The 46,634-nt window shown below is 71.1% G+C and carries 36 protein-coding genes and 4 pseudogenes; 22 read left to right on the forward strand and 18 right to left on the reverse strand.

Annotation, left to right across the window (positions count from 1 at the left end):
- A partial coding sequence (locus tag ACGF0D_RS37600; RefSeq protein ID WP_392924221.1) for a sigma factor occupies window positions 1-212 on the reverse strand: 212 nt, incomplete at its 3' end.
- 18 nt (window positions 213-230) lie between these two features.
- Complete coding sequence (locus ACGF0D_RS37605; RefSeq protein WP_392924224.1) at window positions 231-1,454, reverse strand: NAD(P)/FAD-dependent oxidoreductase; 1,224 nt, start codon at window positions 1,452-1,454, stop codon at window positions 231-233.
- Between the two features lie 321 nt (window positions 1,455-1,775).
- Here ACGF0D_RS37605 and ACGF0D_RS37610 point away from each other — a divergent pair.
- Window positions 1,776-2,447 (forward strand): annotated as a pseudogene (locus tag ACGF0D_RS37610) (cation:proton antiporter); the annotation flags it as partial.
- 100 nt (window positions 2,448-2,547) lie between these two features.
- Window positions 2,548-3,078 carry a hypothetical protein gene (locus tag ACGF0D_RS37615; protein WP_392924227.1) on the forward strand — a complete coding sequence of 177 codons (531 nt, stop codon included), beginning with the start codon at window positions 2,548-2,550 and terminating at the stop codon, window positions 3,076-3,078.
- 463 nt (window positions 3,079-3,541) lie between these two features.
- On the opposite strand, the pseudogene ACGF0D_RS37620 reads toward ACGF0D_RS37615, so the two are convergent.
- Window positions 3,542-3,841, reverse strand: a pseudogene (locus ACGF0D_RS37620) (helix-turn-helix domain-containing protein); the annotation flags it as partial.
- A 365-nt stretch (window positions 3,842-4,206) separates the two neighbouring features.
- Here ACGF0D_RS37620 and ACGF0D_RS37625 point away from each other — a divergent pair.
- Window positions 4,207-6,306, forward strand: coding sequence for a SpoIIE family protein phosphatase (locus tag ACGF0D_RS37625; protein WP_392924230.1), 2,100 nt, complete (start codon window positions 4,207-4,209; stop codon window positions 6,304-6,306).
- A gap of 112 nt (window positions 6,307-6,418) precedes the next feature.
- Here the strand turns inward: ACGF0D_RS37625 and nagA are convergent, their stop codons facing one another.
- Window positions 6,419-7,609, reverse strand: coding sequence for an N-acetylglucosamine-6-phosphate deacetylase (nagA, locus tag ACGF0D_RS37630; protein WP_392924233.1), 1,191 nt, complete (start codon window positions 7,607-7,609; stop codon window positions 6,419-6,421).
- Between the two features lie 142 nt (window positions 7,610-7,751).
- Between nagA and ACGF0D_RS37635 the strand changes: the two genes are divergently transcribed.
- Window positions 7,752-8,510, forward strand: coding sequence for a DeoR/GlpR family DNA-binding transcription regulator (locus ACGF0D_RS37635; RefSeq protein WP_392924236.1), 759 nt, complete (start codon window positions 7,752-7,754; stop codon window positions 8,508-8,510).
- Window positions 8,511-8,588: 78 nt separating this feature from the next.
- Here ACGF0D_RS37635 and ACGF0D_RS37640 read toward each other — a convergent pair whose 3' ends face one another.
- Genes ACGF0D_RS37640 through ACGF0D_RS37655 form a run of 4 tightly spaced genes read right to left on the reverse strand, consistent with a single transcriptional unit; the run spans window position 8,589 to window position 13,824 of the window.
- Entirely contained in the window at window positions 8,589-10,649 is a 2,061-nt protein-coding gene (locus ACGF0D_RS37640) for a phosphocholine-specific phospholipase C (RefSeq protein WP_392924239.1), read from the reverse strand.
- 60 nt (window positions 10,650-10,709) lie between these two features.
- A complete protein-coding gene (locus ACGF0D_RS37645; protein ID WP_392924242.1) occupies window positions 10,710-11,558 on the reverse strand; it encodes a carbohydrate ABC transporter permease in 849 nt (282 codons plus the stop codon).
- Complete coding sequence (locus ACGF0D_RS37650; protein ID WP_392924245.1) at window positions 11,558-12,535, reverse strand: carbohydrate ABC transporter permease; 978 nt, start codon at window positions 12,533-12,535, stop codon at window positions 11,558-11,560. The genes ACGF0D_RS37645 and ACGF0D_RS37650 overlap by 1 nt, the downstream gene beginning before the upstream one ends.
- 29 nt (window positions 12,536-12,564) lie before the next feature.
- Window positions 12,565-13,824: an ABC transporter substrate-binding protein gene (locus ACGF0D_RS37655; RefSeq protein ID WP_392924248.1), complete on the reverse strand. Its 1,260-nt coding sequence runs from the start codon at window positions 13,822-13,824 to the stop codon at window positions 12,565-12,567.
- Window positions 13,825-14,146: 322 nt separating this feature from the next.
- Between ACGF0D_RS37655 and ACGF0D_RS37660 the strand changes: the two genes are divergently transcribed.
- The 5 genes from ACGF0D_RS37660 (at window position 14,147) to ACGF0D_RS37680 (ending at window position 19,926) form a co-directional block, all read left to right on the forward strand.
- Window positions 14,147-16,144, forward strand: a complete 1,998-nt coding sequence (locus ACGF0D_RS37660) for a ricin-type beta-trefoil lectin domain protein (protein ID WP_392924251.1) — start codon at window positions 14,147-14,149, stop codon at window positions 16,142-16,144.
- A 191-nt stretch (window positions 16,145-16,335) separates the two neighbouring features.
- Window positions 16,336-17,208, forward strand: a complete 873-nt coding sequence (locus tag ACGF0D_RS37665; protein WP_392924254.1) for an SIS domain-containing protein — start codon at window positions 16,336-16,338, stop codon at window positions 17,206-17,208.
- Entirely contained in the window at window positions 17,205-18,119 is a 915-nt protein-coding gene (locus tag ACGF0D_RS37670; RefSeq protein WP_392924256.1) for an ROK family protein, read from the forward strand. The genes ACGF0D_RS37665 and ACGF0D_RS37670 overlap by 4 nt, the downstream gene beginning before the upstream one ends.
- Window positions 18,116-19,069 carry a 1-phosphofructokinase family hexose kinase gene (locus ACGF0D_RS37675; RefSeq protein WP_392924258.1) on the forward strand — a complete coding sequence of 318 codons (954 nt, stop codon included), beginning with the start codon at window positions 18,116-18,118 and terminating at the stop codon, window positions 19,067-19,069. Before ACGF0D_RS37670 ends, ACGF0D_RS37675 begins: the two co-directional genes overlap by 4 nt.
- Window positions 19,060-19,926, forward strand: a complete 867-nt coding sequence (locus ACGF0D_RS37680; RefSeq protein WP_392924261.1) for a ketose-bisphosphate aldolase — start codon at window positions 19,060-19,062, stop codon at window positions 19,924-19,926. Before ACGF0D_RS37675 ends, ACGF0D_RS37680 begins: the two co-directional genes overlap by 10 nt.
- A 36-nt stretch (window positions 19,927-19,962) precedes the next feature.
- Here ACGF0D_RS37680 and ACGF0D_RS37685 read toward each other — a convergent pair whose 3' ends face one another.
- From ACGF0D_RS37685 to ACGF0D_RS37695, 3 genes are all read right to left on the reverse strand, one after another.
- Complete coding sequence (locus tag ACGF0D_RS37685) at window positions 19,963-20,328, reverse strand: hypothetical protein (protein ID WP_392924264.1); 366 nt, start codon at window positions 20,326-20,328, stop codon at window positions 19,963-19,965.
- A 148-nt stretch (window positions 20,329-20,476) separates the two neighbouring features.
- Window positions 20,477-20,701: a hypothetical protein gene (locus ACGF0D_RS37690; RefSeq protein WP_392924267.1), complete on the reverse strand. Its 225-nt coding sequence runs from the start codon at window positions 20,699-20,701 to the stop codon at window positions 20,477-20,479.
- A 121-nt stretch (window positions 20,702-20,822) separates the two neighbouring features.
- Window positions 20,823-21,146 carry a hypothetical protein gene (locus ACGF0D_RS37695; protein ID WP_392924270.1) on the reverse strand — a complete coding sequence of 108 codons (324 nt, stop codon included), beginning with the start codon at window positions 21,144-21,146 and terminating at the stop codon, window positions 20,823-20,825.
- 182 nt (window positions 21,147-21,328) lie between these two features.
- Here ACGF0D_RS37695 and ACGF0D_RS37700 point away from each other — a divergent pair, with 182 nt between their 5' ends.
- Window positions 21,329-22,330: a pyridoxal-phosphate dependent enzyme gene (locus ACGF0D_RS37700; RefSeq protein WP_392924271.1), complete on the forward strand. Its 1,002-nt coding sequence runs from the start codon at window positions 21,329-21,331 to the stop codon at window positions 22,328-22,330.
- A 32-nt stretch (window positions 22,331-22,362) separates the two neighbouring features.
- Here the strand turns inward: ACGF0D_RS37700 and ACGF0D_RS37705 are convergent.
- The 3 genes and pseudogenes from ACGF0D_RS37705 to ACGF0D_RS37715 form a co-directional block, all read right to left on the reverse strand.
- Window positions 22,363-23,736, reverse strand: a pseudogene (locus ACGF0D_RS37705) (M60 family metallopeptidase).
- A gap of 115 nt (window positions 23,737-23,851) precedes the next feature.
- Complete coding sequence (locus tag ACGF0D_RS37710; protein WP_392924273.1) at window positions 23,852-25,243, reverse strand: hypothetical protein; 1,392 nt, start codon at window positions 25,241-25,243, stop codon at window positions 23,852-23,854.
- Between the two features lie 92 nt (window positions 25,244-25,335).
- Window positions 25,336-27,042, reverse strand: coding sequence for an alpha/beta hydrolase (locus ACGF0D_RS37715; RefSeq protein ID WP_392924275.1), 1,707 nt, complete (start codon window positions 27,040-27,042; stop codon window positions 25,336-25,338).
- A gap of 147 nt (window positions 27,043-27,189) precedes the next feature.
- Between ACGF0D_RS37715 and ACGF0D_RS37720 the strand changes: the two genes are divergently transcribed.
- The 4 genes from ACGF0D_RS37720 to ACGF0D_RS37735 all read left to right on the forward strand — a co-directional run bounded on the left by ACGF0D_RS37720 (window position 27,190) and on the right by ACGF0D_RS37735 (window position 30,739).
- Window positions 27,190-27,864: a response regulator transcription factor gene (locus tag ACGF0D_RS37720; protein ID WP_392924277.1), complete on the forward strand. Its 675-nt coding sequence runs from the start codon at window positions 27,190-27,192 to the stop codon at window positions 27,862-27,864.
- Window positions 27,861-29,168 carry a sensor histidine kinase gene (locus ACGF0D_RS37725; protein WP_392924280.1) on the forward strand — a complete coding sequence of 436 codons (1,308 nt, stop codon included), beginning with the start codon at window positions 27,861-27,863 and terminating at the stop codon, window positions 29,166-29,168. The genes ACGF0D_RS37720 and ACGF0D_RS37725 overlap by 4 nt, the downstream gene beginning before the upstream one ends.
- A 96-nt stretch (window positions 29,169-29,264) precedes the next feature.
- Window positions 29,265-29,519, forward strand: a complete 255-nt coding sequence (locus ACGF0D_RS37730) for a hypothetical protein (RefSeq protein WP_392924283.1) — start codon at window positions 29,265-29,267, stop codon at window positions 29,517-29,519.
- A gap of 158 nt (window positions 29,520-29,677) precedes the next feature.
- Window positions 29,678-30,739, forward strand: a complete 1,062-nt coding sequence (locus ACGF0D_RS37735) for a hypothetical protein (RefSeq protein WP_392924286.1) — start codon at window positions 29,678-29,680, stop codon at window positions 30,737-30,739.
- A 13-nt stretch (window positions 30,740-30,752) separates the two neighbouring features.
- On the opposite strand, the gene ACGF0D_RS37740 is transcribed toward ACGF0D_RS37735, so the two are convergent.
- Together ACGF0D_RS37740 and ACGF0D_RS37745 are read right to left on the reverse strand one after the other, a co-directional pair.
- Window positions 30,753-31,427: a response regulator transcription factor gene (locus ACGF0D_RS37740; RefSeq protein WP_392924289.1), complete on the reverse strand. Its 675-nt coding sequence runs from the start codon at window positions 31,425-31,427 to the stop codon at window positions 30,753-30,755.
- 708 nt (window positions 31,428-32,135) lie between these two features.
- On the reverse strand, window positions 32,136-33,599 hold the full coding sequence (locus tag ACGF0D_RS37745; RefSeq protein WP_392924292.1) for a serine/threonine-protein kinase: 1,464 nt from the start codon (window positions 33,597-33,599) through the stop codon (window positions 32,136-32,138).
- Window positions 33,600-33,957: 358 nt separating this feature from the next.
- Here ACGF0D_RS37745 and ACGF0D_RS37750 point away from each other — a divergent pair, with 358 nt between their 5' ends.
- The 6 genes and pseudogenes from ACGF0D_RS37750 (at window position 33,958) to ACGF0D_RS37775 (ending at window position 41,256) form a co-directional block, all read left to right on the forward strand.
- A complete protein-coding gene (locus ACGF0D_RS37750; protein ID WP_392924294.1) occupies window positions 33,958-35,343 on the forward strand; it encodes a DUF3472 domain-containing protein in 1,386 nt (461 codons plus the stop codon).
- 2,309 nt (window positions 35,344-37,652) lie between these two features.
- Complete coding sequence (locus tag ACGF0D_RS37755) at window positions 37,653-38,873, forward strand: tyrosine-type recombinase/integrase (protein WP_392924296.1); 1,221 nt, start codon at window positions 37,653-37,655, stop codon at window positions 38,871-38,873.
- Between the two features lie 827 nt (window positions 38,874-39,700).
- A pseudogene (locus ACGF0D_RS37760) lies at window positions 39,701-39,826 on the forward strand (Arm DNA-binding domain-containing protein); the annotation flags it as partial.
- Window positions 39,827-39,883: 57 nt separating this feature from the next.
- Window positions 39,884-40,663: a tyrosine recombinase XerC gene (gene xerC, locus ACGF0D_RS37765; RefSeq protein ID WP_392924310.1), complete on the forward strand. Its 780-nt coding sequence runs from the start codon at window positions 39,884-39,886 to the stop codon at window positions 40,661-40,663.
- Entirely contained in the window at window positions 40,573-40,860 is a 288-nt protein-coding gene (locus ACGF0D_RS37770) for a tyrosine-type recombinase/integrase (RefSeq protein WP_392924299.1), read from the forward strand. The genes xerC and ACGF0D_RS37770 overlap by 91 nt, the downstream gene beginning before the upstream one ends.
- A gap of 99 nt (window positions 40,861-40,959) precedes the next feature.
- Complete coding sequence (locus ACGF0D_RS37775) at window positions 40,960-41,256, forward strand: hypothetical protein (RefSeq protein WP_392924300.1); 297 nt, start codon at window positions 40,960-40,962, stop codon at window positions 41,254-41,256.
- Window positions 41,257-41,317: 61 nt separating this feature from the next.
- Here ACGF0D_RS37775 and ACGF0D_RS37780 read toward each other — a convergent pair whose 3' ends face one another.
- Window positions 41,318-43,534: a hypothetical protein gene (locus tag ACGF0D_RS37780; RefSeq protein WP_392924302.1), complete on the reverse strand. Its 2,217-nt coding sequence runs from the start codon at window positions 43,532-43,534 to the stop codon at window positions 41,318-41,320.
- 681 nt (window positions 43,535-44,215) lie between these two features.
- On the opposite strand from ACGF0D_RS37780, the gene ACGF0D_RS37785 reads away from it, so the two are divergent.
- Window positions 44,216-45,382: a tyrosine-type recombinase/integrase gene (locus tag ACGF0D_RS37785; RefSeq protein ID WP_392924305.1), complete on the forward strand. Its 1,167-nt coding sequence runs from the start codon at window positions 44,216-44,218 to the stop codon at window positions 45,380-45,382.
- A gap of 735 nt (window positions 45,383-46,117) precedes the next feature.
- Here ACGF0D_RS37785 and ACGF0D_RS37790 read toward each other — a convergent pair.
- A complete protein-coding gene (locus ACGF0D_RS37790; protein WP_392924313.1) occupies window positions 46,118-46,489 on the reverse strand; it encodes a restriction endonuclease in 372 nt (123 codons plus the stop codon).
- Between ACGF0D_RS37790 and ACGF0D_RS37795 the strand changes: the two genes are divergently transcribed.
- A partial coding sequence (locus ACGF0D_RS37795; protein ID WP_392924308.1) for a hypothetical protein occupies window positions 46,391-46,634 on the forward strand: 244 nt, incomplete at its 3' end. The two genes, ACGF0D_RS37790 and ACGF0D_RS37795, sit on opposite strands and share 99 nt — an antisense overlap.

A 46,634-nucleotide genomic window follows, 5' to 3' on the forward strand; every position in this document is an offset into this window, starting at 1 on the left:
TCCAGGCACAGGTTGGTGACGACCTTGGTCAGCCATGCCTCCGGCACCTTGATCCGCTGCCGGTCGGCGGCCTGCCAGTGCACGAACGCGTCCTGCACGGCGTCCTCGGCGTCGGCGGCGGAGCCGAGGAGACGGTACGCCAGCGAGGCCAGCCGGTTGCGGCTGGCCTCGAACCGACTGGTGTCGAAGCGATCAGTGGCGGTGCTGTCCACGTGGATCACCCTAGGCGGCTACGCGACCGTCTTCGCGCCGGACGTGACGGCGTTTTCGGCGGTCGCGTCCGGCGCGGCGGCCAGGCGGTGCCTGCGCTTGGGCATGCCGAGGGTCGGGTGCGAGGTGGCCCAGCAGGAGAGCGCGACAAGGCGCACCTTGAGCCGCGCGGACTTCCGCCCGCCCATGTGCTTCGGCTTCGGCTGCCCTTCGTCGTCGACCCCCTGCCAGATCGCCTCCCCCTGCCCGAGGCTGATGTGGTTGTACGTGTAGACCAGCTTGGTGTTCGCGATCTTGCGGCCGGTCAGGCGTCCCAGGATCGCCCCGATGGCCTGCTGGCTGGTGCAGGCGGCCGAGGCGCAGGACATCGGCAGCGGTCGGCCGTTGTCGCCGATGGCGTAGGCGCTGTCGCCGATGGCGTAGACGTTCGGGTGTGACACCGACCGCATGGTGCGGTCGACGACGATCCGACCGTTCCCGGTGACCTCCAGCCCGCCGGCGGCGGCGATGGGGTCGACCGCGAACCCGGCCGTCCACACGGTCGCGTCGGACGCCAGGGCGGTGCCGTCGGCGCACAGCACCCGTGCCGATTCGACGGCCTCGACCATTGTGTGCTCCAGGACGGTGACGCCCAGCCGGTCGCAGGCCCGGCGCAGGCGGCCGCGGGCTCCGACGGAGAGCCGGGCGCCCAATTCGCCGCGGGCGATGAGCGTCACCGACAGCCCGGGGCGGGATTCGGCGATCTCGGTGGCGGTCTCGATACCGGTCAACCCGTCGCCGACGACCACCACACTCCCGCCGTCGCCTCGCCTGCCCAGACTGTCCAAGCGCTCGCGCAGGCGCAGCGCCGAGGGCCGGGCGGCGACGTCGAAGGCGTGCTCGGCCGCGCCGGGAACGCCGTCGACGTCGCCGTGGCTACCGAGCGCGTAGAGGAGCGTGTCGTAGCCGAGTTCGCCGCCGCCGCCGTCGGCGTCGGCCACGGCGACGACCTGGCGCTCGGGGTCGACGGCGGTGACACGGGCCAGGCGCAGCCGGATCCCCGTGCCCGCGAACACGTCGGCGAGCTTCGGAGCCTCGATGTCCCGGCCGGCCGCCAACTGGTGCAGGCGCATCCGCTCGACGAAGTCCGGTACAGCGTTGACCACGGTGATCTCGACGTCCGCCGGGGACAGCCGGCGGGCCAGATTCCCGGCCGTGTAGGCCCCGGAATAGCCGGCGCCGAGAACGAGGATGCGGTGCTTCATGAGTAGCTCCTGTTCGGTTCGATTGCTCCCGGTGGCTTGAGCGGAACAGCGCCCCGATTGCTGACAGGAACCACATGTGATGTGGGTCACAGTGCGACAGGTGGCTTTGGATGCTTGAACGGACAGCACTTGTACCCGGGTCCGGGAGGCGACCGGCGTACGCCGGCGAGTCGAAAAGTTCGTGAGCTGAGGCAGCACGGACACTCGCCCGGAGCGCGGTCCCGTTCGCTGGTGAGCTGGTCAGCCGGTGCGGCGGGAGCGGGTCAGCGCCAGTCCGCCGAGGAGCTGTCCCTGCGGGACCTGCGTGCGGTGTGGCGGCCGGTGACCATCCTGTCCTTCGGTCTGGTCTTCGCCTCCGCCGCCGCCGTCGGCCACGCGGCGGTCGCGCTCACCGGGATGCCGCCCGCGATGGCGTTCGTCCTCGGCGCCGTGCTGTCCAGCACCGACCCGGTCGCCGTCACGGCCCTCGGCCGCCGCCTCGCGCTGCCCGGGCGCGTCCAGGTCCTCGTGCAGGCGGAGAGCCTGTTCAACGACGCCACCTCGCTCGTACTGTTCAAGGTCGCCGTCGGCGTCGCCGTGGCCGTCGGCGGCACGGTGAACCTCCCTGAGGCCGGCGGTGAGCTCGTGCTGCTCGGCGGCGGCGGCAGCCTGATCGGCGCCGCGGTCGCGGGCCTGGTGTGGCTGGTGCGCCGCCGTACCACCGACCCGGTGCTGGAGACGGTGATCGCCCTCGTCACCCCGTACGCCGCCTATGTCCTCGCGGAGTCCGCACACACCTCGGGCGTCACGGCGGTCGTGATCGCCGGTGTCCTGCTCGGCCGCTCCAGTCACCGCCTCACCGACGCGCACTCCCGGCTCCAGCTGAACGCCGTCTACGCCGTCGTGGTGTTCCTGCTGGAGAGCGTCGTCTTCAGCATCGTCGGCCTGGAACTGCCCACGCCAGTCCGTGCCCTGCCGGCCGGCCGGGGATGGTGGCCGCTTCAGGCGCTCGCGCTGGCCGCCGTCCTCATCGCCGTGCGCGTCCTCTGGACGCTGCCGCTGACCCGCGCGGTCAAGCCCACCCGCGGGGGGGCTGTCCTGGCGGGTCGCCGGGGTGGTCACCTGGGCGGGCACCCGCGGCGTCATGCCGCTGGCCGCGGCCCTGTCCATCCCGCTCACCGCCGACAACGGCAGCGCCCTCGCCGGACGCCCCCTCGTCCTCGTCCTGACGAGCTCGGTCGTCGTGTTCACCCTCGTCGTCCAGGGCCTGACCCTCGCCGCGGTGGTCAACCGCTCCGGACTCGCCCTGGAGCCCGAACACACCGCCCAGGAGGAGGACGATGCCCGCGACGCCCTCAACCACGCCGCCCTCGAGCACGTCGACCACCTCGCGACCCTGGAGGTCATGCCCGCCACCGCCGTCGACCGCGTGCGCCGCGGCCTCACCGCCCGCCTCGACCACACTGCCGAAACTCCCGACGGCACCACCGCCGACGCCGCCTACCGCCAGCTGAGGCGCGAGGTGATAGCCGTCCAGAGCACCGAACTGCACCGCCTCTACGACGAGCACCGCATCAGCGACACCACCCGCCGACGCCTCCAGCACGACCTCGACCGCGAGGAAGCCGCCCTCGGCATCGGCTGAGCACTCCGTCTGCGGACGGCCACCCGGGGAAGCGGTCTTCGTCGTGTAGGGCCGCGAGCCGGGCGCCAGCGCTCAGACGCAGCCCTGACACTGCAGCTGGCGCACAGCCAGGACGGCCTGGCCGCCGCGCGGGCAACAATGGAAGCCGCGCCTCCTACGGTTTCCTGCTAGGCCCTGCTAGCTAAGGCACGTTCACTGCTTCCGGACGGGCGGCCCAGCGGGCACGTCGGGTGGGATGCTTCCCGTCCGATCACGCAGGAGCCGGGTCTCCGGCATCGACACCTGCAAGCTTGAGGACCTATGTCAGACCGCTTCTCCGGCCCCCAGGCGCTCGCCGAACCTGCCGTCGACATCACGGACCTGTACTCCTTCCCCGCCCGGAGGAGGCAGGCCGGCTGGTTCTGGTGACGAACGTGTTCCCCACGGCCGCGTCAACCGTCCTGTTCTCCGACGCCGTCGAGTCCGGACGCAGCTCGCGAACCCGCTCACGCAAGATCGTCAGCCCACGCTCCCGGCCGATCCGCTCCGCGATCACCGTCAAGGGCATCGTCGGAGTCTGCTTCAGCAGTTCCCGGACCACTGGCTCCACCACGTCCACCACCGAGCCCTTCGGCGCCCGCCGGTAAACCGGCGGGCGGTCCGAGGCCAGCGCCCGCAGCACCGTACTTCGGGAACTCCCCAGTTGCCGGGCCACCGCCCGGGCCGACAGCCCCTCGCTCCGGTACAGCAGACGGATCTCAGCCCAGTCCTCCACGTGGATCACCCTCGCTTCCTCCTGACTCCAGACCAGTGAAGTCAGGATGATCAAGAGATCCGAGTGCGGCCCGCTTTTGATTTGCCGTCCGTGGCCCTCATTTCAGGTTCTGGATCACTTTCCGGAAAGTGATCCAGAACCTCATTTCACCCGTTGCCGAGAGACGGCCGGCGGAACGCTCTGCCCGGGGCACCGACCGTGCCGCCCGCCGGGCACTGCCGCCGGGCGGGACCGGTGATGCCGTGGGCATCATGGAGGCGGGGCGGCTGCGGGCTGCTCCGTGTGAGGCCGTGAGTCCTTCGCGATCAGCCCTTCGGTACTCGTGAGGCGTGTGTATGGAGATCCCATCGTCGGGAGAAGGTACAAGCCCCGACGTGTCCTCCCAGACGGACGAGGAGCTGCTGGCGTGCCTGTTCGAGCAGGCACCCATCGGTCTGGTGGTGTACGACACGCGCCTGCGTCTGGTGCGGGTCAGTGCGGCCGTGGAGCGGGTCAGCGGCGTCCCGATCACCCGGCTGCTGGGACGCCATGTCCGCGAGGTGTACCCCGGGTCGGACGGCGAGGTGGTCGAGGAACGCCTGCGGTCCGTGCTGGCCGACGGCGTACCCCGCCGTACCGAGCACCGGATCCCCACGCCGGCCGACGCCGGCGGCGAGCGGGTGTGGTCCGGCACTACCTTCCGCATGACCGGTGCGAGCGGAGAGGTGATCGGGGTCGGCTCCATCCTCGTCGACAAGACCTCCCGCACCCGTGCCCGGGAGCGGCTGACCCTGCTGAAGGAGGCCGGTGAACGGATCGGCTCGACCCTGGACGTGCGGCGGGCCGCCGAGGAGTTCGCCGAGGTCGCCGTCCCGCAGCTGGCGGACTTCGTCGCCGTCGACCTGCTCGACGGCGTCGAGCGTGGCGAGGAGCCCAGCCCTGCGGGCGGTGCGCCCGCGCTGCGCCGGGCGGCGGTGCGGTCGGCGACCCCGCAGGCCCCGCAGTCGCTCCACCCGGTCGGCGCGGCCGTGGCCTTCCACCCCGCCACCCCGCTGGCCCGCTGCCTGGCGTCAGGGGAGGCCTTGCTGATCAAGGGCACGGCTGGCGCGCTCGACTGGCCGGCCCACGACCCGGCGCGAGCGGAGAGGATCACCGAGGCCGGTGTCCACTCGGTCGTCATCGTCCCGCTGAAGACGCGGGATCTCACTCTGGGCCTGGTCCACTTTTACCGCTGGCGCGCCTCGCGTCCCTTCGAGGACGACGACCTCAAGCTCGCCCAGGAACTGGCGGCGCGGGCGGCCGTGTGCGTGGACAACGCCCGTCGCTACACCCGGGAGCGCCGCGCGGCCCTGGCCCTGCAGGACAGCGTGCTGCAGGAACCCGCGCCGGCACACGGTTCCCTGGCCACCGCCCATCGCTACCTGCCCGCCCGCACGGGGGCCGGCGGCGACTGGTTCGACGTCATCGCCCTGCCCGGCGCCCGCACCGCCCTGGTCGTCGGCGACGTGCCGGGCTGCGGCATCGACGCCGTCGCCCGCGCCGGCCGCCTGCGCACCGCGGTGCGAACCCTGGCGGGCATGGGGCTATCGCCCGACGAGGTGCTCGCGCACCTGGACGACACCGTCTCGGGAGCGGCCGAGCCCGAGCACGACGCGCGCGAGCCCCTGGCGGCCATCGGCGCCACCTGCCTGTTCGCGATCTACGACCCGGTGACGGGGCACTGTCAGATGGCCAGCGCCGGACATCTCCCACCCGCCGTCGCGCGGCCCGGACGGCCCGCCGCCTTCGCCGACATACCCACCGGGCCCCCGCTGGGCCTGGGCGGCCTGCCGTTCGAGACCGCCGACATCGACCTGGAGGCCGACAGCATCCTGGCCCTGTTCACCAACGGCCTCGTCCAGCAACGTCCCTTCGACCTCGATGCCGGCCTCGACCGGCTGCGCCTCGCCCTCGCCGAAGCCGCCGACGACCTCGAAGAGCTCGCCGATACGACCGTGGACGCCACCCTCGCGGCGAGCTCCCCGGACGACGACGCCGTGCTGCTCCTGGCCCGCACCCGGGTCCTGACCGCCGACGACGTCGCCACCTGGGACCTGCCCTCGGATCCGGCCGTCGTGTCGCAGGCCCGCGCCATGGCCAACCGCCAACTCCGGGAGTGGGACCTCACGGAGCTCGCCCTGGTCACCGAGCTGGTGGTCAGTGAACTGGTCACCAACGCGATCCGCTACGGCCGCAGCCCGATCCAACTGCGCCTCATCCGTGACCGTGTGCTGACCTGCGAGGTCTCCGACGGGTCCAGCACCTCGCCGCACTTGCGGCTGGCCCGGGACACCGACGAGGGCGGCCGCGGACTGTTCATGATCGCCCAGTTGGTGGACGCCTGGGGCACCCGTTACGGTCCTACCGACAAGACCATCTGGGCCGAACAGACCATCCGTCCCGCCGAGTTGAGCTCCCTGGGAGAGGCACTCATGGCGGCGGTGGAGCCGCTCTGACCTCGCTCCCCCGGCTCCGGCCGGGGCGAAGCCCGTGGCCAGCCCCACTCGCTCGTCGTCCGCTGGAGTCCAGCCGCACCTCCTGGGCCGAAGCACGGCGGCGAGTTCGTCTTCAGTCAGCCGTGGAACCGCCGCTCGGCGCCACCGTGGTGAACAGGTCGTCGCCGCGGACCCACCGGCCGCGGCGCATCACGGCGACCAGGTCGTAGGTGTCGGAGTCGAGCACGACCAGGTCGGCGAGCTTGCCGGCCTCCAGCGAGCCGATCGAGTCGGAGAGGCCGAGCAGACGGGCCGGGGCGGCGGAGAGTGACTCCACGGCCTGGTTGACGGTCAGCCCGTGAACGACCATGGCACGGCGGAATACCTGATCGAGCGTGAGCGTGGACCCTGCGATGGAGCTGCCGTCGGGGAGCATGGCGACGCCGTCCTTGACCTGGACCTGGAGGGGGCCGAGGGGGTAGAGGCCGTCGCCCATGCCGGCGGCGCCCATGGCGTCGGTGATCAGGGCGACCCGGCTCGCCCCGGCGGTGCGGTAGGCGAGGTCGAGGACGGAGGGGTCCAGGTGCACGCCGTCGTTGATCAGCTCGACGGTGACCCGCTCGTCCTCCAGCAGGGCGACGATGGGGCCGGGGGCGCGGTGGGCGATGCCGGGCATCGCGTTGAAGAGGTGGGTGGCGACGGTGGCGCCGGCGTCGATCGCCTCCAGGGTGGTGGCGTAGTCGGAGTCGGTGTGGCCGACGGCGGCGATGACGCCGAGGTCGGCGAGCATGCGTACCGAGTCGAGGCCGCCGGGGAGTTCGGGGGCGAGGGTGACCATCCTGGCGTGGCCGCGGGCGGCGTCGACGAGCTTGCGGACGAGCGCGGGGTCGGGCTCGCGCAGCAGGTCGGGGCGGTGGGCACCGCAGCGGCCCGGGGAGATGAAGGGGCCCTCGAAGTGGATGCCGGCCAGGACGCCGTCCTCGACCAGCTCGGAGAGCACGGCGGCCTGGCGGGCGATCTCGTCGATCTCGCCGGTGACGGTGGAGGCCATCGTGGTGGTGGTGCCGTGTTCGAGGTGGGTGCGGGCGGCGTGCAGGGCTTCGTCGGCGATGCCGGAGGCGTAGGAGGCGCCGCCGCCGCCGTGGACGTGCAGGTCGACGAAGCCGGGGACGACGGTGTGGCCGGTCAGGTCCAGGTCGCCAATCTCGGGCTCGCCGCTCGCGATGGCCGCGATCCGGTCGCCCTCGACGGCCAGGCGGTCACCCACGACGCCGCCGGGCAGAACCAGCCGGGCACCGGCCAGCATGACACGGGAGGAGGACATGCAATCACCTGCTCAAATTTGATCGGGACATGACTTCGTAAGCATTTTCACGCAGAGGCCGGTCCGGACTCGGGAACGTTTCAGAGGACATTCCTTTCCTGGTAGCAGCACACTCCTGCGGGCCGAGGGCTACAATCCCGTCATGCTCAAAGCTGATCGCGCCGCCCGAATCCTGGCGCACGTCTCCGAGTCGGGCAGCGCCGATGTGCACGAGCTGGTGGAGCTGCTCCAGGTCTCGTCGGCCACCGTCCGTCGCGACTTGCAGGAACTCAACGACCAGGGCCTGCTGCTGCGCACCCGAGGCGGAGCCGTCACCGGCGCCGTCAACCTCGAACTGCCACTGCGGCACAAGCACGGGAAGCGGCAGGCCGAGAAGCGTCGGATCGCCGTGGCGGCCGACCGGCTGGTGCCGGACGGCGCGGTCGTGGGCCTGACCGGCGGCACCACGACGAGCGAGCTGGCACGGCTGCTGGCCGAGCGCGGCGGGATCACCATCGTGACCAACGCCGTCAACATCGCGGCCGACCTGATCGTCCGCCCGGACGTCCGCCTGGTGGTGATCGGCGGCATCGCCCGGACCACGAGCTACGAGCTGGTGGGGCCGGCGGCCGAGCGGATGCTTTCGCAGTACCACCTGGACATCGCTTTCATCGGTGTGGACGGCCTGACCCCGGGCGAGGGCTGCACCACGCACGACGAGATGGAGGCCACCACGGACCGGGCTTTCCTCCGCAGCACAACCCGGGCTGTCGTCCTGGCGGACAGCAGCAAGATCGGCCGGGTCACGTTCGCGAAGATCTGCCCGCTCTCGGACGTCCACGACCTGGTCACGGATGACGAGTTGACCAACGCGCAGGAGCAGGACATCACCGCCACAGGGGTGCGGGTCCTGCGGGCCTGACCTGAGCCCGCCCGCGCACGGCGCTCGTGCGGTCGCCCCGGGCACCCCAGATGCCCGGAGCGACCGTGGACAGGACGGTCAGTAGGTGGCGATGCCCGGGTCCGAGAGGCCCGGGGTACCGGTCTCGACGTGGCCGGCGAGGCGGCGGACGAAGTCGGCGGTCGCGCTGGAGGTGACGGTCACGTCGTACCAGTTGCGGCAGGCGCTCAGGTCGACGGTGTACGGGACCGTGGCGCCCCGGCGGACCTTGAGGGTTTTCGGCGATCCTCCGTAGGCGTTGGTGACGGTGAGGGTGGCGTCCACGCCGGCCGGGTTGGTGAAGGTCAGGTCGAGGTTGCCGGTGGCCGGGTTGTGGCGTGCGGTGACCTCGGGCTCCGCCGTCTTCCCGGGGTTGCGGAAGCGGCGCAGGAAGCCGTTCGGACCGTGGACGGTCAGGTCCGTGACGCCCTTGGAGTATTCCGTGTTCCAGGTGTCCGAGATCGTCTTGCCCGCCTCCGTGGTGTACGTCCACGGGCCGTCGGTGCGGCCGGGCGACGTCACCAGGAACTGGGCGCCCGCAGACGCACCCGCGTTGAAGGTGAGACGGTACGTGCCGGTGCCGGTGTCAGCCGAACCGTCCACGTACGGCGCGTACTTGAGCGGGCGGGTGGGCTTGGCGCCCGGCTCCTGCTTCGGCATCGTGCCGGTGGCGGGTGGGGTGGGTACGTAGTCCGGGTGCCGGTTGTGGTCCTTCGGGAGGTAGGCGGCGGTGGAGGGCAGCCTGGCCGGCGCCGCGTTCGAGGCGGTGAAGTCGAAGGCGGAGGTCAGGTCGCCGCAGATCGCCCGCCGCCAGGGCGAGATGTTGGGCTCCAGCACGCCGAAGCGGCGTTCCATGAAGCGGATGATCGAGGTGTGGTCGAAGGTCTCCGAGCAGGTGTAGCCGCCGGTGCTCCAGGGCGAGACGACCAGCATCGGCACCCGCTGACCGAGACCGTACGGACCGGCCGCGTAGTCGGCGTCGCCGCTGAAGTAGTCGGCGTCGGTCGCCACCGTCGACAGGCCCTGCGCGTCGGAGGAAGGCGGGAACGGCGGCACCACGTGGTCGAAGAAGCCGTCGTTCTCGTCGTAGGTGATGAACAGCGCGGTGCGGGCCCACATGTCGGGGTTGGAGGTCAGCGCGTCCAGCACCTGCGAGACGTACCAGGCGCCGTAGTTCGCGGGCCAGTTGGGGTGCTCGGTGAACGCCTCCGGCGCGACGATCCAGGAGATCTGCGGCAGCGTGCCTGCCTGGACGTCACCGCGCAGACGGTCGAACAGTCCGTCGCCCGCCCTGGCGTCGGTACCGGTGCGGGCCTTGTCGTACAGCGGGTCGCCGGGCGCGGCGTTGCGGTAGTTGTCGAAGTACAGCAGCGAGTTGTCGCCGTAGGTGCCGCGGTAGGCGTCGTCGATCCAGCCCCACGAGCCGGCCGCGTCCAGGCCGTCGCCGATGTCCTGGTAGACCTTCCAGGAGATCCCGGCCTGCTCCAGCCGCTCGGGGTAGGTCGTCCAGCCGTACCCGGCCTCCTGGTTGCCGAGGACCGGGCCGCCGCCGGTGCCGTCGTTGCCGGTGAACCCCGTCCACAGGTAGTAGCGGTTCGGGTCGGTGGAGGAGATGAGCGAGCAGTGGTAGGCGTCGCAGAGGGTGAACGCGTCGGCGAGCGCGTAGTGGAACGGGATGTCCTGGCGGGTCAGGTAGGCCATGGTGGTGGCCGACTTGGCGGGGATCCACTGGTCGTACGTGCCGTTGTTGAATGCCTGGTGGCCGCCGGCCCAGTCGTGGTTCAGGTCCTGGATGAACTGCAGGCCCAGGTCGTTGACCTGCGGGCGGAACGGCAGTACCTCCTTCTTCGCGCTGTCCGTCTGGTGCCACACGGACTTGCCGCCCGGCAGGGTGACCGGGCGGGGGTCGCCGAAGCCGCGGACGCCCTTCATCGCCCCGAAGTAGTGGTCGAAGGAACGGTTCTCCTGCATCAGCACGACGATGTGCTCGACGTCCTGGATGGTGCCGGTGCTCCCCTGCGGGGCTATGGACGCGGCCCGCGCGATGCTCTGCGACAGGGACGAGAACGCGACGGTGGCGCCGGCCAGTTGGAGGAAACGGCGGCGGTTCAGCTCTGCCATGAATGACCTCTGTCTGTCACAAGGATGGAGGGACAGTGCCCCGAGGGGAGCCGGGCCGGCCTACTTGACGGATCCGGCGGTGAGCCCGGAGACGACGTGGCGTTCGATCACCGCGAAGAGGACCACGACCGGCACGATGGCCACCAGCGAGGCCGCGAACACGTAGTTCCACTGCACGCTGTAGGCGCCGATCATGTTGTTGATGCCGACGGTCAGCGGTTGCCGGTCCGGGGAGTTGGTCAGGGTCAGGCCCATGATGAACTCGTTCCAGGCCGAGATGAAGGTGAAGATCACGGCGGTGACCACGCCGGGCAGTGCGAGCGGCAGGGTGACCCGGAACAGGGCCCCGACCCGGCTGTTGCCGTCGATCATCGCGGCCTCCTCCAGCTCGACCGGGATCGAGCCGATGTAGGCGCTGAGGATCCAGATCGCGAAGGCCAGGTTGAAGGCGGCGTTCGCGAGCACCAGGACGACGGGGGTGTCCAGCAGGTCGAGCGCGTAGAACTCGCGGTAGAGGCCGACCTGGAGGGCGGTGGGCTGGAACATCTGGGTGACCAGCACCAGCAGCAGGAACGCCTTGCGGCCGCGGAAGCGGACCCGGGCGGTGTAGTACGCGGCGGGCAGGGCGACCAGCAGCACCAGGAGTGTCGAGCCGCCGGCCACCAGCAGGGTGATCTGGAGGTTCTGGCCGAGCGTGGTGTCGGTCCAGACCTTGGTGAAGGAGGACCAGTCGAAGTGCGTCGGCAGGTAGGAGTTGTCGCGCAGCTGGTCGGCCGGGCGGCCGCCGGTGATCAGCATCTCCAGGTACGGCAGCAGGAAGAGCGCGGCGAGCGCCCAGGCCACCACGGTGAACAGGACGGTCCGGGCGCGCGGACGGCGGATCACCGGCGTCGACTGAAGGGTGGTCATCAGCTCTCCTCCCCGTTCCAGCGGCTGACCTTGAGGAAGACGATCACCATGAGGATCACGACGGCGAAGTTGACCACGGACATGGCGGCGGACTCGGCGACGTCGTAGCCGCGCAGCATGTACATGAACACGGTGGTGGTGGCGGTGTCGGCGTTCGGGCCGCCCTGGGTCATGCCCCAGATGACCGGGAACGAGTTGAAGACGTTGATCAGGTTGATCACCAGGCCGACCAGGAAGGCGGGGCGCAGCAGCGGCAGGGTGATCTTGCGGTAGGTCTGCCAGGGGGTGGCGCCGTCGACCCTGGCGGCTTCGTAGACCTCGGCGGGGATGGTCTGGAGGCCGGCGAGCAGGGTGTAGGTGGTGAACGGCAGTGAGACGAAGACGGCGACGAGGACCAGCCAGGGTTTGGCGTGGGCGGCGTCGCCGAGCCAGGCCTGGGGGTGGTCGATCAGGCCGAGGTCGAGCAGGAGCCGGTTGAACACGCCGGCGACCTGGTCGAGCATCCAGCGGAAGCCGATCGCGGTCATCAGCACGGAGGCGGCCCAGGGGGCGATGAGCGCCCAGCGGGTGACGCGGCGGCCGGGGAAGTTCTGGTTGAACAGCTGGGCCAGCGCGAGTGAGATCAGCATGGTCAGGCCGACGACGGCGAGCGTCCACACGGCGGTCCAGGTGAGGACCGCGGGCAGCCGGGGGTCACTGAAGAGCTTGTGGTACTTGATCAGGCCGGCCGGGCCGTGGTCGGTGCCGGTGGTGTCGATCTTGCGCAGCGAGGTGGCGACCATCTCGATGACCGGCCAGACCACCACGCCCAGGATGAGGACGACGGCCGGGGCCAGCCAGGGCAGTGGCCCGAGCCGTGCGAACAGGGAACGGCGCCTGACCGGCGGGCCCTCAGGTGGGCTCGGCGGGCCTGCCGTCGGCGTGTCCGGCGTGGCGGGGTCGCCCGGCCGGACGTCTGCGGTGGTGCGGGAGGACACGGCGGGGATTCCTTGCGCCGTCGCGCCGGTCACTCGCCGGCCTGCTGGGCGGCCTGCTGGAGTGCGTCGAGGGCCTTCTTCGGGTCGCCGAGCGCGCTGCCGATCTGGGTCTTGACCTGCGCGGAGACGGCCGGCCAGGTCGGGTCGCTGAGCGGGTAGAAGGTGGCGGTGGGCAGGGTCTGCAGGAACGGCACCAGGGCCTTCTCGTCCGGGTCGGCCTGGAGCGCGGTCAGCGCGGACTGGGTGACCGGCATCAGGCTGTACTCCTTGTCGAACTTCACCGTGTTGTCCTTGGAGTAGGCGAAGTCGAGGAAGGCCTTGATCTGGTCCTTGTGGCCGCCCTTCTTGAAGGCCATCACCCAGTCGGCGACGCCGAGGGTGGTCTTCGAGGTGCCGTCCTTGCTGGGCATGGCGGTCCAGGTGACGTCCATGGTCTTGACGTCGTTCAGCTGGGTGGGGATGCCGTTGAGCATGCCGACCTTGCCCGACGCGAAGTCCTTGGCCAGGTCGGTGCGGTTGACGGAGGCGGGGCTCTGCTCGGTCAGGCCGGCGTCCGCCCAGCTCTTGAGCTGGGTGAAGGTGTCGATGTTGGCCTGCGAGTTGATGGTGTACTTGCCCTTGGCATCCTGGTAGCCGCCGCCGTTCTCCAGCATCCAGATGAACGACTCGCCCTGGGCCTCCTCCTTGCCCAGCGGCACGCCGAGCGGGATCTCGACGCCGGCGTTCTTCAGCGCGGTGGCGGCGGCGGTGAGGTCGGCCCAGGTCTTGGGCGCCTTGGCCGGGTCGAGGCCGGCCTTCTTGAAGAGCGCGTTGTTGATCAGGAACATCCGGGCGCTGGAGACGAACGGGATCCCGTACTGGGTGCCGTCCTGTTCGCCGGCGTGCGCCATCGCGGGGATGAAGTCGCCTGCGGTGCTGCCGGAGAGGACGTCCTTGGCCGGGTAGAGCTGGCCGTTCTTGGCGAAGTCGGCGTAGCCGCCGGTCTGCAGGATGTCCGGCTGGTTGCCGTTCTGCACCATCGTCTTGACCTGGGTGTCGAGGTCGTTCCAGTTGATGACCTGGAGATCGACCTTGATCTTCGGGTTCTGCTGCTCGAAGGCGGAGATGACGCCCTGCCAGTACGCCTGACTCGGGTTCTGCCCGTTGGAGCCGTAGTCGGCGGCAACGAACCTGATCGTCGTGACGCCGTCGGCGGAGGTCGAACCGGAATTCGATCCCTTGCCGCACCCCGACAGTGCGAGCGTTCCGGCCACGGTGGCCGCCGACAGGGCGAGAAGACGCCGCTTCATCTCTGATACCGCCTTTGCAGCTGGGGCCGACCCAGCGGCGGCCCAGGTGAGGGTTGTACAAGTTGCACGAAAGTGCACCGTGCAATGGGTGTTTGCTCAATATCGAGCATCAATGTCACCAGAGTGTGCATCCTCATCCCCCCGCCGAGCCAGTCGCGTTACCGAAGCGTTGCAGTTGAAACGTGAAGAGAACGTGAGGCGAATCTGCACCTTGACGCGGACCGCCCAATCGCCCGAAGCTGCTCGACACATGACTGAATCTGCATGATCTTCCGATCATTGACGCAACTTCAGTCAAACACGGAAGGAATCCCCACACCTCGTGACCAGACGCTTCCGGTCCCCCCGATCCACCGCGCTGCTGGCGACGACCGCCGTGCTCGTCGCCGGTGCCGCGCTCGGCGCGACGCCCGCATCGGCCAATGACGGCGTGAACGCCCCGGCCGCCAACTACACCGCCTCGGCCAGCCCCAACGGCCCGATCGGCGCGGTGCCGCCGATGGGCTTCAACAACTGGGCGCGGGCCCAGTGCACGCCACAGGCCCCACTCGACGGCTCCGACCCGCTCACATACTCGTTCCAGCAGTACATGAAGGACAACGCCAAGGCGCTGTCCGACACCGGCCTGATCGCCGCGGGCTACAAGTCCGTGACCGTGGACGACTGCTGGATGTACCGCAACAGCGCCGGCTACCTGCACGGCGCCCTCAACTGGGGCGGCGCCACCGACGTCCGCAACACCTCCCAACAGCCCGGCTTCGAATACGACTTGAAGGCCTACGGCGACTACCTTCACAGCCTGGGCGCCAAGTTCGGCATCTACGAGACCTCCGGCACCCACACCTGCTCCACCGACCAGCCGACCGCGCCCAACCTGCCCAACGGCAGCGAGTACTACGAGCAGAACGACGCCAACTCCTTCGTCTCCTGGGGCGTCGACGAGCTCAAGTACGACAACTGCGGCGACGTCGAACCGGTCCGCACGCTCGACGCACGGATGTCCGCCGCCCTCAACACGGCCGTCACCAAGGCCAACCAGGCCGGCACCGCCACGCCGAACGTGATGTTCAACATCTCCGCCCCGGCCGGTTACGACAACGGCTCGGAGAAGTTCTCCTCGATGCGCTGGGTCCGCCCACTGGGCCAGCTGTGGCGGGTCGGCCCGGACATCTGGAACCACGGGGACGGCAAGAACCCGTGGAACCAGGCGATCGCCCCCGGCGGCTACAGCATCGGCGCCTACCAGAGCTTCGACTACTCCGTCGAGATGAGCCGCTACCAGGGCCCGGGCAACTGGAACGACGCCGACATGCTCCTGATCGGCGACAACGGCATGACCACCGCCGAGGAGCGCAGCCAGATGTCGCTGTTCTCCGCGCTGGCCGCTCCGCTGGTGATCTCCACCGACGCGCGCAAGTTCGAGCCCGCCTACCTCGCCGCCCACCCGGCCGAGGCCTCGCACCTGAAGGCGTCGATCGGCATCCTCGGCAACTCCGAGGTCATCGCCGTCGACCAGGACCCGCTGGGCGCGGGCGGGTACCGGGTGCTCGGCGGTGCCGCCGGCTCCAACGGCACGCCGGCCGCCACCAGCGGCATCGACGTGGTCGTCAAGCCGCTGGCCGACGGCAGCCGGGCCGTCGTGGTACTCAACAAGGGCGCCGCGAGCGCGAACTACTCGCTCAACCTGGCGGCGGCGGGCTTCAACACCGTCGGGTGCTCCTACAGTGTGCGCGACCTGTGGGCACACAGCACCGGCTCCTCCGGCGGCACGGTCGCCCTCACCATCGGGTCGCACGACAGCGCGATGCTCAAGGTCAGCGCGAACGGCGGCTGCGGCGGCACCACGCCGCGCGGCCAGATCACCGTCTCGCGCGACGACTGGGGCAAGGAGTCGCTCTGCCTGGACAACCACGCGTCCGGCACCGCCACCAACAACCCGGTCGACGTCTATCCCTGCACGAGCAAGAGCAACCAGCAGTGGCAGCGCAACGCCGACGGCTCCGTCCAGCTCCTCCAGACGGGCGCGGCCAGCCTCTGTCTCACCGCCCAGAGCACCGTCACCAAGGGCGCGCTCAACCAGCAGCAGGGGCAGTGGGTCGGTGTCGCACCCTGCGGCTCGGCCCCGGGACACCAGACCTGGACCTACAACCGGGACGGCAACCTGAAGCTCGCCGGCACCAGCTCCTGCCTGGACGTCTACGGCGGCACCACGACGGCCGCCGGCACGCCGGTCGACCTGTACGACTGCGGTGCCGCGCCGGACGCGATCCAGACCAACCAGACCTGGGCCGCGCCGTTCGACGCCCCGCCGACGGCCTGACGTCGGACACCTGCGCGGCCGTGCCGGTCGGTTCGGCGGAACCCACCGGCACGGCCGCCCGATCTTGCTCAGAGATGACACATTGAGCTATCAATAGATCAGCTTCGCGCAATCAAGCGCGCAACATGAAACGTGCACCCAGGGCAGAGCGACACCCGAGTGCCACCCAGCCCCGACCGAGGAGAGCCCTGATGAGCTACGTCGAGCAGGAGATCGCCAGTCAGCCGGAGTGCTGGCGCAAGGCGCTGGCGCTGGAGCCCGCCGGGCTGCCGGAGCACGGCGAGCGGGTGGCCGTGATCGGCTGCGGCACCTCGCTCTACATCGCCCAGGCGTACGCGGGCCTGCGCGAGGGTGCCGGGCTCGGTGAGACCGACGCCTTCGCGGCCTCCGAGTTCCCGGCCGCCCGCGACTACGACCGTGTCGTCGCCATCAGCCGCTCGGGCACCACGACCGAGGTGCTGGCCGCGCTGGTGCGCTGCGGCACCACGCCGACCGTCGCGATCACCGGCGACCTCGCCACCCCGATCAGCACGGCCGCCGGCACCGTGATCGACCTGGAGTTCGCCGACGAGAAGTCTGTCGTCCAGACCCGCTTCGCCACCACCGCGCTGGCGCTGCTGCGCGGCCACCTCGGCCTCGCCCCCGCCGACCTGGTCGCGCACGCCGAGCGGGCACTGACCGAGCCGCTGCCCGAACGAGCCGGCGCGGCGAGCCAGTTCACCTTCCTCGGGACCGGCTGGACAGTCGGCCTGGCCAACGAGGCCGCGCTCAAACTGCGCGAGGCCTCGGGGTCGTGGACCGAGTCGTACCCGGCAATGGAGTACCGGCACGGCCCGATCAGCGTCACCGGCCCGAACAGCGTCCTCTGGTTCTTCGGCGAGCCGCCGACCGGACTGGTCGACCAGGTCCAGCCGACCGGCACCGCGCTGTCGGTCAGCACGCTGGACCCGATGGCCGACCTCATCCGCGCCCAGCGGCTCGCCGTCGAGCTCGCCAAGGGCCGCGGCCTGGACCCCGACCAGCCCCGCAACCTCACCCGCTCCATCGTGCTGACCCAGCCGTGAGCCCCACCGCGATCGCCCTCGACGTCGGCGGCACCTACATCAAAGGCGCGGCGGTGGCCGAGGACGGCAGCCTGCGCCACACCGAGCGCTGGTTCACCCGGGCCGAACGCGGACCCGAGGCCGTGCTGGAGACCGTCCTGGACTGCGCGGCCGAACTCGCCGGGCGCTTCCGTCCGGCCGCCGCGGGCATCGCCGTACCCGGCATCGTCGACGAGCCGGCCGGCACCGCGGTGCTCGCCGCCAACCTCGGATGGCACGACCTGCCCCTCCGGCACTGGCTGTCCGAACACCTGGGCATCCCGGTCGCGTTCGGGCACGACGTACGGGCCGGCGGCATCGCCGAGGCCCGGGCCGGCGCCGGCCGCGGCAGCCGCAACTTCCTCTTCGTACCGGTCGGCACCGGCATCGCCACCGCCCTGATGGTCGACGGCCGACCGCTCACCGGCAGCCACACCCGCGCCGGCGAGCTCGGCCACCTGGTGGTCCGCCCCGGCGGCGAGCCCTGCGCGTGCGGCGGGCGCGGTTGCGTGGAGACCTTCGCCTCGGCCTCCGCCATCGCCCGCCGCTACACCGCCGCCACCGGCGAACGGTACGTCACCGCCCAGCAGGTCGCCGAGCGCGCCGCAACCGGGGACCGGACGGCCGCCGCAGTCTGGCAGGAGGCCGTCGACGCGCTCGCCGACGGCCTGGCGAGCGCGGTCACGCTGCTCGACCCCGAGCGCGTCGTGATCGGCGGCGGCCTGGCCCGGGCCGGCGAGCCGTACTTCGCTCCGCTGCGCGAAGCGCTGGCCGCCCGGCTCACCTTCCAGGCGATGCCGCAGCTCGTACCCGCCGAACTCGGCCACGAGGCAGGCTGTTACGGCGCCGGACTGCTCGCGCAGGACCTGCTGGCCGCCGGAGTCGCGCCGTGATCCTCACCGTCACGCTCAACACGGCCCTTGACATCACCCACCACCTGGACCGACTGCGCCCGCACGGCAGCAACCGCGTCCGGGCGGTCGCCGAACGTGCGGGCGGCAAAGGCGTCAACGTCGCCCGTATCCTGCACACCCTCGGCCACCCGACCGTCGTCACCGGCCTGGCCGGCGGCCGTACCGGCGAGGCGGTCCGCGCCGAACTCGCCGCCGCCGGGCTGGTCGACCGGATGCTGCCGATCCCCGGCGAGTCCCGGCGGACCGTGGCCGTGGTCGAGGAGGACGTCGGGGACACCACGATCCTGCTCGAACCCGGACCGGTGGTGGGCGTCGAGGAGTGGGAGCAGTTCATCAACCACCTCGACAGGCTGCTACCGCAGGCCGGGGCGGTGGTCCTCTCCGGCAGCCTGCCGCGCGGCCTCCCCGACGGCGCCTACGCCCACCTGCTCCGGCTCGCGCACGGCCACAACACCCCTGCCGTACTCGATGCCGACGGGGCGGCCCTGCGCGCGGCGCTCCCGGCCGGTCCGGCCCTGATCAAGCCGAACGCCGACGAACTCGCCGCCGCCACCGGCCTGGCCGACCCGGTGGCCGCCGCCCGGGCGCTGCAGACCGCCGGAGCGGGCGCGGTGGTCGGCTCGCTCGGCGAGCACGGCCTCATCGCCGTCACCCCGCAGGGCAGTTGGCGCGCCCGCCCACCCGAGCGGCTGGCCGGCAACTCCACCGGCGCCGGCGACGCAGCCGTCGCCGCGCTCACCCTCGGCCTGGTCACCAACACCTCCTGGCCCGACCGGCTGGCCGAGGCCGTGGCACTCTCCGCGGCCGCAGTCGCCGCACCGCTCGCCGGTGACTTCGACCCCGCCGTCCACCAGGCCCTGCGGTCCCGTGTGGATGTCCAGACCCTCGAACAGCCCCTCACAGCCAAGGAGTTCGACCCGTGCCCCTGACCGGAACCGGCGCGATCACCACCGCCGCCGCCAGCGCCGCGCGCGGCGTCGGAGCGTTCAACGTCGTCCAGCTCGAACATGCCCAGGCCATCATCGCCGGTGCCGAGGCCGCGCACGCCCCGGTCATCCTGCAGATCAGCGAGAACGCCGTGCGCTACCACGGCGCCCTCGCCCCTATAGGCGTCGCCACCCTCGCCGCCGCGCGCGCCGCAAAGGTGCCGGTCGCGGTCCATCTCGACCACGCCACCTCCGTCGAACTCGTCCACGAAGCAGTGGAGTCGGGCTTCACCTCGGTCATGTTCGACGCCTCCGCGCTCCCCTACGAGGACAACGTGCGCGCCACCGCCGAGGTGGTCGAGCACTGCCACGCCGCCGGCGTCTGGGCCGAGGCCGAACTCGGCGAGGTCGGCGGCAAGGACGGCGTCCACGCACCCGGCGCGCGCACGGATCCCGCCGAGGCCGCGGCGTTCGTCGCCGCCACCGGCGTGGACGCCCTCGCCGTGGCCGTCGGCACCTCGCACGCCATGCTCACCCGCGACGCGGCGCTCGACTTCGAGCTCATCGCCAGGCTGCGTGCGGCCGTCCCGGTCCCGCTCGTCCTGCACGGTTCCTCCGGCGTGGCGGACGAGCTCCTGACCGCCGCCGTCGACGCCGGCATGACCAAGGTCAACATCGCCACCCATCTCAACCAGGTCTTCACCACCGCCGTCCGCCAGGCCTTGGCCGGCGACGTACGGCTGGTCGACACCCGCCGCTACCTCGGCCCCGCCCGCACCGCCGTCGCCACCGAGGTCACCCGCCTGCTCGGCGTGCTCAAGGCGACGCTCCCCGGCGACGACCCCCGGCCAGCCCGATGAGCGCCCGGACCTGACACCGCCGCCCCTGCCACTCCTTCAGCCCGCTGCCGGAACCGGAAGCACCAGGTCATAACCGAAGTTGTCCGAGCCGACCCCGAACATGAGACGGACCGTCAGCGACACCGCACCCGACGGCAGACCTGGCTGTCCCGCCATGCTCCCGACGGTCCGGCGGCCGTCCGGGCTGAGGCCCCGGGCACTGCCGAAGTCGCTGTAATGGTTGCCGAGATCGTCGACGGCCTCCAGCCACATGAACACCGGAGAAGCGGACGGTGAGACGGAGCCCGGCTCGTCGGGCAGCGGTGGCGCAACCGAATAGCTCACGGTGAAGGACTCCGCCGACCTCGACAGCGAGTGGACCGTCAGTTCGTGGCGGCCGGACAGGACGGAGATCCGCAGCACCGACTTCTTCCCTCTGTTGCTCATGCCCTCTGTCTCTCCGGTGGTCAGGCGCTGCCGGCCGCGGGACCTGGCAGCGATGTAGCGGTCGCCCTGGTGGGCATACGAGTTCTCCTGGGCCGGGTTCCGTCCCGGCTCCACGCTCAGCGCGTCAGGATCCGGGCGGTGCTTGGAAGCCGCGGAGCCAGCGGCGTTGGTCCAGCGGGTACGGGTGGACGGCGAAGCCCCCGGGCGACTCCCGGAAGCCGGGCAGTTCGCGGTAGTGCTCAATGCGAGCCTCGGCGAGGGCGCGGGTGGTGTAGAAGCCGAGGACCTTGACGTCGTCCTCGTTGTCTGCCCAGTACAGGGGCTCGCCGTCCTCGAAGAGGTCGGGCACGGCCGGGTCCTGCCGCCAGCGCCTGTTCCACCAGGTCCGCCATCACACTCACGTCCTCACCTTCCGACGGCTCCTTGACCACCGATCACCGCAGCACCCGTGCAGGGCGCGGAAGGGCCCCTCAACAGGACGGCTGCCCGAGGAACACCATGCCGAGACCGGACAGGGTCGTCAGCGTCGCCAGCAGCGCGGCGGTCAGCGCGCCGCCCCGGGACTCGGAGCGGCGGACCACGACCCAGGACACCACCAGTGCCAGCAGGCCGAGAACTCCAAGACCCGCCGCGCCGAATCCTGCCACGACGCGCCCCGACCCCTTCCCCCAGCACGGCTGCTCCCGGTTGAACAGGCACCAGGACGCCACCGTGTCCAGGCCCAGGACGGCGGTCGCGACCACGGGCGCGGCCGACCGCCACCGCGCCGGGACTCCGGCGGACTTCTCGTTCACGTGGGCTCCTTCGAAGGCGTTCGGCAGGACGCCCCGGCGGGGCATCGTACGAGCCAGGGCGTCCTGCGTCGGTCACCGCGTCAATGGCCGCGCACAGCGGAGCTTGGCGGAGGAAAGGTGAGGATTCGATGAGGCGGGCCGACGGTCTCGTCATCACCCGTTGGCGGCCGTACGGTCGGCCCATGACATCTCCTCCGCTCATCCACCAGCGCTGGCCGGAGGTGGCCGTCACGCTTCCCCACCTGTCGCTGGGCGAGGCCCCGACGCCGGTGCGCCCGCTGACCGGCCTCGGTTGCCGGTCCGAAGTGTGGCTCAAGGACGAGAGCGGCTACGGCAACGGGGGCTGGGGCGGGAACAAGGTCCGCAAGCTGGAGTGGCTGCTGCCCGAGATCCTCCACGGCCGCCCTCGGACCGTCCTGACCGTCGGCGGCCTCGGCACCAACTGGGGCCTGGCCGCCGCGCTCTACGCCCGGCAGCATGGCCTCGACGTCGCGCTCGCGCTGATCGACCACCCGGTCGACGACCACGTCCGCGCCCAACTCCGGCGGCTGCGCGACTCCGGAGCCACCCTGCACTTCGCCCACACCAAAGTGCGACTGCTGCTGACCGCGCCCTGGCTGTTCGCCCGGCACACCCGTGGCCTGGCCCTCCCCCGCTACCTGCCGCCCGGCGGGTCCTCGCCGCTCGGCACGCTCGGGTACGTCGAGTGCGCACTCGAACTGGCCGAACAGGTGGCCCAGGGGCTGCTGCCCGAGCCTGGCTGGGTCGTGACGGCGGTGGGCTCCGGCGGCACCGCCGCCGGACTGGCCCTGGGACTGCGGCTGGCCGGCCTGCGGACCCGGGTCCTGGGCATCGTGGTCAACGACACCCTTCACCTCGACAGCGCAACACTCATCCACCTTGCCGCCAAGTCCCAGTCGCTGCTGCGGAATCGGGGCGCCCGACCGCCGCGCGTACAACTCGGCGAGGGCGACGTCGTCGCCGAGCGCGGCTGGCTCGGACCCGGCTACGCGCACCCGACCGCGCGCGCTCGGGTGGCACGCGACCGGGCCGCGTCCGAGGCCGGCCTGGACCTGGAACTCACCTACACCGCCAAGGCGCTCGCCGCGCTGCTCGACCTCGACGCGGCCGGGCGCTTCGCCGACGGACCCGTGCTGTTCCTCAACACCTTCGGCCCCAGGTGACCTGCATCGCCGGCGCGTTGAAGGGACAGACGCTACGACGCCTTGGTGACGTCGAGGGTCGTCAGGTCCCGGTCCGGGGCGGGCAGGCCGAGAGCGGTGACGTCGGCCCGGGTCTGCGGGGTGATCGTCAGCCCCCACGCGGTGAAGAAGTCGAGCAGGTTCCGCCCCGAGACGCGCGAGGCGTTCAGGATGAAGAACTGCTGGGCGTCGCTCGCCTTCTCCTCCCTGCGGGTCAGCTTGTGCAGGTCGGGGTAGAAGCGGTCGCCGAACGCCAGGCGGAGCTGCTCGAACATGGTCAGTTGGACGAAGGGGTCCGCGTCCGGAGCGTTGAAGTCCTTCTTGGCCGCCGGAGCCGCCAGGAACGTGCGGACCGCGTCGGGGGCGCCGTCCTCGGCGAGCCGGGTCGGCCGGGCGGCGTCGCGTTGCACGGCGAGGCTGTAGATGTTGACGGTCACCTCGGTGACGGCCTCCCAGAGCCAGGACGACTGCTGGTGCATGTGGCCGAACTCGTGCCAGATGCCCCAGCTCTTCGTCAGCTGCTCGGCGTTCAGCGCTTCATCGATCGCGTCGGAGGGGTAGGCGACCCGGTCGTCCTAGGCGTTGGGGTTGATGCCCGCCTTGGCCTCCGAGACGAAGTAGCGCAGCGGGCTGCGCCGGTCGCGGGGGTCGTGCCCGTCCAGTCCGCTGATCGCGTCCTCCACGGCGAGGATGCGTTCGTAGGTGTTCAGCAGTGCGTCGGGGTCCTGGCCGGCATTGCGGCGGGCCGAGTCGAGGTGGACGGTGAGCACGACGTGCTCGCCGACCAGCTGGGCCACCGGGACGTCCGTCGCCTCGGCGAGCCGCGTGCGCCAGTCGGCGGCCGGGGAGCGACCCAGGACGTGGTACGGAACGGGACGGGCGGCCGAACCGAAGTGCAGGGTGATCGTGGGCACTTCGTCCCGGTCGTCGTTGGTGTACCGGACGTACAGCATCCCGCCCGCGTCGTCGCTCACGGTGGCCGTGACGTCCGGCAGGGGACGGGCGCGCGGCTTCTCCTCCTCGCCCTGGTCGGTCCCGTCGAGGCCGTAGGTCCCGATCAGCAGCTCGGGCACCGGCGCGCCCGAGGGGCGGGCGATGCCGACGGTGACGGGGGTGTGGGGCGGCAGGTAGAGGCCGGTCGGCTGGACGTCGGCCGCATGGAAGTCCGTGGCCAGCCGCTTCTGCTCCGCCGCCGCGGACGGCGTGGCGGAGAGCGTGATGTCCCGGACGGACGGCGGTGAGGTCGAGGGAGGCGGCGTCGGGCCCGGAGGTGTGTCGGCGCTGCACCCCGTGCTCAGCATGGTGGCGGCCAGCAGGCCTACCACCGGGACGAGGCCGAGAGTTCGGGGTCTCCTGGGGTGCTGCACCATCCTGGTCGCGCTCTCCATTTCGTGTCGGGTGATCCGGCACGTCGCCTGCCGGTCGGTGTGCCTGCGGGGCCCGGGGGATCGTCGGGCCCCGCAGGGGTCAGTGGCTACCGGTCAGCTGCCGGTCAGCTGCGGGTCAGCCGGCCGGCTGGTCCGGCGGGGTGCCGCTGCCGGTGCTCCGCTGGGCGATCAGCCATTCGCGGTGGAAGAGCGGGAACGTCAGGTCCTTCTCGAAGGCGGATCCCAGGAACGGAATGCGTGCCGCCAGCGAGCCGTTGACGTCGAGCCCGCCGTAGAGGGAGGCCTGGCCGTCGATCTTCGGCGGCGCACCGGAGGTGTCGACGCTGATGCCGCCGTTCACCGTGCCCCGCAGGTAGGGCTCGATGCCGGCCTTGATGCCGACGGTGTCGTAGAGGAACACCCCGGCGTCGGCGAGCAGGCCGGTGCGCACCTGCGCGTTGCCGGTGAGCTTGGCGCTGACCGGGGTGACGTTGGTGGTGCCGGGGTCGGTGGTGGTGCTCCAGCCGGTGTCCTTGGTGTAGTCGGCGTGGATGCCCCAGGCGCCGTCGACGGCCTGTTCGGTGTCGATGGTGATGTCGCCGTCGGCGGAGACCTGTGCGGTGAGGGTGAGCTCCAGGGTGAGCGCGACCGGCAGTTGGCCGACCAGCACGACCGGGTGGGCGGAGAGCTTGGCGAGCGGCACCTTGACCGGGGTCAGGCCGGCGTGGAGGCCTGCGGTGACGTGCCAGTCGGCGTGCGCGCCGAGGTCGAAGCCCACGTTGATGTGCTGGGGGATGAGGCCGAACTTCGCGCCCTGGTAGTCGAGGTCGACCACGGGCTTGAGCTCGATGGTGCCGTCGACGTCGACTGTGGGCTTGGTGGTTACGGCCCCGCCGGCCCAGCTCTGGTCGGGCAGCGGGACGGAGGCGTGCGCCTTCAACTGGAGTGCGGCCGCGGCGGAACCGCTGCCGCCTGCGTTGTCGCCGGCGAAGGAGACGTCCAGGCCGTTGACCAGCGGCTGGACCTGGATGTTGTGCGGGTCGAGGACGGTACGGCCGGCGGCCTTGACCCGGCCCAGCAGCTCGGTGAGCGCGGCCGGGCGGGTGCTGACCGCGACCTTGCCGTCGCCGGTCGGACGGACGTCGGTGACCTTGACCAGGGCCCCGTGCGGTGCGGCGTCGGTCGGCGGGCTGTCGATCAGCTGGCCCGGCTGGACGCTCGCCGTGGCGGCGGCCGCGGCGCCGGGATCGGCGGTGGCGTTCCCGGTGGGCGCGAGGACGGCCTGACCGCTCTGCTGGTCGTAGGAGTCCAGCTTGAGGTCCGGGGTGGCGGCCTTGGCGGGCGCGCCGGAGTCGGACGGGGTCGCCAGCGCGACGTTCGGCGCGTCGGTGGCGGCCGCCACGGCGACCGGCAGCGTCGTCGTGGCGGGATCGGTCGGCTCGGCTGCCGACGCGGCCGGGGTGATGGCGCCGACCGCGAGCACGGCGGATGCCGCGAGCGCGGACAGCGCGATGGTGCGAGTGGACAAGTGGAAAGTCCCCCAGGGTTGTTGGGCGATCGGGAGACGCCGGCCAGGCCGACGATCCCGATCTTCTGACTGGATGCGTCAGAAGAATGAGGTCAGCAACTCGCCCCGGGCTGCACGGGCTTGAGGTCCACGAGGTAGCCGTCCACGGCGTCACTCACGCAGGCGTTGCTGCGCCCGTACGCGGTGTGGCCCAGGCCCTTGTAGGTGAGCAGCATGCCGCCGGGGAGCTGGGAGGCGAGGCTCTGGGCGTCCTTGTACGGGGTCGCCGCGTCGCCGGTGGTGCCGACCACGAGGACGGGCGGCAGGCCGTCGGCCTTCACCCGGTGGGGCTGCAGCGGCCCGGTGGGCCAGTTGCGGCAGTTGAGGTCGGCGAGCACCGTGGAGGCGCCGAACGCTCCCGACTCCTGGTAGGCGCGGTCGAGGACCTGCCAGTACGCCTGCGGGTCCTTGGGGTGGGGGTTGTCGAGGCAGTTGACGGCCATCAGGGCGTCGCCGCTGTTGTCGCGCGGCGTCGCGTCGGCGGCGGGGGCGGCGGTAGGAGTGCCCGGATCGTTCGCGGCGGGCGAGGAGCTCGAATCGCCGGAGCCGTTGTCCTGGAGGTTCTGGCCGTGGTCGGCGATGTCTGCGAGTTTGGTGCCGTCGCCCTTGCGCGCGGCGGTCAGGCCCTCGGAGAGGTCCTGCCACTGGGCTTCCGGCGTGTACATCGACGCGGTGATGGCGCTGTGCAGCGTGTTCTCGTCGAGCCGCCGGTCGCTGCCCTTGATGCGCAGCGGGTGGCGCGCCGTCTTCGCGAAGAGGTCGGATATGAGCGTGCGGATGCCGTCCGGCGTGGCCGCCGGGCAACCCTGTTGGACAACCTTGGCGCAGTTGTCGGCGTAGTCGTCGACGGCCTTGCGGAAGGCCCGGCCCCCGCTCAGCGCCTCCTCGGACCAGTCGAGGGCAGGATCCATCGCGCCGTCGAGGACCAGGGCGCGCACCCGCTGCGGGAACTGTTCGGCGTAGATCGTGCCGAGGTAGGTGCCGTAGGACCAGCCGACGTAGCTGAGCTTGTCGTCGCCGAGGGCGGCGCGCAGCACGTCCAGGTCGCGGGCGGCGTCGAGGGTTCCGATGTGCGGGAGGATGTCGCCGCTGCGGGCCTGGCAGGCGGCGGCGGTGCGGTCGGCGTCCGCGAGGGCGGCCTGGCGTTCGGCGTCGGTGCGCGGGTAGAGCGGCTGTGGCGCGTCGCCGTCGCCCTGGTCGGGTGCGTCGTCGGGGGGCGTGCAGTCGACGGCGGGCTTGCTGCCCGCGACACCGCGCGGGTCGAAGCTGACGATGTCGAAGTGCGCCCTGGCCCCCTTCGTGAAGGAGTCGACACCGCCGTCCTTCAGCTGGGCCACGCCGGAGGCACCCGGGCCGCCCGGGTTGAAGACCAGCGAACCGATGCGCTGGTCCGGCATCGCGGTGGCTGCCTTGACCACGGGAAGCACGAAGGTCTTCCCGTTCTCCGGGTGTGCGTAGTCCATGGGGACGGTCAGCGTGGCGCACTTCAGCTCGCCGCACGCCGCCCAGTCGAGCTTCTGCCGGTAGAAGGCTTGCAGCGTCGGCTGGGCGGAGGCCTCGGCTGTCACCGTCGCCTGCGCTGCGGTCGGTGTGCCCGGGGTGCAGGCGGCAAGCGGGACGGCGCCCAGGACGGCCAGCGCCAGGGCGAGGGCGGCGCGGCGCTCGGGGGTGCGGCGCGGCGCCCTCGCGCCTGGGGTCCGGGGAGTGCGGCCGAGGCGCCGGCGGACCGGACCTGCCGCTGCGGGATCATTGCCGAACAAGCCCTCCTCCGTGTGCGTGGTGCCCTTGCTCCGGAGAAAACGCTGCACTGCTCGGTCCCATCCCACGTCGCTGTCGGGTACGTCGCAGGAGCATGGCTGGGGGACCATGAGGTTTTGATGAGGCCGGCGGGACTATCCTTGACCACTGTGCGCGTATTGGTTGTAGAGGACAACGATGATCTGCGGTTCGCCGTGACGGCGGCCCTGCGCGGCGACGGTCTCGCCGTCGACGAGGCGGCCGATCTACCAGCCGCCGACGCGGCCCTGTTCGTCACCGACTACGACTGCGCCGTCTTCGACCGGATGCTGCCCTCCGGCGACTCCCTCGACCACGTCCGGGAACTGCGCCGCTCCGGCCGCACCGTGCCGGTCCTCTTCCTCACCGCCCGCGACCGGGTCGCCGACCGCGTCGAGGGGTTCGCCGCGGGCGGCGACGACTACCTGGTCAAGCCGTTCGCCGTCCCCGAGCTCATCGCCCGGGTCCGCAACCTGTGCCGCCGGGCGGGTACCGTCACCCCGCCCGTCCACCGCCTGGCCGACCTGGAGATCGACACCGCCCGCCGCCAGGTACGCCGCGGCGGCGTGCTCCTGCTCCTCACCTCCAAGGAGTTCGCCGTCCTGGAACTGCTGGCGACCCGCGTCGACCAGGCGGTGCCCCGGGCCGAACTGATCGAGAAGTGCTGGGACGAGATGGCCGAACCCAACTCCAACGTCGTCGACGTCCTCGTCTCCCAGCTGCGCCGCAAGCTCGGCGACCCGCCCCTGATCCACACCGTCCGGGGCGTCGGCTACCGACTGGCGCCCGCCGAGGACAGACGATGAAGGCACTCCTCCACCGGCTCCGGAAGGCGCCCCGGCGGACACCGGCGGAGAACCGGGCCCGAAGACTGCGCTGGCGCCTCACCGCGCTGTACGCGCTCACCAGCGCCATCGGCCTGGTCGCCCTGGCGGCCTTCGCCGTCCACAACGACGACGTCTCCCGACGCCACCAGACCGACGACGCCCTCAAGCTGCAGGCCACCCAGACCATCGCCGAACTCGCCTACGACGACAACGGCCAGCTCGACACCCGCAACCTGCCCGACTTCGTCGACACCTCCTGCCCGCCGGTCACCGTCCTGTCCGGGACCGGCGACAGCCTCAGGACCGTCTACACCCCGCGCCAACCCTGCGTGCACGTCCGGGACGCCGACATCCGCGCAGCGGCCCACGCAGCAGTGTCGGACGACAGCGTCGCCAAGACCGACGCCCGGACCGACAACGGACACCCGCTCCGCCTCCTCGCCCAGGTCTTCACCGGCCCCGACGACAAGGGCACCGGCGGCGCCGTCGTCGTGGCCACCGACACCACCACCGACCAGGACGCCCACCGCGACCTGACCCTCCTGCTGACCGCCGGCTGCGCCGTCGCGCTGGCGCTCTCCGCCCTCGCCGGCCACCTCCTCTCCGGCCGCGCCATCCGGCCCACCGTGACCGCCGTGCACCAGCACGAGGCCTTCCTCGCCGACGCCGCCCACGACCTGCGCACCCCCGCCGCCTCACTGCGCCTGCTCGCCGAAACCGCGCTGCGCGACGACGCCGCCCGCACGGAGGCACTCAAGCGCACCGTCAGCCTGGCCACCCGCATGGGCGACCTCGTCGACGGCCTGCTCACCCGCGCCCGCCTCACCGCCGGCGTCACCACCCTCGCCACCGAGCCGCTGCGCCTCGACCAGCTCGTCGAAGCCGTCGTCGACGACACCCACACCGGCGAGAACGTCATCACCCTCCGCACCGAGCCCACCGTCGTCAACGCCGACCCCGACCTGCTCCGCCGAGCCGTCACCAACCTGCTCGCCAACGCCCTCACCCACGGCCACGCCCCCGGCCAACCCGCCGAGATCGAACTCACCGTCACCCACGACGGCACCCTCACCGTCGACGACGCCGGACCCGGAGTACCGCCCCACCTGGCCGACTCACTGTTCCAGCGCTTCCGCAGCGGCTCCGACTCCACCGGCACCGGCCTCGGCCTGTCCATCACCGCCTGGATCGCCCGCGCCCACGACGGCTCCCTCACCGTCACCACCAGCGCCCGCGGCGGCGCCCGCTTCACCCTGACGCTCCCGGCGAAGCGACGCCCCTGACCACGGGCAGCAGAACGGTTCGGACACCACCCCGCTCCTCACGGAAACCTCAGGTTCCCCCAGGCACCCTGCCCGGAACACCGAAAGGGGAGCCCCGTGAAGTCCGCCATCCGCGAGCGCTGTGCCATTGCCCTGCTCGCCACCGCCGTCGTCTGCACTTTCCTCGTAGGGCTCAGCTCGGCCACCCCGGAGCCCGGGTCGGCCCACCGCGGCCGGACGGTCGGGGCAACCGCCGACCAGCTGCGGCCGTTCCACTCGGTGCTGCGGCGGCACTACGCGGCCGGCACGTTCGTACTCAAGGGCTTGCGGATGCGACCAGTGGCGGTGGTTCTCACTCGCGGCGCCCGCTGACCCTTGCGCCAACCGGTGGTTCGTCAGAACCGCAGCGCGGCGGGGCCGCTCCAAGGTCTTGCCCTGCCCGCTGACCAGCACGACCGCGCGGCGCTGAACAGCCTCTCCCTGCGCGAGCGCTGGCGCCGCTGATACCTACCGACGTTCAGAGGAGCACCATGAGCAGACCATTCGGCCCGCTGTCCTACACCTGCGAGGAGAGCGCTGCGGAGCACGAGGCCACGGCCGCCACCCGGACCGGCACGCGGCGCCTGAAATCGATGGCCCTGGCCGCGCGGGACTGGACCGATGCCGAGTTCCACGAGCGGGCACTGGCCCTGCTCGACGAAGTGGCCGCGGTCCGCCCCACCTTCCGGAAGCTGAAGTGGGCACTCCCGGAGTACGCGTCCGCCCTGTTCACCGCGGGCCGGACGGAGGAGGCCTGGGCCGCGGTCGAGGCCGCCGAGAAGCACGCGCGCAAGGCGGGCGGCTCCGACGCCTACGAGGACCTCGCCGACTGCCTGGCCGCGGCCGGCCACCCCGAGCGGGCCGCCGGCTACTACACGGCGGCGCTGGAGCTGCTGCTGCTGCACGGTGACGACCCGAACCCCGCCCGGCCCGGTGGCTGGCCCCGGACAGGGCCGATCCCCCGGATCCGTGCGGCCCGCCACCGCCAGCGCGAACTGCTCGGCCCGTCCCGGGGGGACGACCGGTCGGCCCGGGTCGGGGCCTGCCTCGACGCCGTCCGAAGCGCCCGCGAGGGTCACCCGCCCGGCGACCGCACGGCGCGCTCGGCCGCGGAGCCGGCCCATCGCGAGCTGATCGCGAACCTGGCCGCCACGGTCGAGGTCACCGATCCGACCGACCCGTCCGCCCCGGGCACCCCGACTCACCTGGTACTCAAGCTCCCCGAGAAGCGCGACGAGTGGCGGCTGGCGCTGTCCGCGAGCGGCCCCTTCGCCATGCTACTGCGGGTGACCACGGCCGCTCCCCGCAGGTTCCGCCGGCTCCGGGTCGAGCCGGTCGAGCCCGCGGCCACCGACACCGAGCGGGCGATCCTGGACACCGTCCTGGAGTCCGGCCGCACGATGGTCCGGGCCGAGGACGCCGAGGCCGCGGTGACCTGGTCCGGCCCGCTCGGCGAGCCGGTCGACGGCCCGCTCTACCAGGCGCTGTTCGGCACGCTCCCGGGCACCGGCAGCGGCCTCCCGTGGCGCTGGAAGTCTGTGCCGCCGAGCTGAGCAGCCGACTGGGTCAGCGCGGATCCTCGCCGCCGACCAGCCGGAACCCCGCCCCGCGCACGGTGTGGATCAGTGGCGGGTTGCCGAGCTTGCGGCGCACCTGGGACATCACGACGTCGACCACGTTGGACTGCGGCTCGGCCCCGCCCTCCCAGCACCGCTCGGTCAGCTCCGCCCGCGTCACCACCTGGTCCGCCCGGAGCACCAGGACCTCCAGCACCGCGTACTCCTTCGCGGTCAGCAGCCGCAGCACGCCACCCCGGCGCACCTCACGGCGCGCGGTGTCGACGGCGAGGTCGGCGACCCGATACGAGGGCAGCCGCACACTCCCGGCCCGCCGGCACAGACTCCGTACCCGGGCCACCAGTTCGGGCGCGGCGAACGGCTTCACCAGGTAGTCGTCGCCACCCGCGTCGAACCCCTCCAGCCGGTCGGCGATCCCGTCGAGCACGGTGAGGAGGAGCACGGGCACCGCGTCGCCGCGCTGCCGCAGCCTCTGCACGAGGTCGACGGCGTCGCCGGCGGGCAACAGCCGGTCGAGGACCACGCAGTCGTACCTGACACCCCGCAGCGCCTCGGCCGCCGCCGGGAGGTCGGTGGCCTCGTCGACCGCGAAGCCGTCCCAGCGCAGCGCGGCCGCAGCGGCGAACCGCAGATCGTCATCGTCCTCCACCATCAGTACACGCACGGCGGCCAACGATAGCCGCCTTCCTCCTCCGGTCAACTCCGCCCCGGGCAAGGCCGGTTCGGCTTTCGGCCAGGGGCAGGCGACCTCATCAGATCCTCATGATCGGCCCGCCATGCTCTTCGTCGACACCCCACGTCAACTTCCGGCCCTCGGGCTGGCACGGGTGGCGGCCCACCGCAGCGCGCTCCCCTTCCTCCGGTTCGAGGAACTCGACCCGGCGCACCCCGTGAAGGTGCAACCAGACTCGGTCTGGAGGCGCACGACTGCTGTTTTGTGGGATCAGCCGTCGCTTGCACCCGCCCTCCCGACCGTCCGGCACAGCCGCCGCAGGGGCGCGGCAGCTGTGTCCCGGCCAGGTGGCAGGTGGCGGCGGCCCAAGCAACCGCCCCCTGCCACCGGCCGGCCCCGCCACCAGCCGCCTTCGGCCGCGGCACCTGGCCCGTCAACCCGCACGACCCTCGACGGGGAAAGTGCCGACCAGGGCTGATCCCACCCCGCCACTCACCGACCGGTGCCGGTCCCCCGCGCGCACGTCCGAACGCGGAAGCTCCTCGTGCCTTGGCGCGGTGGGTCACTGCGCGGTCCGGCCTCCGTGCACGCCCAGCGCCTGGCCGGTGACGTGGGAGGCCTCGTCCAAGGAGAGCCGGAGCACGGCGTCGGCGACCTCGCCTCGAACCTCGTGGATCGCCGGGGACCGGTCCGACGGGTTCAGGGCACAGTACTCGTCGTGACATGGCCGCCGCCCGGACGTTGGCAGGTCGCGGGGTCCGGTTCGGGGACCGGTTCGCATTGGTACTCGCGATCGGCGGCGTCCTGGCTGAGGTACCGGCCGGAGCACTGGTGGTCGCCGTGCCCGGCGCAGTAGGCGAGTGCCTCGTAGCCGTCCGTGAAGGTGCCGGGTGCGCGGACGATCCAGTAGCCCGAGGGCAGCGACTCCCAGTTGTCGGAATCGACCAGCGTGGCGCCGGGTATCCGCCGCTGAAGCTCAGCGAGTTGCCGGTCACGCTCGGCGGGGTCAGTGGTGTGCGGGATCTCGGCCAGCTGGGCGATCCAGCTGCCGGGCTCGGCGCTCGCTGTTCCCTCCTCGGCGCTCGGCGCTGCGGAGTCTGGGCTTCGATGGGTGCCACCGCCGAGCCACGGCAGGGTGACTGCCGCGACGGTGGCGACGGCCGCCGCGAGCACGAGGGGAAGCCGACTGCGCCCGCGGCGGGTCGGTGCGGCGAGCGGGGCAGGGGCGGTGCCCGCGTCCGGAGCGGCCTCGTGCGGGAGCACCCGTCCCGCCAGGGTGGGCGCGTCGAGCCGGCGGAGCACTTCGGTGACGGCCTCGCTCCCTGCGACGGCCTCGCCCTCGGCCACGGCGGAGAGTCGCCGTTCGAGCGTGGCGGCGTCCGGACGGAGCCCGGCCTCCTTGACCAGCAGGGCCTCGATCACGGGGGCGAGCGGTCCGCCGTGGGCGGGTACGGGCAGCGGCTGGTCGCAGACGGCGACCATCGTCTGCCACACCGAGTCGCGCCGTGTCGGATTCTCGCCCTCGACGCACACGTAGAGCAGCATGCCCAGGGACCACAGGTCGGAGGCCGGCCCGCCCGCCTGGCCCCGGATCCGTTCCGGGGCCATGTACTCCGGCGAGCCGATGATGTCGCCGGGAGCGGTGAGGGTCTGCGAACCGTCGACGACGGCGATCCCGAAATCCGTCAGCACGGCCGCGCCGTCCGGACGGATGATCACGTTCCCCGGTTTGACGTCCCGGTGGAGGATGCCCGCCGCGTGCGCGGCCCGGAGGGCGCCGAGCACGTCCAAGCCGATCCGGGCCGCCTGCACGGGAGGGAGAGGGCCGTCTGCGAGGACTTCGTGCAGGGGGCGGCCGGTGACCAGCTCCATCACCAGCCAGGGGAAGGGCTGGTGGTCGAGCACCTCGTGGACGGTGACGGCCCTGACGTGGTTGACCCTGGCCAGGGCCCGGGCCTCGCGCAGCACCCGCTCCCGAATGCGGTCCGCGTGGCCCGGGTCGGCGGAGCCGAGCGCCCGCATCTCCTTGAGGGCGACCTCGCGCTCCAGCATCAGGTCACGGGCCCGCCAGACTGTTCCCATGCCGCCGACGCCGAGCCGCTCCAGGAGCTCGAAACGCCCGGCGACCCACTCGCCGACGGCGTACGCCCGTTCCTCAGCCATCCAGCTACCCCTGTCCCGGTGCCCTCCTCGGGACCGGACGGCGGTTCCGGACGCGAGGACACACGCGCCCTGTTCGTCGCTTGCAGTTCGAAACGCCGCGGCCGGGATGTCGGCCCCGGCCAGTCGTACGGCAGCCGCCGGGAGCGGAGGCCCCCTCCCCTCCCGCGGCTCGGGCACCGTAGCCACCCCAACGTGAGGTTCTGATGAGGGCAGTCGTCCCATCGCGGACGCCTCTGAGCGCGCCTCTCGGCGGGAACCCTGGATGGTCTCCTTCATCAGAGCCTCATGATCCGCCCGCCATACTCCTACGACGCACGACCGGTTCGATGACTCGACCGCAGCCCGGAGGAGAGCCCGCATGCACAACCGACCGACCCGCTTCCGACGACCCGCCGCAGCGCGCCGCCTCGGCCTGGCGAGCGGGCTCGGTGCCATGGCCATCGCTTTGGTCGGCGCGGGCACGGCGGCCGCCGACGAGGGACACACACCGGGCACATACACCTACTACACCTTCCCGAAGGGCACCGGCTCCCTGCACGACGTCAGTTGGACCACCACCCCGGCCTACGACCCCGGCTACACCGCCGAGATCTTTTGGAGCCACCAGTTCGACTTCGACAACCAGCACACCGCCTACATCGGCATGCAGAGCAACGGCGGCTCCCCGCGCAAGATCCTCTTCTCGGTCTGGGACACCACGGAGTCGAAGCCGGGCAGCCCCGGCAGCGGATGCAAGCCCTTCGGCGGCGAGGGCACCGGTCAGCAATGCTCGGCTTCCCTGGACTGGCAGGCGGGCCACACCTACCAGTTCAAGGTCGCAGCCGTCACCGGCGGATGGTTCGACGCGACCGTCACCGACCAGACCACCGGCACCACCATCGACCTGGGCAGCATCAAGACCAAGGCCACCGGCATCTCCCCCGACAACATGGTCGACTGGACCGAGTACTTCGAGTGGAACGACGCTCGCTCCACCTGCTACGACCAGCCGAACTCAGCCGTCGCCTTCGGCCTGCCGACCGGCAACGCGGGCACCGTCACCGCCGCGGCCACCTCCACCGAACTGCGCGACTTCTGCAAGCCCCAGGCCAAGGCCGAGCTGACCGCGCAAGGCAGCACGCACCGCAACGCCATCGGCAACAGCGCCCGCGGCCCGCTACAGAACGGCCGCACCTGCCTCACCGCCCAGGGCACCCCCGCCGACGGCACCAAGCTCACGATGTCCAACTGCACGCCCACCACCGACCGCGCCTGGGTCCTTGCCCCCGACCAGACTCTGCGCCTGCCCTCCAACTACTGCCTCACCGAACAGAGTTCCACCACCGCCGTGCGCGACTGCGCCGGCGCCGCCGACGACGGCAAGGTCACCGACCCCGCCAAGCAGTGGACCTACGACGCCACGGCGAGAACCCTGCGGAACAAGAAGTCCGGGCAGTGCCTCACCGCCACCCCCGACGGCACACCCGCCACCCGGCCCTGCACGCCAGGAAGCACGGACCAGACATGGAGCGTCCCCACCCGCGACGGCGCCCCCACGAACGACGCCCCCGCAAACGGCACCCCGCCGACGGCGCCCTCCCCCACCACCACGCCGCACAGCCCCCACCCGGCCACCCCCACGGCCACCCGACACAGCGACACCCTCCCACTCCTCCTGGGCGGCACAGCCGTGCTCCTCGCGGGAACCGCCACCGCCCTCGCCGTCTTCCACCGCCGCAACCGTGCTCGACGGACCCGCGGCTGACCCCGCCCCTGGAGCCGACCTGTCCGCGAACCGCTCATGGGCTCCTCGCCGTCAGGCGTTCAGCCGACTGAGGCTGAAGTCCCCTCAGCAGGGCAAGCGAACCGGACTCGAAAACGTGCCGGACGCCCCGTCCAACCGCTCACCGAACAGAGAAGAACGCTCGTGACCAGTCACAGCCGCAGGGCCGCTCGCGCGGCGGCGGGCACGGTCGCCCACCTGACCGCGGTCGTGCGCAGCCGACGTGCCCATGAGCAGCGGGCCGTCCGGGCAGGAGCCGCTCGGCCTCCCTCGCCGGGATGGGCTTGCGTCGCCTCAGCCGTCTCCACGGCAGTGGCCGCCATGCAGCGGGTCACAGCACCGTCCACCTGCCGACCCGGCTGCCACCGGTGCTTGTCGATCAGGGACAGCTGGACCAGGCGCTGACCGCGATGGTGAGGTCCGCGTGGCGGACCGGGGGCCGGACGTGGCCTGCGAGGCGAAGCCCTGGCTGCTCGCGGACGCGCAGCTCAGGAGGCGGCCTGCAAGCCGTGGTTCGGCAGCTGAAGGCGTCCGGCAGCGGCCGGATCACTCTCGAGGACAACCCCGCGGGGGGACTCGTCCTCGTGCTCGCGCTCCCGGTGGCCACCCACGGATGACACCCGCAGCCGGTCGGCAAGACGGTGCGGCAAAGAGGATCCGACGCCCCGGATACCCGACCACAGCCGTCGTCCGGCCGGGTGAGCAGAGGCGGAGGACCGTGCCCGCTGAAGGCACCTCAGGCTACCGCCCGCGCCGCGAGCGCTTCGCCCAGCTCGTCCGCGAAACCGCCGCCCGCCACCACGACCGGCTCATCTGACCGCCTCTGCCCGGACACTGCGGCAACCCGATGCCCAACCACCTGCGGATCTCCTTTGCGGCTGATCAAGGGAGATCCGCAGGTCAGCGATCTTTTCATGAGCGGGTGGTCGCGTGGTGGTCGCCCCGCGAGCGCAGACTGGGAGCGGAACATCCCGCGCGCCCGACCCTTCGAGGCGATCACCATGCACTGCTCCCCCACCCCCACCGGCAACCGAGATCGGGGACGCGTCTACCGGCGCTGCGGCTGCCGCGACGACCACCGCCGCCGACAAGCCCTCGCTGTCGCGGGCTTGTCGGCGATCGCCGATTCCCTCCGTACCAACCCCGCCAGCGCCGGACTCCACCGGCTCGCCGACGACGACCGCCATGCCGTCGACCATCTACGAACAGGCCCCGCTCAATCGGCCCGAGCGCGTTGCCGCCGGTCCTGACGGTCGGTGAGACGGGCGAGAGTCCCCTCGCGGCAGGGAACTCCTGTCGCTAGGCGGAGGATCCGCAGATGGACGCGGAGTTGGAGCGGGTCACCAGCGCGCCTGGCGCGGGCGGGATGCTGTTGGTGCCGCACCGCAAGCAGGGCATGAGCCAGGACGCGCTGCCCGAGAACTACCCGAAGGTCCTGCAGACCGTGGGCGCGATGCCACGGCACGTGCAGCACGGGCGATATCACGCGGCACGGCAACAACGGCTCCGGCGCTCAGCGCAGCGCCGCTGCGAGCGGCATCGTCAGCCTGCCAAGCGGCGGCGCCGACGGCAACAGAGGCCCTGGAGGTGCCAGCCCGTCCGGCAACGGCCATGCCGGTGACGCCGGCGGGACCGGGTATCTCGTCGTCTGGTGGTAACTGCACATCCCGCGAGTTCTCCGAGCCCCGCTGGGACTGACGCTCGGCGACCGAACAGAATGCAGCCGTGCTGCCGCTCATCAGGCGGCAGCGTCGGTCAGATCGGGCAGCGACTCGGGGCCCTGCACGGCGGCGACGCTACCGGCCCGAACCGGGCCACCGCCGCGTCTTCCCGACAAGATCCGCAGGCAGTGGCGATCACGCCAGGCGCCACCGAGGTCACCCGCCTGCTCGGCGAACCCGAGGCAGCCCTCCCCACCGGCGCCCCGGCCACCAGCCTCACTCCCGGTGATCGCGTTCCAAACCGTGGCGCGCAGCGTTCGGCAGCGTCAGTCGCCACTCCAGGCGTCAATTGTCCGGCACACAGAGGAAATGAATGAGGGCTTCAGGCCGCCGCCGTCCGGCCTGCCGCCCTCATTCTTCACCACCCCGAAATCGACTCTGCACGCCTCCGATAATCGCCACGGAATCGACATCCCCTTCCCTTGTGCGCTTTCCAAGGGGATCACCGCAGCTCGCAGGCCCAGATGGTCGCCAGATTCGCCTCCCCGACGCCATGATCCACCCCCTGCCGCGCCAGTCCAGCCCGCGGTGAAGCTGGGCCCAGCCCGATCACACAAGGAGTCGATTTCCGTGAACCTGACCGATCCTGCGCGCGGACGCGTCTACCGGCGCTGCGGGTGCCGGGACACCAACGGCCGCCAGTACGGCGCACGCTGCCCGAAACTGAACGCATCGCCCGACCACGGCAGTTGGGCCTACGCCGTGGACCTGGCCTCATCGTCCGGCAAGCGTGAGACCCGGCGTCGCGGCGGCTTCTCCGACCAGAGCGCAGCCCTCACCGCACTACAGAACTTCCTGGTGGCCGAGCGCACCGGCGTCACAGCGAACGAGACCCTCACCGTCGCCGACTACCTGAGGGAGTGGCTGCTCTCCAAGCAGGAAATCCTCAAGGCCACGACCTACGCCGGCTACCACCGCCACGTCCACCACGACCTCATACCGGCCTTCGGCCCACTCCCCCTGGCCGGCCTGCGCGACCGGCACGTCACCACCTGGTCCCAGCAACAGCTTGCCGCCGGCCGCGGACGCCCCACCGTCCACCGCTGCTGCGCCATCCTCTCCAGCGCCATGAACACCGCCGTCAGCGCCGACCTGCTGGCCCGCAACCCCGCCCGCAACGCCGCCCTGAAGCGCCCCGCCGCACCCGAGCGCCTCTGCTGGACACCCCAGCAGGCCTCCGCCTTCCTCCACCACAACGCCGAGACCTACAACGACGCCTACGCCGACATCTTCGAGGTCATCCTCGGCACCGGCATGCGCCGCGGCGAAGTCCTGGGCCTGCACTGGCCCGACATCCATCTCCAGCAGCGGATCCTGTTCGTGCGCTGGACCCTGGCCTCGGTGAACAACGCCCGCCTGCACCTGCAAGCGCCCAAGACCCGCGCCAGCCGCAACTGGGTCAGCCTCTCCCCCCGCGTCACCGCCGCCCTGCGCCGACAAACCGTCCGCCACCGCGGCACACACCCAGGCCAACCCCACCCGCAGGGCCTGGTCTTCACCCGCCCCGACGGCAAGCCCATCAACCCCGAGCGCCTCCTGCACGCACTGCGCCGGCGCTCAGCCGAGATCGGCCTGCCCAAGATCGGCCTTCACGACCTGCGACACACCGCCGCCACCATCATGATCAGCTCGCAGGTGCCGCTCGCCATCGTCTCCAAGACCCTACGGCACTCCACCCTGGCCACCACCGTCAACATCTACGGCCACCTGCTCCCCCAGGCCGCCCGCGAAGCCGTCACCGCCCTCGCTGACGCACTCGACCACGCAGACCTCCCGCGCGAGATCAACTGACTAGCCGTCAGCCCACGCGATCACCCGCACTCACGTCAGCCGCAAACCGCCAGGTCAGAGCACCGGACGCGACCACCCTGCGACCACGCGCGCCCCGGAAACGAGTGAGAGCGGCTACTTGGTTTCCCAAGTAGCCGCTCTCACAACCGACTTCACAGTCGGGACGACAGGATTTGAACCTGCGACCCCTTGACCCCCAGTCAAGGGGTTCAACTATTGTCGGCAGCCGAGGCCTCCAGGCCTCGGCTTTCTCGTTGCTCAACTACGCTGAAAACATGAGAAGTTGATGCGCTTCATGGAGATCCACGGTCGACAGGACCCGAACCCACGCGATACCCAGTCGCGTTCAAATTCGTACATAGATGTCCGTAAACGCCCACGGGCGCTCATGGGCGCCCACCAGGTGCGGTCCCAAACTGGTCCCCAAATGGTCCCCAGACCCCCGAAGCTGCCTTCGTCACCGCCAGTAACAGCAATCTGTCGACGCGTCAGCAGGGGCCTTCGCTCGACCACCGCAGCCCTCCGCGAGTCGCCCCTGGCCAGGTGGGGTGCCTCGGGCGGATCACGGTCGCTTACCCACCGGCTACGGATCGTGACCTTCCGGACGGTGTGTCGCCTGGCGCGTGTCGTCGCCGTCTGGTTCTGACGTGCTTCACGCACCGCACGATGCGCTCTGCCGCCACACCTCACACAGCAGCCACTCTTGCCCCAGAGTCACCAGGCAATCCGGGAGAAGGGGAAGCTCATGGGACAGCGTGCGCAGCGGGGCAGGGTGTACCGGCGGTGCGGGTGCCGGGACGCGCGGGAGGCAGTTGGGGGCGTGGTGTGTGCGGTTGTTGGAGGAGGCGGGGCACGGGTCGTGGACGTACTGCGTCGACCTGGCGCCGGCGGACGGCCGGCGTCGTACCCGGCGCCGCGGCGGGTTCGCGACGGAGGCCGAGGCTGTGCAGGAGTTGGCTGCAGTGCTGGAGGGTGAGCTGGGCGGGGCGTACGAGGAGCGTCGTACGACCGTGGCGGAGTACCTGCGGGAGTGGCTGGCGGCGCGGAAGGAGGAGCTCACTGTGAACACGTACGCCGGCTACAGGGCCTATGTGGAGAGGGATCTGGTGCCGGCGTTCGGGCGTTGCCGGTTGCTGGATCTGCGGCCGAAGCAGATCGAGGACTGGGTGGCCGCTCAGCGCAGGGCCGGCAGGGGCCGGGTCACGCTGTACCGGGTGGTCTCGACGCTGCGCAACGCGCTGAACCACGCGGTGCGCTCCTGGCGGCTGAAGTTCAACCCGGCCAAACATTGCGTGCCGCCCAAGCCCCGCGCCGAGGAACGCACCTGCTGGACACCGGTGCAGGCTGCGGCGTTTCTGCGGCACAACGCCGATCAGTACGCGGACCAGCTGGCCGACCTGTTCGAGGTTCTGCTCGGAACCGGTATGCGCCGCGGTGAGGTCCTGGCCCTGCACTGGTCGGACGTCCACCTCATGGACCGCAAGCTGTTCGTCCGCTGGACGTTGTCCGCCGTGGACAACGGCGACCTCCACTTCAACCAGCCCAAGACCGAGGCCAGCCGCGCCTGGATCAGCCTCTCCCCCAGAGTCGTGACCGCCCTCCACCGCCAAGCCGCCCTCCAGACGGCCGCCGCCCAGGAGGCCGGCTGGAGGGCCTGGTCTTCGCCAACTCGGACGGAGCTCCCCTGTGGCCCCAGTGGGTGCTCGACCAGCTCCGCAAACGCACCGCCGAACTCGGACTCCCCCGGATCGGCCTGCACGACCTGCGCCACACCGCCGCCAGCATCATGATCGCCGAAGGCATCCCCATCGCCATCGTCTCCAAGACCCTGCGCCACGCCACCCTCGCCACCACCATCAACCTCTACGGCCACCTCTTCAAGGACTCCGCCGACCAGGCCGTCAAGGCTCTCTCCACCGCACTCGACCACGCCGACGCCCACCACGTCGTTGACGGCCCCACCCGCGCACTGCGGTTCGCCGCGTAGACGATCACAGCCTTGCCCGTCATCGGTCAAAGGCAGCGGGTATCCGCTGGTGGCCCCTGTCCTCGTCCTTCCGAGCCACCCTCGAGCACTGGAGACAGCGTGACGCCGACCACCGCCGCATCTGGGACCGCGCGCGCCGAGACGGAGGAGCCCACCGTCCTTCTGCCGAAAGGCGACTGTCCCGGCGGTGACATCGAGCACGCAGCTCTCAAGGCCGGAATCCTCACCGACCCCGAGGACGGCGGCCCGTGCGTCTGGATCGACCTCGGCGATACCGGCATGAGCAGTAGCTACATGCGCGATGCCGACCGGGTCAGAAAGTTCGCCTCGGATCTCCGCATCTTCGCCACCGAGGTCGACACAATCGCAGCCGAACTCGACGAACTCCAGCCGTAGGCGGACACGCCAGCATCGCCACGGTGCCTTGGGGCAGCAGTCGGTCGAAGGCGGTGCAGGGCTAGCCGGCTTGGGCGGACCTGGCTCGGAGCAGCAGCTCCCGGACAATCCGGCGCCACCGGCGAGAGTCCTCGCTGTAGGAGCGGTCGTCACCGGCGGGGTCCCACTTCTCAAGTTCCAGGAGCTGCTCCACCAGCTGGCTGAGGCGGCCCGGATCGTACCCGCCCCAGCCGGGGTCCAATTGCTGCGCGATGTCGTGGAGTCGGTGGGCGGCACGGTAGTGGGCGAGCTGGGTGTCCGTCAGGCGGCGGATCGCATAGCCGCCGCATTTGCTGCACCAGTCGAACTTCGTGTCACCGAGCAGGTCGGCGATGGTGAGCAGGTCGTCGTCTGCAGCGACTCCGCGTTCGCGGACATGGGAGCAGAACGGCGAGTGCCCCTTGCCCTGGTAGCGGGGGTCGGCGTTGACCGCGTAGACCTCGACCTGCACGAGGAGGCCCAGCGGGATGCCGCTACCGCTGCGCTTCCAGGTGCTGTCGTCGGGTGCTTCGAACGGTTCGAGGTCCAAGTCCTGGCTGTGGGCGAGGAGTCCGTGCCACACCGCGCTGGGGAGGCTGCGCGAACGCCCGGCCCGGTCGTACCCGGAGTCCAGACTGCGTAGGTCGGGCACGCCGCGGGCCACCGCGAGCAGCCTCAGGTTGGACTCCCGCGCCCAGGGTTTGTCGCCGAACACCAGCCAGGCGGCGTGCTCGGCGCCAACGGCCAGGCCCAGCCGCTCGCCGAACAGCGGATCGTCGGCCTCGCACATCCGTTCCCGCCACATGGCGGAGGGCTCCTGGGGACGATGGCCGATGGCCTCGGACCAGGGCACGATCAGTGCCGCGGGCAGGTCGGCGGAGCTGGCGACGAGGACACCATGCCAGCCACGGGCCGCACGCCGCTCCAGTTCCTTGAAGGGCAGGACCTCCGTCCCGGCGTCGGTGGAGAACACGGTGTACAGCTGGTCCTCGGCGCCGGGCGCGGTGCTGAGCAGCCGCAGGTGCTCTGCGGTGAGGGGGCGGCGCTGGTGCACGGGGGTGTCGTCGAAGACCCCCGGCCTCAGAGGACCCGCTTCGTCGGCAACCGTTGGGGCGCCGGGAGGCTCGGGCTCGCACCGCACGAGCGCGGTGCGGGTCAGGAGTTGGTCGACGATCAGCTGGGGTGCGCGGAAAGTGAGCCTGCGCTGGCCCCAGTCGGCGCTGCTCAGGTAAGTGAGCAGGACGCCAATCGTCCAGTTGTCGAGGCCGCCCAGCAGCGTCCGCTCACGCTGCTGCGAGTAGGGGTCCTCATCCCGGAGTTCCTGCAGGTGTGCAGTCAGCGTCACCGTCACACCCGGGTCCGAGGTACGGGCGACCCGGCGTGCTTCCTCCTCCCAGGAAAGCAGCAGCCGGTCTGCCGCACGGCAGGCTTCGTCGTACCCCTTGCGCCGTGAATTGATTCCCCCGATGGCCTGATACGTGACCAGGTGGTCGCCCGGCAGTCCCCATGCGTCCGTTGCTGATCCCTGCCAGCGGGACCACATCGACCGCAGCCGGCTGGCGATCTCCTTGCGGTCGCCGATGGCGCTGAATGCGTCGTCTTCTGTGGGGAGTTCGGGCATTTCCAGGCTCGCGGCCGCCGCTGCTTCCACCAGTGCGGCCGCTTCGACGAACAGTCCCGCTCGTTCGCGCAGCGCCTGGAGGTACTCCTCCTTCAGTGCCGCCTTCGGCCGCGCCCAGTCGGTGAGCCAGGGGAACTTCGCGACGACGCTCTCGGCGAGGTGAAGGCTGTCCGCGGCGTCACGCCACTTGGACAGCGCCCGGTCCCGCAGGTGCTCCGCGTCGTCGCGGGCATCCCTGTCCTCGCCGTAGGTCTCGTTCTCCTCGGAAACCGGCTCGGCGCGCAGAACCTCTGCGGCGTCCTCGGCTTCCTCCTGCGTCACCTCGTCGTCCGGATCCGCCTCCGTGTACTCCTGCAGTTGGGAGAGCAGCCCGTGGTAGCCGCCGAGCGCGCGCAGGAAGAGGCCGACACCGCTGTCCGGACGGTCCCAGTCCCCGTGATGTGCGCAGGCGGAGCACATCCGGGCGATCGTCGCGGCGTTCAGCGGCGCTTCGGAGGCCACCGCTCCGTCCGCGCGAAGCCGGGGGCATCGCAGGTGTGCGTGCAGCTTGGAGGCTTTGCCCTTCGCCGCGAAGACAGGGACGAGATGGCCGTCGAACGGGCCGAGCGGAATGTCAGCAGTCAGCACAGAGTCGCGCACGTAACTCCCCTATCAGTCTCGACCGGTGAGCATATCCGGCAGCTCGGACACCGGCCCCGCGAGCGCCTGTTCCGGGCGAACTGCACCACAGCGGGAGCGCGTCCGTGGCACTCCAGCACGCTCGCTCCGAAGAGAAGCCGATCCAGCATCGCGCGTCGTCCGGCTCCTGCTCCTCGTCGCCTCGAGATCGATGGGCTCGGTAGGCAGTAGGGGCGGCGAGCGCCTTCGACCTCCTGCTGCTCCTCAATCTCATCGGGATCGGGAGCAGCCGCTCAGCAGGCCGGCCGGGATGAGGCTCATGGACGGATCTACGGACCGGGATCTGTCGGCCCTTCAGCAGGCACCGCCGCGCGCACCCGGAAGCTGCTGCGTCGACGGCGCTGGTCGCCTCGCGGGGCTGGCGTCTGTGGGCGGATCACGGTCGCTTACCCACTGGCTACGGATAGTGATCTTCCGGACGGTGTGTCGTCTTGAGCGTGTCTTCGCGGTCTGGTTCTGAGTGCTTCGCGCACCGCCCAACGCGCTCTGCCGCCACACCCGACACAGCAGCCACTCTTGCCTCAGATTCACCAGGCAGTCCGGGAGAAGGGGAAGCTCATGGGACAGCGTGCGCAGCGGGGCAGGGTGTACCGGCGGTGTGGGTGCAAGGACGGGCACGGGAGGCAGTTGGGTGCGTGGTGTGTGCGGTTGCTGGAGGAGGCGGAGCACGGGTCGTGGACGTACTGCGTCGACCTGGCACCGGCGGACGGCAGGCGGCGTACCCGGCGGCGGGGCGGGTTCGCGACGGAGGCCGAGGCCGCGCAGGAGTTGGCGGCGGTGCTGGAGGGCGAGCTGAATGGGGCGTACGAGGTGCGTCGTACGACCGTGGCGGATTTCCTGCGGGAGTGGCTGGCGGCGAGGAAGGAGGAGCTCACGGTGAACACCTACGCCGGCTACAAGGCGTACGTGGAGAGGGACCTGATCCCCGCGTTCGGGCGGTGCCGGCTGCTGGACCTGCGGCCGAAGCAGATCGAGGACTGGATGGCCGCGCAGCGCAAGGCCGGCCGGGGCCGGGTCACGCTGTACCGGGTGGTCTCGACGCTGCGCAACGCGCTGAACCACGCGGTGCGGTCGTGGCGGCTGAAGTTCAACCCGGCCGAGCACTGCGTGCCGCCCAAGCCCCGCGCGGACGAGCGGACCTGCTGGACTCCGAAGGAGGCCGCGGCGTTCCTGCGGCACAACGCGGAGCAGTATGCGGACCAGCTGGCCGACTTGTTCGAGGTGATGCTCGGTACCGGCATGCGCCGCGGTGAGGTCCTGGCCCTGCACTGGCCGGACGTCCACCTCATGGACCGCAAGCTGTTCGTCCGCTGGACCCTGTCCGCCGTGGACAACGGCGACCTCCACTTCAACCAGCCCAAGACCGAGGCCAGCCGCGCCTGGATCAGCCTCTCCCCCAGGGTCATGGCCGCCCTCCACCGCCAGGCCGCCATCCAGATGGCCGCCCACCCCGAGGGCCGGCTGGAGGGTTTGGTCTTCGCCCACGCGGACGGCTCGCCCCTGCGGCCCCAGTGGGTCCTCGACCAGCTCCGCAAACGCACCGTCGAACTCGGCCTGCCCCGGATCGGGCTGCACGACCTGCGACACACGGCTGCCAGCATCATGATCGCCGAGGGCATCCCCATCGCGATCGTCTCCAAGACCCTGCGCCACGCCACCCTGGCGACCACGATCAACCTCTACGGCCACCTCTTCAAGGACTCCGCCGACCAGGCCGTCAACGCCCTCGCCCGAGCCCTCGACCAAGCCCAGACAGGCCAACTCCGAGCCCTCCCCCGTGGTGACGACGACTTGCCACTGGCGGCGTAGCGGACGGCCACGCGGTCGGGGCTCGTTCTTCCGTCCGGCCGGTGGCCGCATCCGGTGTGCAATCTGTGGGGCCTCAGCAGCGTGCGACAGTGTGGTTGTGGACGATCAGCGTGCCGGTCGCTAATCGTCCACACCGCGCCTGGCGAGCGTTCGCTCCGGAGTACGGCGGCGGAAGGTTGCAGGTCTGTGCTGAAGGTCGCGAACGATCTCCAGCCACTTCCACGGCTCAGGGGCATCCCAGTACTTCTCGCCGATCGGGCGCCAGTCGGACGGCTCGCTGAGCTGTCTCTCCAGGGCTCACCAGTCGGTCCTGCCCGGTACGCTGCGGTTCGGGTCGAGCGTCCGGGCGAGTTGTGGAGGCGGTGGGCCACCCGGTAGTAGGAGAGTTGGCCGTCGGTGAGCCGTCGTACTTGCTGCACCAGTCGAAGTTGTCACGGGCGAGCAGGTCCGCGACGGTCAGCAGGTCGTCGACCCGGTGACGCCGCGTTCACCGGCGTGCGTGCAGAAGGCAAAGTGGCCCTTACGCTGCCAGCCCGGTTCGGCATCCGTCGTGTAGACATGCATATCGGTCAGGACGCCAAGTGGGATTCCGCTGCCTCTGTGGGCGGCTGCCGCCGGTCGATGCGCAGGTCGTCAAACGAAAGCGCAGCTCCGTCTCTTGGGGCACTTCTCGTCCACATGCGCTCAGCGTTGTCCACCGGTGTCAGGGAATTCGTTCCGTGGGAGTGCCACCTGTCAGGCGCTTCGGCTGGCCTCGGCACTGGCTGTTCTGTCGTCGTCTTCGCCGAGTACGTCGAGAAGCGGGCTTCCCCACGTGGCCCAGCGCTCCAGGTCTTCTCCCCACAGCAGGTGGATGTCGTGCTTATGGGCAAGCTCGCGAGCGGGCTTCGTGAAAGTGCCGTTGGTGAGAATCACGGCGATGTCGGCTCCGTGTTCAGGGCGGGCCGTGCCGTTGACGGTCTGGACCACGTCCGAACCGCACGGTCGCCTTCGGCCCGCTTTGTGCTTGTGTTTGCACTGGATGACGATCTTGCGGCCGTCCGGGGCAAGCGCGATCACATCGGCGCCAAGGTCGCCTGCCCTGCCGCGACCTTGCATCACCAACAGGCCGTCTCGTCGGGCGAGTTCGGCGACCGCCCGCTCGAACTCGACAGGGGTGATTTCATCGGGTCATATGGGCACCACGTCTTCGGCAGGAGTCGGCCCCATGGTTGGGCTGTTCGTGACGCCGATGTACCTGATCGTGCTCAAG

The sequence above is a fragment of the Kitasatospora sp. NPDC048298 genome (genome assembly GCF_043201465.1).
Taxonomy (GTDB): domain Bacteria; phylum Actinomycetota; class Actinomycetes; order Streptomycetales; family Streptomycetaceae; genus Kitasatospora.

What these genes read in the sequence shown, in the direction of transcription:
- ACGF0D_RS37605 (WP_392924224.1), bottom strand. Translation starts at nt 1,454, where the DNA reads ATGAAGCACCGCATCCTCGTTCTCGGCGCCGGCTATTCCGGGGCCTAC.
- nagA (WP_392924233.1), bottom strand. Translation starts at nt 7,609, where the DNA reads ATGTCCTCCTCCCGTGTCATGCTGGCCGGTGCCCGGCTGGTTCTGCCC.
- ACGF0D_RS37635 (WP_392924236.1), top strand. Translation starts at nt 7,752, where the DNA reads ATGCTCAAAGCTGATCGCGCCGCCCGAATCCTGGCGCACGTCTCCGAG.
- ACGF0D_RS37640 (WP_392924239.1), bottom strand. Translation starts at nt 10,649, where the DNA reads ATGGCAGAGCTGAACCGCCGCCGTTTCCTCCAACTGGCCGGCGCCACC.
- ACGF0D_RS37645 (WP_392924242.1), bottom strand. Translation starts at nt 11,558, where the DNA reads ATGACCACCCTTCAGTCGACGCCGGTGATCCGCCGTCCGCGCGCCCGG.
- ACGF0D_RS37655 (WP_392924248.1), bottom strand. Translation starts at nt 13,824, where the DNA reads ATGAAGCGGCGTCTTCTCGCCCTGTCGGCGGCCACCGTGGCCGGAACG.
- ACGF0D_RS37665 (WP_392924254.1), top strand. Translation starts at nt 16,336, where the DNA reads ATGAGCTACGTCGAGCAGGAGATCGCCAGTCAGCCGGAGTGCTGGCGC.
- ACGF0D_RS37700 (WP_392924271.1), top strand. Translation starts at nt 21,329, where the DNA reads ATGACATCTCCTCCGCTCATCCACCAGCGCTGGCCGGAGGTGGCCGTC.
- ACGF0D_RS37725 (WP_392924280.1), top strand. Translation starts at nt 27,861, where the DNA reads ATGAAGGCACTCCTCCACCGGCTCCGGAAGGCGCCCCGGCGGACACCG.
- ACGF0D_RS37735 (WP_392924286.1), top strand. Translation starts at nt 29,678, where the DNA reads ATGAGCAGACCATTCGGCCCGCTGTCCTACACCTGCGAGGAGAGCGCT.
- ACGF0D_RS37745 (WP_392924292.1), bottom strand. Translation starts at nt 33,599, where the DNA reads ATGGCTGAGGAACGGGCGTACGCCGTCGGCGAGTGGGTCGCCGGGCGT.
- ACGF0D_RS37750 (WP_392924294.1), top strand. Translation starts at nt 33,958, where the DNA reads ATGCACAACCGACCGACCCGCTTCCGACGACCCGCCGCAGCGCGCCGC.